Raw genomic sequence first — 52,438 nt, forward strand, 5'->3', positions numbered from 1 at the left:
CCTCGTCGCCCAGGCGCGCGAAGTCGGCCGACAGGATGCTCGGGGCGATGCGGTAGACGGGCATCCGCGGATTCTAGGAGCCTGACAGAATCGCTCCATGGCCAGCAGCACCCGACCCGAGTTCACCTGCAGCGTCAAGGTGCAGTACTTGCCCGAGCAGTCGGGCGACGGCCATCACGCCTTCGCGTACACGGTGACGATCGCCAACACGGGCGACGTCGCCGCGCAGCTGGTCGCCCGGCGCTGGGTGATCACCGACGCCCACGGCCGCACCGAGGAGGTGCGCGGGCTGGCGGTGGTCGGCCACCAGCCGCTGCTCAAGCCGGGCGAGCGCTTCGAGTACACCAGCTGGACGCGGCTGGCCACGCCCACCGGCACGATGCGCGGCACCTACTACTGCATGACCGAGGACGCGCACGCCTTCGAGGCGCCGGTCGAGTTCCCGCTGGCCCGCGCGCACGGCCTGCATTGAGCGCCGCCGCCGCCACCCGGGCCACCCGCCGCGCGCGTGGCGGCTGGGACCTGACCGCGCTGCTCAACGCCGCCGACCCGCGCGCCGGCCTGGCCGAGCGCCACCTCTGGCTCGTGCGGCTGACCGAGTGGCTACGCTCGGACACCGGCGTCGAGCGCGACGAGGCGCGCACGCCGTTGCCGGTGCTGCGCCTGCGCCACCTGCTGAACCTGCTCGAGCGCCACGAGCCGCACCGCGAACGCGTCGCCGCGCTGCTGGCGCGCTTCTGGAGCGAGGTCGACGTGGCGTCGCTGTTCGCCGACCTCGGCTACGGCACGCGCATGTCGCTGTGGGGCGAGCTGCGCCACCGCCTCGCGCTGCACCTGCTGCCGGCCACACCCGAGACGCGCGAGCTGTCGCGACTGTTCGTGCTGCTGTTCCCGGCGCCGGGCGACGCCGCGTGGCTGCGCGCGCTCGACGAGCCGACGCTGCAGCGCCTGGTCGCGCTGATGCGCCCGGCCGCGCAGGCCGACCCCGGCCTCGGCAGCGGCGTGTGGCGCGCGCCGCTGATCGACGCGGCGAACTTCCTGGCCACCAGCATCGCCGCGGCGGGCTTCTCGACGCCGCTGCGCCTGCGCATGGATGCCGGGCTGCTCGCCGACCGACCCTTCCGCCAGCTCGGCCCCGCGGTGGCCGAGGTGCTGGCGCTGCTGCGCGACGGCGACACCGCGCAGGCGGTGGTGCGCCTGCCCTTCCTGCACGCGCTGATCGACGCGTGCCGGCGCGCCGCCGACAGCGTGCACGCGCACCTCGAGGACTACGGCGTGTCGGTCGACATCGTGTTCGAGGTCGAACAGCTGAAGTCGCGCGCGCGACGCCTCGAGGAGGTGATCGGCTGCCTGGTCTCGCCGCGGCCTGCGCACGACGTCGCGCGCGTGCTCGCCGACCTGGCCGAGGTCGCGCAGCGCCGGCGCAGCCTGCGCGCGCTGTTCGCGCGCCACTACTCGCTGCTTGCGCGCAAGATGACCGAGCGCAGCGCCGAGACCGGCAGCCACTACATCACGCGCAACGCCGCCGAGTACCGCCACATGCTGCGCGCCGCGGCCGGCGGCGGCGCGGTGATGGCCGGCACCACGTTCGTGAAGTTCGCGATCGGCGCGCTGGGGCTGTCGGCGTTCTGGGCCGGGCTGTCCGCGGGGCTGAACTACGCCGCCAGCTTCGTGCTGATCATGCTGCTGGGCTTCACGGTGGCCACCAAACAGCCGGCGATGACCGCTCCGGCGATGGCCGCCAAGCTCGACGAGCAGATGGGCGACCACCAGCTCGCCGCGTTCGTCGACGAGATCGCGAACCTGATCCGCTCGCAGGCGGCGGGCATCCTGGGCAACCTCGCGCTCGTGTTCCCGCTGGTGTTCGGCGTGCAGTGGGGCAGCGCGCTGCTGTTCGGGCAGCCGCCGGTGGGCGCCGACACGGCCGAGCACGTGCTGCACTCGCTGACGCTGCTCGGCCCCACCGCGCTGTTTGCGGCGTTCACAGGCGTGCTGCTGTTCGCCAGCTCGCTGATCGCCGGCTGGGTCGAGAACTGGTTCGTCTTCCACCGCCTCGACAGCGCGATCGCGCACAACCCGGCCTTCGTCTCGCGCCTGGGCGCCACGCGCGCGCAGCGCTGGGCGGCGTGGTGGCGTGCCAACGTGTCGGGCGTGGCCGCCAACGTCTCGCTCGGGTTGATGCTCGGGCTGGTGCCGGCGGTGCTGGGCTTCTTCGCGCTGCCGCTGGACGTGCGCCACGTGACGCTGTCGACCGGGCAGCTGGCCGCGGCGGCCGGCGCGCTCGGCAGCGACATCGTGCTGCGCCCCGACTTCTGGTGGTGCGTGGCCGGCATCGTCGTCACCGGCGCGCTCAACGTCGGCGTGAGCTTCTACCTGGCGTTCAAGCTGGCGTTGCGCGCGCAGGGCGTGCAGGTCCGCGAGCGCGCGGGCATCGCGCGCGCGGTGCGCGCCAGACTGCGCCGCCGTCCGCTGAGCTTCCTGTGGCCGCCGAAGGTCGCGGCGCAGCCCTGAGGCGATGATTCAGCGCGGGGGATCGTCGTCGCCGGGCCGCTCGCCGCCCTTGCGTCCGGAGAACATCGTCCACCAGACGATGAACACCAGCAGCAGCAGCGCCGCCAGGGCTTCGAGCAGGAGCAGCCACATCGTCGGGTCGGTTCGCTGGACGGCGGCGGCGATTCTAGGCGCGCTCGCCGCCTGCGCCGTGCCCCCGCCGGCGGCCCCGCCGCCGTCGCCCGCTGTCGTCGCGCCGGTGGCCCCCGGCACGCCCACGCCGATCCTGCGCGAGCGCTCGCGCTGGGTGCCGGTGGCCTGGGACGCGCTGCCCGGCTGGGACGCCGACGCGCTGGCCGACGCCTGGCCGGCGCTGCTGCGCGGCTGCGAGCGCCCGCCGCCCGGCTGGGCCGCGCTGTGCGCGACGGCGCTGCTGACCGAGCCGGGCGACGACGCGGCAACGCGCGAGTGGCTGATGCGCCACCTGCAGCCGTACCGCGTCGAGTCGCGCGACGGCCGCGCCGACGGGCTGATCACCGGCTACTACGAGCCGCTGATCGACGCGCGCCGCGTGCCCGACGCCGTGTTCCGCACGCCGCTGCACGCGCCGCCCGACGACCTCGGCACGCGCCGCCCGTACTGGACACGACAGCAGCTCGACACGCTGCCGGCCGCGCGCGCGGCGCTGCGCGGGCGCGAGATCGCCTGGGTCGCCGATCCGCTCGACGCGCTGGTGCTGCAGATCCAGGGCTCGGGGCGCCTGCGCCTGACCGAGCCCGACGCACGGGTGCGCACCGTTCGCGTGGCCTACGCCGGGCACAACGACCACCCGTACCGCTCGGTCGGGCGCTGGCTCATCGAGCAGGGGCAGCTCGCCGCCGAGCAGGCGTCGTGGCCGGCGATCAAGGCCTGGGCGCGGCGGCACCCGGGACGCGTGCAGGAGATGCTGTGGGCCAACCCGCGCGTCGTGTTCTTCCGCGAGGAGGCGCTGCCCGACCCGGGTGTCGGCCCGCGCGGTGCGATGGGCGTGCCGCTGACACCGCAGCGCTCGATCGCCGTCGACCCGAAGAGCATCCCCTACGGCACCCCGGTGTGGCTGGACACCACGGCGCCGCTGTCGGCCGCGCCGCTGCGCCGCCTCGTGATGGCGCAGGACACCGGCAGCGCGATCGTCGGCGCAGTGCGTGCCGACTACTTCTGGGGCTGGGACGGCGACGCCGAGGCGCAGGCCGGGCGCATGAAGCAGCCGCTGCGCATGTGGGTGCTCTGGCCGCGGGAATAGCGATCGTCCCCCGCAGGCGCATCAGGCAAGTGCCCTTCGGAGACTGCGACTCGAGGGGGCGCCGCCGGCGCAGCGGCAACGCCGGGTGCGCGGCGGCCGCTGGATGGCCCCGAGCTGCGCGCGGGTCGCACCCGGCGCGGCGCGGCGACGTCGACCGGTTGCGGTTCTGCGTCTCGCCAGCCACGCCGACCAGCGGCACGAAGCGCACCGCCAGCGTGCGCCGCGGCGCGGCGCGGCCCTGCGCGTCCTTGTGCCAGCACTGCAGCCACTGTGCGCCGCCTTGCGCGCCGATCGGTGCGACCAGCCGGCCACCCGGCGCCAGCTGCTCGAGCCAGGCCGGCGGCACCTGCGCCGCCGCCGCGGTGGCGATGATCGCGTCGTACGGCGCGCCGGGCGGCCAGCCGGCGTGGCCGTCGCCGACGTGCAGCCCGACGTTGCCCACGCCCAGCTCGGCCAGCGTCGCCGCGGCGCGCGCCGACAGCTCGGGCACGATCTCGACGCTGACCACCTGCCGCGCCAAGCGCGCCAGCACCGCCGCCTGGTACCCGCAGCCGGTGCCGATCTCGAGCACGCGCTCGTGCGGCCGCAGCGCGAGCAGCTCGGTCATCAGCGCGACGATGAACGGCTGCGAGATCGTCTGCCCGTGGCCGATCGGCAGCGGGCGGTTGTCGAACGCCTCGTCGCGCCACGGCGAAGGCACGAACCGCTCGCGCGGCACCGCGAGCAGGGCGGCGCGCACCGCGTCGCCGGCGCGCGCGCAGCCCGTCTCGGCGGCGGTGGCGGCGAAGTCGGCGTCGACCTCGGCGAGCAAGCGCCGGCGCGCGTCGGCGTGCGGGTCGGTCGTCATCGGGCGGCGCGCAGCGCGGCCTCCAGCCGCGGCCACAGCAGGTTCAGCGCCAGACCGGCGAGCACCAGCGCGGCGGCGAGCAACTTCCACGCCGGCAGCGCCTCGCCGAGCCACAGCGCCGACGCGCCGATGCCGAACACGGGCACGCCCAGCGCCAGCGGCGTGACCGTCGCCGCCGCATGCCGCACCAGCAGCCAGCCCCAGGCGGCGTAGCCGAACAGCGTGTTACCCGCGGCCTGCCAGGCCACCGCGAGCCAGGTGCCGGCGTCGGCGCTACGCAGGCCCTGGGCGATCGCCTGCGGCCCCTCGAACCACAGCGACAGCGCGAGCAGCGGCGGCAGCGCGAACGCGCTCGACCAGACCATGTAACCGAGCATGTCGACGCGCCCGGCGCGCCGGCCCACCAGGTTGCCGGCGGCCCAGCTTGCGGCGGCGAGCAGCACCAGCGCCAGCCCCAGCGGCGTCGCGCTGGCGTCGCCGCGCGCGGCGATCAACGCCAGCCCGGCGGCGGCGCAAGCCAGCCCCAGCAGCTGGATGCGGCGCACGCGCTCGCCGCCCCACAGCGCCGCCAGCCCGATCGTGAAGAACACCTGCACCTGGATCACCAGCGACGCCAGCCCCGGCGAGATGTGCTGCGTCATCGCGAGGAACAGCAGCCCGAACTGGCCGGCGCCGATCAGCACGCCGTAGGCGGCGAGCTGGCGCCACGGCACCGCGGGCCGGGGCACCAGCAGCGCCGCCGGCAGGAACGCCAGCGCGAAGCGCAGCAGCGCCATGAACAGCGGCGGCAGGTGCGCCAGCGCCGACTTGATGACGACGAAGTTGCTGCCCCACACCGCGACCACCGCCAGCCCCAGCAGCAGGTGCGACCACGGCAGTCCGGCGTGCGGGGCGGCGGTGGCAGCGGCGCGAGTCGTCATGCCCGGCTCACGCGACCACGACGCGGCCGCGCCCCTGCGACTTGGCCTCGTACAGCGCACGGTCGGCGCGGTCGAGCGCCTGCGACACCGGCTCGCCGGCGATGTGCTCGGTCAGCCCGCAGGAAAAGCGGATCGGCTCGGCGGCGTTCGTGCCGTGCGGCTGCGCCAGCCGCGCGAGCAGCCGCTCGACGCCGCTGCGCGCCAGCGCGGCACCGGCGCCGGTGAGCAGCAGCACGAACTCGTCGCCGCCCCAGCGCGCCAGCACGTCGGCGGCGCGGATCGACGCCAGCGCCTCCTGCGCGAAGCGACGCAGCAGCGCGTCGCCGGCGGCGTGTCCGTGGCGGTCGTTGATCTCCTTGAAGTGGTCGAGGTCGATCAGCGCGATCGAGAAACGCTGGCCCGAGCGCACGCTGCGCTGGCGCTCTTGCTCGAGCAGCTCGACCATGTGGCGGCGGTTGATCAGCCCGGTAAGTTCGTCGCGCGTGGCCAGTTCGCGGATGCGCACCAGCGCCGCGGCCAGCGCCTTGCGCTGGCGCCGCCCGCGCTCGCGCAACCGCCACAGCCGCCCCGCCAGCAGCGCCACCGCCGGCAGCATCGTCGCGACGATCAGGAAGTGGCCGAGCTCGACCTCGGGGCGGTACACCTCGGGGTGCAGCACGGCCAGCGTCGCCATCACCGCGCCGAACAGCGCCACCGCGTAGCCGCCCACCGCGGCGACGCGCCCGGGGCGCAGCTGGAACATGCCGAACATCAGGATCACCACCAGCACCGGCAGCACCGCGCCGCGAAGCGGCCCGGCCAGCGCGTAGGCGCCGGCGGAGCAGGCCACCGCGTAGACCATCTGCGGCACGGTCATCGACGGATCGTCGAGCCGGCGCGACCAGCCGCTGCGGATCAGCAGGTACGCCAGCAGCAGCCCACCCAGCGACAGCGCCGACCACAGCCACACCCAGCCGCGCGGCGCGCCGCCGACCAGCGCGGCGTAGTGCAGCGCGCCGACGCTGACCGTCATCAGCAGCAGCGCCAGCCCGACCTGCGCGACGCGCAGCCGCAGCGCCGGCTCGGCGCCGAGCAGCAGGTCGCGCCACGTCGACGCCGCGCCGGGCTCGGGCGGCAGCGCGGGCGACGCGGTGGGGTCTGCGGCCGGCATCGTGGGCGCGAGCGTACCCCAGGCCTCGTCGCTGCGGCCCGCCCGGCGCCGCAGCGCCTCAGCGCCGCGGCGGCGACAGGTGCAACAGCGGCAGCGCCGCGCCGGCCTTCACCTCGCCGAGCGAGAAGCGGGTGTGGATGTCCTTCACGTTCGGCAGGTTCAGCAGCGTGTTGACCGAGAAGTGCGCGTAGGCGTCGAGGTCGGTGGCCATCACCTGCAGCTCGAAGGTGCCGCTGCCGCTGACGTAGTGGCAGGCGATGACCTCGGGCAGCGCGCGGATCGCCTCCTCGAGCTCGCGCATCGCCGCGCCGCTCGCGCGCTCGGTGTCGACGCGCACGAACGCGAGTACGCCCAGCCCGATGCGCCGGCGGTCGATCTCGGCGCGGTAGCCGGTGATGTAACCCTGCTCCTCGAGCCAGCGCACGCGTCGCCAGGTCGGCGCCGCCGACAGCCCGATGCGCGACGCCAACTCGGCGTTGGACAGCCGCGCGTCGCGCTGCAGCTCGCGCAGGATCGCGAGGTCGAAGCGGTCGAGGCCGGGGCCGTGCGCGTCGCCGCCGTCGGCGCCGGTCGCCCTTCTGGTTTTCCCTGATTCCTGGATCGGCGTGGTCATCGGCGCCGGAAATAGTCGATTGACGAAAGGATCATGCTCGCATCATGCCCCCATGCGCATGAAAGGAAAACACCTGTCGGCGCGAGGCTCCTACACTGGACGTCGCGCGCCACCGGGTCACGAGCCCGGCCGGACGCCGCCGCGCCGACCCCATCCCACGGAGCCCGACCCGATGAACGCCCCCCTGCCCGAAGCCGTGCGCCAGGCCCTCGAGAGCGTCACGCTCGACGACAAGTACGCGCTCGAACACGGTCGTGCCTTCATGAGCGGCGTGCAGGCGCTGGTGCGCCTGCCGATGCTGCAGCGCCAGCGCGACGCGCTGGCCGGTCTGAACACCGCGGGCTTCGTCAGCGGCTACCGCGGCTCGCCGCTGGGTGGTTACGACCAGGCGCTGTGGCAGGCGAAGAAGCACCTGGCGGCGCAGCACATCGTGTTCCAGCCCGGCGTCAACGAGGAGCTCGCGGCCACCGCGGTGTGGGGCACGCAGCAGCTCGACCTGTTCCCGCAGAGCCGCAAGTTCGACGGCGTGTTCGGCATCTGGTACGGCAAGGGTCCCGGCGTGGACCGCTGCTCCGACGTGTTCAAGCACGCCAACATGGCCGGCACCGCGAGGCACGGCGGCGTGATCGCCATCGCCGGCGACGACCACGTCGCGAAGAGCAGCACCGCGGCGCACCAGAGCGACCACATCTTCAAGGCCTGCGGCCTGCCGGTGTTCTTCCCGAGCAGCGTGCAGGACATCCTCGACATGGGGCTGCACGCCTTCGCGATGAGCCGCTTCGCCGGGGTGTGGGCCGGCATGAAGACGATCCAGGAGGTCGTCGAGTCGGCCGCTTCGGTGTCGGTCGACCCCGACCGCGTGTCCATCGTGCTGCCCGAGGACTTCGTCATGCCGCCCGGCGGCGTGCACATCCGCTGGCCCGACGCGCCGCTCGAGCAGGAGGCTCGGCTGATGGACTACAAGTGGTACGCGGCGCTGGCCTACGTGCGCGCGAACCGGCTGAATCACGACGTCGTCTCGACCCCGCACGACCGCTACGGCATCATCGCCAGCGGCAAGGCGTTCAACGACACTCGCCAGGCGCTGGCCGACCTGGGCCTCGACGACGACACCTGCCGGCGCCTGGGCATCCGGCTGCACAAGGTCAACGTGGTGTGGCCGCTGGAGGCGACGATCACGCGCGCCTTCGCCACCGGGCTGCGCGAGATCCTCGTCGTCGAGGAGAAGCGCCAGGTCATCGAGTACCAGCTCAAGGAGGAGCTGTACAACTGGCGCCCCGACGTGCGCCCCGACGTGCTCGGCAAGTTCGACGAGCCCGAGGGCGACCACAGCGGCGGCGAGTGGAGCCGGCCGAACCCCAGCGAGAACTGGCTGCTGCGCGCCAAGGCCGACCTGACGCCGGCGATCATCGCCAAGGCGATCGCGCGGCGGCTGAAGAAGACCGGCATCGTGCCGGCCGGCAGCGACGTCGCGGCGCGCATCGACGCGCGCATCGCGGTGATCGAGGCCAAGGAACGCGCGATGGCCGCCACCGAGGTGACCACCGGCGACCGCATCCCGTGGTTCTGCAGCGGCTGCCCGCACAACACCAGCACCCGCGTGCCCGAGGGCTCGCGCGCCGCGGCCGGCATCGGCTGCCACTACATGGCGGTGTGGATGGACCGCAGCACTGTGACCTTCAGCCAGATGGGCGGCGAGGGCGTGAGCTGGGTCGGCCAGGCCCCGTTCACCACCGACGGCCACCTCTTCGCCAACCTCGGCGACGGCACCTACTACCACTCGGGGCTGCTGGCGATCCGCCAGGCGGTGGCCTCGGGCGTGAACATCACCTACAAGATCCTGTTCAACGACGCGGTGGCGATGACCGGCGGCCAGCCGGTCGACGGCACGATGCGCGTGCCCGAGATGACGCGCGAGCTCGACGCCGAGGGCGTGAAGAAGATCGTCGTCGTCACCGACGAGCCGGCCAAGTACGACGACGCCGGCGTCAAGCAGCGCCTGGCCGCCGGCGTCACGGTGCGCCACCGCGACGAGCTCGACGCGGTGCAGCGCGAGCTGCGCGAGGTCGCCGGGTGCACCGCGCTGATCTACGACCAGACCTGCGCCACCGAGAAGCGCCGCCGGCGCAAGCGCGGCACGATGGCCGACCCGGCCAAGCGCGTCGTCATCAACGAGCTGGTGTGCGAGGGCTGCGGCGACTGCAGCGAGCAGAGCAACTGCCTGTCGGTCGAGCCGGTCGAGACCGAGTTCGGCCGCAAGCGGCGCATCAACCAGAGCACCTGCAACAAGGACTTCTCCTGCGTCAAGGGCTTCTGCCCGAGCTTCGTCACCGTCGAGGGCGGGCAACTGCGCAGGCCCAAGAGGGACCAGAGCGCCGACCCGTTCGCGCTGCCTGCGATCCCCGAGCCCGCGGTCCCGGCGGCCGCGACGGCGTACGGCATCGTCGTCGCCGGCGTCGGTGGCACCGGCGTGATCACCATCGGCCAGCTGCTGGGCATGGCCGCACACCTCGAGGGCAAGGGCGTGGTCACGCAGGACTCGGCCGGCCTGGCGCAGAAGGGCGGCGCGACCTGGAGCCACGTGCAGATCGCCGACCATCCCGACGCGATCCACACCACCAAGGTCGACCTCGCGAAGGCCGACCTGGTGATCGGCTGCGAGGCGATCGTCGCCGCCGGCAAGACCACGCTGGCGGCGATCGCCGAGGGCCGCACCTACGTCGCGCTGAACACGCACGGCACGCCGACCGCGGCCTTCGTGCACCGCCCCGACTGGCAGTTCCCGGGCGCCGGCTGCGAGGCCGCGCTGCGCAGCGCCGCCGGCGCGAACCTGGTCGGCGCCTTCGACGCCGAGGAGGTCGCGGTGCGACTGCTCGGCGACAGCATCTACACCAACCCGCTGATGCTCGGCTACGCGTGGCAGCGCGGCCGCGTGCCGCTGAGCCAGGCGGCGCTGCTGCGCGCGATCGAGCTCAACGGCGTGCAGGTCGAGGCGAACAAGGCCGCCTTCGAGTGGGGCCGGCGCTGCGCACACGACCTGGCCGCGGTGCGCGCGCTGTACCAGGGCGCGCAGGTCATCGAGTTCGTCAAGCGCCCCTCGCTCGACGACATGGTCGCCAAGCGCGTCGAGTTCCTCACCGGCTACCAGAACGCCGCCTACGCCGCCGAGTACCGGGCCTTCGTCGACAAGGTGCGCGCCGCCGAGGCGCCGCTGTCGAGCACGCGGCTGACCGAGGCGGTGGCGCGCTACCTGTTCAAGCTGATGGCCTACAAGGACGAGTACGAGGTCGCGCGGCTGCACACCGACGCGGCGTTCGTCGCGAAGATCGCGTCGACGTTCGAGGGCGACTACAGGCTGGTGCACCACCTGGCGCCGCCGCTGTTCGCGAAGAGGAACGACCGCGGCGAGCTGGTCAAGCGCCCATTCGGGCCGTGGATGCGCACCGCCTTCGGCGTGCTGGCCAGGCTCAGGGGGCTGCGCGGCACGGCGTTCGACCCGTTCGGCCGCACCGAGGAACGGCGCACCGAGCGCGCGCTGATCGGCGAGTACCGCGCCTGCATCGACGAGTTGCTGCGCGCCCTGAGCGCCGAGCGGCTCGCACTGGCGGTCGAGATCGCGCGCGTGCCCGAGGACATCCGCGGCTACGGTCACGTGAAGGCGCGCCACCTCGCGGCGGCGCGCACGAAGTGGCAGCAACTGCTCGGCCGCTGGCGCGGCGGCCCCGACGCCGGCGGGCTGCGGCGCGCCGCGTGAACCGGCGGCCGCGCCGGCGACAATCCGGCCTCGCGAACCTGAAGACCACGTCGATGAAGCGACCCGCCCTGCTCCTGGCCGCGCTGTGCGCGGCGCCACCGCTGCTCGCCGCGACCGCGGCCGACCTGCAGCGCTGCCGCGCGATCGGTGACGCCGCGGCGCGGCTGGCGTGTTACGACGCGCTGGCGCTGCCGGCGGCCTCCGCGGCGGTGCCGACGGGCGCGGCACCGGCCGCGCCGCCGGCCGACCCGGCCGCGCGCTTCGGGCTGCGCGAACCGGCGCCGGCGGTCGACGCCGTCGAGAGCCACATCCCCGGGCGCTTCGACGGCTGGGACGCGCGCACGCAGATCCGCCTGGCCAACGGGCAGGTCTGGCAGATCAGCGACGGCAGCCGCGGCGTGTACCGCCTCGACAGCCCGCGCGTGCGTATCCGCAAGGGTGCGCTGGGCTCTTTCTTCCTCGAGATCGAGGGACAGAACCAGTCGCCGCGCGTACGCCGCGTGCAGTAGCGCCGCCCACGCCGGGCGCGGCGGCATCGTCGCCGGCGCGCCGCGGTTCGAAGTGAGCGCCGCGGGCCACGGGCCCGGCGCTCAGGACGTGCCGACGCGCAGCCGGTTGTCGACGCGCACGACCCCCTCGGCCGCCGACGCGACGCGGCTCGCGCGCCGGCGCGCGTCGGCGGTGGGGGCCATGCCGCTGAGCGTGACCACGCCGTCGCGCGTGTCGACGTCGATCACCAGCGCACCGAGCGCCGGGTCGGCGAGCAGCGCCGCGCTGACGCGCGCCGTGACCGCCGTATCACCGAGTCGATCGGCCGCCATGGCCGCGCCCCGCTTGCCGGCGTCGAGCGCGTGGGTCGCCGCGTCCTTGACGCGTTCGACGCCGTCGTTCGCCTGATCGGCCAGCGCCTGCGACCGGCGTTCGACGCCGGCCACCACCGCGTCGATGCGCTGGCCGACCGTGGCCTCGGGCTCGCTGCGGCCGCACGCCGTCAGCATCGCCGCCAACACGAGCGCCGCGACGCCCGGCACCTGAAGGCGCGTGCCGCTCGTGCACTGGATGTTCGATCGCATGCCTGGTCTCCTCGCGGCCGCGGCGCGTCGCCGCCGGCCTCCGTCGCGCCACTGTAGGCAGTACCCGCCGCGGCGGGCGTCGGTCGCCGGCGCGATCGGCTGTCGGACGCGTCCGACACGCCGCCTACACTTGTGACGCGATACAACCCGCGCCCGCCGCCGACTGGCCCGCCATCGAACAGGCGCGGCAACGGCGGCGCCCCCGCGTGCCCGTGCGCCTGGGCCAGCACGCCGAGCCGATCGGCTCGGTGGCGCGCGAGCACCTCGACGCGCTGCGCCGCTGGCCCGGCCTGCTGCAGGTCGACGCCGACGCGGTGCGGCTGCACGCGCTCGACGACCTCGACGCCCGCCTGGCCGAGGTGCACGCCGCGTTGCGCGCCGAAGGCCTGGTGCGTGCCTGGCGCGACGAGGCCTTCACGCTGCGGCACCCGCGCACGCGCGCCCCGCTGGCGGTGATCGAGCGCGCCGCCGCGCGCTTCTGGGGTGCGCTGACGCTGGGCGCGCATGCCAACGGCTATGTCGCCGGTGCGCGGGGGCGGCCGCAGTGGCTGTGGGTCGCGCAGCGCTCGCCGCACAAGGCCACCGACCCCGGGCTGCACGACAACCTGGTCGGCGGCGGGGTGCCGCACGGCCAGACACCGTGGCAGGCGCTGGTGCGCGAGGGCTGGGAGGAAGCCGGACTCGACGCCGCGACGATGTCCGCGGCGCGCCGCGGGCGCGTGATCGCCGTCGAGCGCGACATCGCCGAGGGCCTGCAGGTCGAGCGGGTGCACGTGTGGGACCTGCCGCTGCCGCCGGCGCTGACACCGCGCAACCAGGACGGCGAGGTCGCGGCCGTGCAGCGCCTGCCGGTGGCCGAGGCGATCGCGCTGGCCGCCGGCGGCGCGATGACCGTCGACGCCGCACTGGTGACGCTGGACTTCGCGCTGCGCCACCACCTGCTCGACGCCCACGCGCATCGCCGGCTGGCCGCGCGCGCCGCGGCGCTGTGGGCCGCGGAACCCTGAGCCCCGCGCGCGGTCGCCCGTGCGGCTGCGTTCAAGCCGATTGAAGCCTGCCCGCAGCCGCGCTGAACCCCGCGGCCGCGCACGGCGCAGACACTCCCCTGGATGCCGACTTCGACGCCGAACCCGACGCGCTACACCGCGACCGCGATCACGCTGCACTGGCTGCTCGCGCTGCTGATCCTCGGGTCGCTGGCGCTGGGCGCGTACATGACGTCGCTGCCGTTCTCGCCGGCGCGGCTGAAGCTGTACAACTGGCACAAGTGGGCCGGCGTCGTGATCCTCACGCTGTCGGCGTTGCGGCTGCTGTGGCGCCTCACGCACCGTCCGCCGCCCGACGTCGCGATGCCCGCCTGGCAGCGCCGCGTCGCACATGGCACGCACCGAGCGCTGTACCTGCTGTTCTTCGCCGTGCCGCTGGTCGGCTGGGCGTACAGCTCGGCCGCGGGCTTCCCGCTGGTCGTGTTCGGCGTGCTGCCGCTGCCCGACTTCGTCCCCGCCGACAAGGCGCTGGCCGAGGCGATCAAGCCCTGGCACGGCGCGCTGGCGTACACGCTGGCGGCGCTGGTCGCGCTGCACGCGCTCGCCGCGCTCAAGCACCACTGGATCGACCGCGACGGCCTGCTGCTGCGCATGTGGCCGGTGCGCGCCCGAGCGGGCAACCCTTCGCTTCAACGACGATGACCGAACACCTCCGACGACTCGCAGCCGCCGTCGCGCTGTCCGCGCTCGCCGCCGCGCCCGTGGCAGCGCAGCAGCTGGTCAAGGCCGGCAGCGAGATCGCCTTCACCAGCCGCCAGATGGGCGTGCCGGTCGACGGCCGCTTCCGCCAGTTCGACGCGCAACTCGCTTTCGACCCGAAGAACCCGGCCGCCGGCCGCGTGGCGATGACCATCGACCTGGCGAGCATCACGATGGGCGCGCCCGAGAGCGAAGCCGAAGTGGTCAAGGCGCCGTGGTTCGACACGGCGCGCTTCCCGCAGGCGACGTTCCGCTCGAACGCGATCAGGGCGGTCGGCGCGGGCCGCTACGAGGTGGTCGGCCAGCTCGGCATCAAGGGCGCGCAGCGCGAGGTCGTCGTGCCGGTCGCGCTGGCGAGCAGCGGCGGCCAGACCATCGCCAGCGGCAGCTTCGTGATCCGGCGCCTGGACTTCCGCATCGGCGACGGCGATTGGGCCGACATGTCGATGGTCGCCAACGACGTGCAGGTGCGCTTCAAGCTGGTGCTCGCCGGCGTCGCCGCACCCTGACCCGTACGAATCGCACCTTCCCCCTTCTTCCTTTTCCCACAGGAGTGACTCCGATGACGACCCTGCGCCCCGCCCTCGCCGCAGCCGCGGCCGTGGCATGCCTCGCGGCCGCCGTGCCCGTGCACGCCGCCACGTACGCGATCGACCCGACACACACCTTCGTGACCTTCGAGATTCCGCACTTCGGCACCTCGACCAACCGCGGCCGCTTCGACAAGAAGACCGGCAGCGTGCAGTTCGACCGCGCCGCGCGCACCGGCAAGGTCGAGATCTCGATCGACACCGCGTCGATCAACACCGGCGTGGGCCCCTTCAACGAACACCTGCGCAGCAAGGACTTCTTCGATGCCGCCAACCACCCGACGGCCACCTTCGTCGCCGAGCGCATGGTGTTCGACGGCGACAAGGTCGCCGAGGTGCCGGGACGGCTGACGCTGCGCGGCAGGACGCACCCGGTCACGCTGAAGGCGACCAACTTCAACTGCTACGACAACCCGATGTTCAAGCGCGAGGTCTGCGGCGGCGACTTCGTCGCCACGATCAAGCGCAGCCAGTTCGGTGTCGACTGGGGCCTCGAGATGGGTTTCCCCGACGAGGTGCGCCTGCTGGTGCAGGTCGAGGCGATCAAGCAGTAACGCCATCGCCGCCGGGGTCACCGCCGCCCCGGCCGACGCGGCGCCTCGATCGGCGCGACCATCGCGCATGCGCGCGATCGCCCCGGCCGTGTTCGCAGTTCTGTGCACGCTGGCCGGCCCGGCGGCCGCGGCGGTCTACGACCTCGACCCGGCGCACACCTTCGTGCACTTCGAGGTGCTGCACTTCGGCACCTCGACGATGCGCGGACGCATCGGCCCGGTGCGCGGCGCGGTCGACTTCGACCGCGGCGCCCGGCGTGGCCACGTGGGCCTGCGCATCCCGATGGCCAGCGTCGACACGGGCGTCGCCCCGTTCGACGCCCGGTTGAGGCGCGACGACCTGCTCGCTGCCGACGACCACCCCGAGGCCTTCTTCGTCGCCGCCGACTGGCGCTTCGACGGCGAGCGGCTTCGCGAACTGCGCGGCGAGCTGACGTGGCGCGGCATCAGCCGGCCGCTGGCGCTGCGCGCGCTGCACTTCGCGTGTCGCGACGACGCGCGGCAACGCACCGAGGTCTGCGGTGGCGACTTCGAAGCGCATCTGCACCGCAGCGAGTTCGGCGCCGATTTCGGATTGCCGTTCATCGCCGACCGCGTGCGGCTGGTGATCCAGGTCGAGGCGCTGCGCCGCTGAGCCGCTGCGCGGCCGCCGGGTTAGACCCAATTGCCCGACCGGCGACGCGCACAGAATACTGCAGCGGCAAGGCCGCACGCCTGCGCGTGCCGTGGCATGCGCCCGCGGGCCCCTCCCGCCCCGCCATCCAGCCCTCACAGGAGACCCCGACGATGACCGACAAGCCTTCCCACGCCGCTCGACCGACCGCCAAGCCCAAGGCCTCGCGCCGTCGCTTCATGGGCTCCGCCGTCGCCGGCGCCGCGGCGGTGGCCGCGCCGATGACCGCGGTGGCGCAGACCGTGTCGCTGCGCTTCCAGAGCACCTGGCCGGCGAAGGACATCTTCCACGAGTACGCCAACGACTTCGCGAAGAAGGTCAACGACATGGCGGGCAACCGCTTGAAGATCGAGGTGCTGCCCGCCGGCGCGGTGGTGCCGGCGTTCCAGCTGCTCGAGGGCGTGGCCAAGGGCACCCTCGACGGCGGCCACGGCGTCGTGGCCTACCACTACGGCAAGAACTCGGCACTGGCGCTGTGGGGCTCGGGCCCGTCGTTCGGCATGGACCCGAACATGCTGCTGGCCTGGCACTACTACGGCGGCGGCAAGCAGCTGCTCGACGAGATCTACAAGAGCCTGAACATCGACGTCGTTTCGTTCCTCTACGGGCCGATGCCGACGCAGCCGTTCGGCTGGTTCAAGAACCCGGTGGCCAAGGTCGAGGACGTCAAGGGCCTCAAGTTCCGCACCGTCGGCCTGGCGGTGGACATGTACACCGACATGGGCGTCGCGGTGAACCCGCTGCCCGGCGGCGAGATCGTGCCCGCGCTCGACCGCGGCCTGATTGACGGCGCCGAGTTCAACAACGCCTCGTCCGACCGCGTGCTCGGCTTCCCCGACGTGGTGAAGAACTGCATGCTGCAGAGCTTCCACCAGAGCGGCGAGCAGTTCGAGATCCTGTTCAACAAGGCCAAGTACGACGCGCTGCCCGGCGAGCTGAAGGCCATCATCGACTACGCGGTGCAGGCGGCCAGCGCCGACATGAGCTGGAAGGCGATCCAGCGCAACTCGCAGGACTACATCGAGCTGAAGAAGGCCGGCGTCAAGTTCTACAAGACGCCCGACGCGATCCTGCGCGCGCAGCTGGCGTCGTGGGACAAGATCATGGAGAAGCGGGGCGCCGAGAACGCGATGTTCAAGAAGGTGCTCGACAGCCAGCGCGCCTTCGCCGAGCGCGCCGGGTCGTGGTGGAACGACTACACCGTCGACTTCAAGATGGCCTGGAACCACTACTTCCGCCGCCGCAGCTGACCGGCCGGGCCGGCCGTCCAGGGGGCCACCGTTGCCGCAAGGCCGGTGGCCCTTCTTGTTGACGACGCCGAACGATTCCCCGAGGAGTACCCCGATGCAAGCCCTGCTGCTGGCCGTGGACCGGCTGTCGACCTGGATCGGCCAGGCCTTCGCCTGGCTGATCGTCGTGCTCACGTTGCAGATCAGCTGGGAGGTGTTCGCGCGCTACGTGCTGAACGACCCCGCCGACTGGGCGATCAACGCGCAGATCATGATGTACGGCACGCTGTTCATGATGGCCGGCGCGTACACGCTGAGCAAGAACGGCCACGTGCGCGGCGACGTGCTGTACGGCTTCTTCCGGCCGCGCACGCAGGCCACGATCGACCTGGTGCTGTACGTCGTGTTCTTCCTGCCCGGCATCGTCGCGCTGACCTGGGCCGGCTGGACCTACTTCAACGAGTCGCTGGCGATCCGCGAGAGCACGTTCTCGGCGACGCCGCTGCCGATGTACCCGTTCAAGTTCATGATCCCGTTCGCCGGGCTGATGCTGCTGCTGCAGGGTTTCGTCGAGATCGTGCGCTGCGTCGTGTGCCTGCGCGACGGGCATTGGCCGTCGCGCGAGCACGACGTCGAGGAGGTCGACGTCGACAAGCTCAAGGAGATGGTGCACGTGAAGGACGAGGACATCGCCGCGCTCGACGCCGTCGTCGTCGCGCACGAGGCCAGGCCGGGAGCCGCGCGATGAAGGTCCGCCGCGAACTGTGGTTCGGCTTCGGCCTGATGGGGCTGATCCTCGCGGGCATCGTCTACCTGCTGCTCGGCATCGAGCAGATGACCAACGGCCACTACGGCCTGCTGATGCTCGCGCTGGTGGTGGTGGCGATCATGCTCGGCTTCCCGACGGCGTTCACGCTGATGGGCATGGGCATGATCTTCGGCTTCTTCGCCTACCACTCGGGCGGCCAGACCGCGGCCGGCGCGGTCAAGCAGACGCTCGACCTGATGGTGCAGCGCGCGTTCTCGGTGATGAGCAACGACGTGCTGATCTCGGTGCCGCTGTTCGTCTTCATGGGCTACCTGGTCGAGCGCGCGAACCTGATCGAGAAGCTGTTCAAGAGCCTGCACCTGTCGATGGCGCGCGTGCCCGGCTCGCTGGCGGTGGCGACGCTGTTCACCTGCGCGATCTTCGCCACCGCGACCGGCATCGTCGGTGCGGTGGTCACGCTGATGGGGCTGCTGGCGTTCCCTCAGATGCTGCGCGCCGGCTACGACGTGCGCGTGTCCGCCGGCGCGATCACCGCCGGCGGCTGCCTGGGCATCCTGATCCCGCCGTCGGTGCTGCTGATCGTCTACGGCGCCACCGCCGGCGTGTCGGTGGTGCAGCTGTACGCCGGCGCGTTCTTCCCCGGCATCATGCTCGCCGGCCTGTACGTGCTGTACGTGATGCTGCTGGCCAAGGTGAAGCCTGCGCTGATGCCGCCGCTGACCGAAGACGAGCGCCGCGTCGAGCTGCCGGCGCCGCTGCGCGCGCTGGCGCAGGGCATCTCGACGCGGGCGCTGCCGGCGCTGCTGACCGCGCTGAAGGGCCGCCGCAACGCCGACGTGCCGGCGGGCTACCTGCTGCGCCAGCTGTTCGTCGCGCTGCTGCCGGCGCTGCTGTTCCTGCTGGTCACCGCGTGGAGCTGGCAGGCCAACACCTCCGTCGCGCCGGTCACGCCGACGGTCGAAGGGCTGACGCCACTGGGCCTCGGCGCCGACCGCGACGATGCACCCGGCGAAGGCGAGCTCGCCGAGCCGCCCGGCGCCGAAGGCCTCGCCGAGCCCCCCGGTGCCGGCCTGCAGGAGCCACCGGGCGCCGGCGGGAGCGACCTTCGGGAGCCGCCGGGTGCCGGTGGCACAGTGCAGGAGCCACCGGGTGCCGGTGGCGTGCAGGAGCCGCCCGGCGCCGGCCTGCAGGAGCCCGGCCGCGCGGCGGCGGGCGACGCCGGCGAGGCGGGCCGCCGCGCACCGACGACGGGCTGGTGGATCGGCGTCGGCGTCGGCGGCGCCGCGCTGCTGGCGTTCTACGCGCTGCTGAGCTTCCAGCGCCTCGAGATCTTCAAGATGCTGCTGTCGAGCTTCTTCCCGCTGATGGTCCTCATCCTGGCGGTGCTCGGCTCGATCGTCTTCGGGCTCGCCACGCCGACCGAGGCGGCGGCGGTCGGCGCGTTCGGCGGCTTCCTGCTGGCGGTGGCCTACAGGCAGTTCAACTGGACGATGCTCAAGGAGTCGGTGTTCCTCACCGCGAAGACCAGCGCGATGGTGTGCTGGCTGTTCGTCGGCAGCGCGATCTTCTCGGCGGCCTTCGCGCTGCTGGGCGGCCAGGAACTGGTCGAACGCTGGGTGATGAGCCTGAACCTGAGCAAGACCGAGTTCCTGATCCTCAGCCAGGTGCTGATCTTCATCCTGGGCTGGCCGCTGGAGTGGACCGAGATCATCGTCATCTTCATGCCGATCTTCATCCCGCTGCTCGACAACTTCGGCGTCGACCCGCTGTTCTTCGGCCTGCTGGTGGCGCTGAACCTGCAGACCGCGTTCCTCAGCCCGCCGGTGGCGATGAGCGCGTTCTACCTCAAGGGCGTCAGCCCGCCGCACGTCACGCTGAACCAGATCTTCGCCGGCATGCTGCCGTTCATGGGCATCCAGATCGTCGCCATCGTGCTGCTCTACGTGTTCCCCGAGATCGGGATGTGGCTACCGACCGTGCTGTACCGCTGAGCGCGCCCGGCGGCCTGGCCGCGCTCGCGGCCGTCGATGCGGCGCGCCGCATCGCCGACGGCACGCTCGCCGCGCTCGACTACGCCGACGCGCTGCTGGCGCGCATCGACGCCACCGAGCCGCGGCTGCACGCCTGGCAGCACCTCGACCCGGCGCACGTGCGCGCGCAGGCGCGTGCGATCGACGCGCGCCGCGCCGCCGGCGAGGCCTGCGGCCCCGCGATCGGCCTGCCGGTGGGGCTGAAGGACATCGTCGACACGCGCGACCTGCCCACCGAGAACGGCACCACGCTGCACGCCGGCCGCCAGCCGGCGCACGACGCGACGCTGGCGCGCCGGCTGCGCGCCGCCGGCGCGCTGGTGATGGGCAAGACGGTGACCACCGAGCTGGCCACCTACGCCCCGGGCCCCACGCGCAACCCGCACGACCCGGCGCACACGCCCGGGGGGTCGTCGAGCGGCTCGGCCGCCGCGGTGGCCGCAGGCCAGGTGCCGCTGGCGGTGGGCACGCAGACCAACGGCTCGGTGATCCGGCCGGCGTCGTTCTGCGGCGTGGTCGGCTACAAGCCGACGTTCGGCTGGATCGGCCGCAGCGGCGTGCTGACGCAGTCGCCGAGCTTCGACCAGATCGGCGTGTTCGCGCGCAGCGTCGCCGACGCCGCGCTGCTGGCCGAGGTGCTGGTCGGTGACGACCCCGACGACGGGGCGACGCAGTTGCGCGCCGCACCGCCGCTGCACGCCACCGCGATGCAGACGCCGCCGACGCCGCCGCGACTGGGCTGGGTGCCCACGCCGTTCTGGGACCGCGTCGCGCCCGACGCCGCGCTCGCCTTCGACGCGCTGCGGCGCTCGCTCGGCGGGCACGTCGCCGATGGCACGTTGCCGGCGCAGGCCGCGCAGGTGGTCGACTGGCACCGCGACGTGATGGAAGCCGAGATCGCCGGGTCGTACCACGACCTCTACGAGCGCGGGCGCGAGCGCCTGTCGGCGTCGCTGCGCGGACAGATCGAGCGCGGGCGGCAGGTCAGCGCGGTCGCGCACCGCTTCGCGCTGGCCGGCATCGCCCGCTTCGCCGACGACCTGGCGCCGGCGTTCGAGCGCTTCGACGCGCTGCTCACGCCGGCCGCCCCCGGCGAGGCGCCGGCCGGGCTGGCGTCCACCGGCGACCCGATCATGTGCACGCTGTGGACGGCCACCGGGCTGCCCGCGGTCACGCTGCCGCTGCTGCGCGGCGCCCACGGGCTGCCGATCGGCGTGCAGCTGGTCGCGCGGCGCGGCGGCGACGCCCGCCTGCTGCGCACCGCGCAGTGGCTGTGGCAGTGCTGCGCCCGCTGAGCCGACCGACGTGACCGGCGCCTTCACCCCCAGTGTCGACACGGCCAGGACGGTCTCGCACCCGGTCATGAACGGGCTGACCGTGCTCGAACGCGGGTGGCTGTCGTCGAACAACGTGCTGCTCGCCGGCGACGACGGCGGCGCGGTGCTCGTCGACAGCGGCCACTGCCGCCACGCCGCGCAGACCGTCGCGCTGGTGCGCCACGCGCTGCGCGGCGCGACGCTGGCGGCGGTCGTCAACACGCACCTGCATTCCGACCACTGCGGCGGCAACGCCGCGCTGCAGCGCGCGTTCGGCGCCAAGGTGTTCATCCCGCCGGGGCAGTGGCACGCGGCGGTCGACTGGGACGAAGACGCGCTGAGCTACCGCCCGACGCGGCAGCATTGCGAACGCTTCGAGCCGCACGGCACGGTGGCGCCGGGCGAGACGCTGCAGCTCGGCGACCGCCGCTGGCAGGTGCTGGCCGCGCCGGGGCACGACCCGCACTCGGTGGTGCTGTTCGACGACCGGCACGGCGTGCTGATCTCGGCCGACGCGCTGTGGGAGAACGGCTTCGGCGTGGTGTTTCCCGAGCTGGTCGGCGAGCCGGGTTTCGACGAGGTCGCGGCGACGCTGGAGCTGATCGCCGGTCTGGGCGCGCGCTGGGTCGTCCCCGGTCACGGCGCGCCGTTCAACGACGTGCCCGGCGCGCTGCAGCGCGCGCGCGCGCTGCTCGACCGCCTGCGCGCCGACCCGCAGCGCCACCGCCGCCACGCCGCCAAGGTGCTGCTCAAGTACCACCTGATGGAGGAGCGTGCGCAGAGCCTGCCGCGCCTGCTGCTGTGGGTCGGCGACACGCCGTACCTGCGCCGCGTGTGGCACGACCTCGGTCGCCCCGGCGGCAGCCTGCACGGCTGGGGCGAGTCGCTGGTGCACGAACTCGTTGCCGGCGCGGCGCTGCACGTGCGCGACGGGGTGGTGCACGACGGTCCGCCGACCTGAGCGCGGGTCCGATCGCCGCCGCGGTACCGCGGCGCGGCATCGCGATCCGCCCGCTCCCGGCGTGGCACCTGCACGGCCCTGCGCCTGCGGCCCGCGCGATACTCGTCGCCGGCACCGGCCACGCCGGACCGGCCCGCATCGCGGGCGAAGAAGGGAAGCGATGCCTCACGCCAACGCCCTGCGGGGCTTGCTCGCCACCGCCGTCGTCTGGCCCGCTGCGGCGCTCGCGCAACCTGCGACGCAGCAGGTCAGCCCGCCGGTGGCGCAGGTCTGGATCGACCTCGGCACGTCCACCGGCATGGCCGGCATGGGCGCGATGATGGGCATGGACGGCAGCCCGATGGCCGCGCTGGGCAGCCTGTTCGGCGGCGGGTCGAACGCGAAGAACGCGTTCGGCCACACGCGCACCGATCCGCCCGGGCGCTGGATGGACGTCACGCTGGCCACGCGCGCCAACCCCACGCTCGCGCAGGCCACGCACAGCGTGCCCGACGGTTCGGGGCTGGCGCCGACGCTGCAGCTGGTGTCGCCGAGGACGCAGAAGGCGCCTCCGCCCGAGCGCGACGACGAGGAGCCCGACGAGGGGCGCGAGGAACCGCGCGGCAAGTTCTCGCTGTACTGGGGTTGCGGCGAGGCGGTGCGTCCCGGCCAGCCGCGCACGGTCGACTTGGCGAAGACCCCGCTGCACGCGGCCGGTGCCGAACTGGCGCAGGTCCTCAAGGGCCGGCGGGCGACGCAGCGCGGCGCGCATGCCGCCGTCGGCCGGCCGGCCTGGCCCAACCAACAGGACGCGCGCATGCTGCCGGCCCAGGCCACCCTGGTCGGCGAGCACGCCTTCGCCGGCAGTGGCGTGCCCGACGGGTTGCGCTTCAGGCTGCCCGCCGCGCAGGACCTGATGCCCCCGCTGGCGATCGCGCAGACTGAGGCCGGCGGCGCCACGCGACTGGGCTGGACGGCGCTGCCGCACGCGCGCGCCTACTTCCTGATGGCGATGGGCCAGAAGGACGGCGAAGAGGCTCACATGGTGATCTGGACCTCCAGCGAACTGCCCGACAGCGGATTCGGCCTGCTCGACTACCAGACCAACGCCGCCGTCGACCGCTGGCTGCGCGACAAGGTGCTGCTCGCGCCGACCGTCACCGAGTGCGCGGTGCCGCGCGGCATCTTCGCCGCGGGCGGCGCGATGCTGCGCGCGATCGCCTACGGCAGCGAACTGAACCTGGCCCAGCCGCCGCGGCCCACCGACCCGAAGGTGGCGTGGGAGCCGCAGTGGGCGGTGAAGGTGCGCGTGAAGTCGACCACCATGGCGATGCTCGGCGTCGACGTCGGTGGCGAAGATCGCCAGCGGCCGCCGGACGCCGAGGCGCCCCCTGCCGAGGACAAGCCGCGCCTGCTGCCCAAGGCCAGCGACCTGCTGCGCGGCATCCTCGGGCGCTGAGGCCCGGGCGGGCGCGACAATGCGCGCTCCGATTCGAACAGGAGCAGTCCATGCAAAACGCCTATGGCTTCGGCAAGACCGTCGCGATGTCCTTCGACGACGCGGTCGCACGCGTGACCTCGGCGCTGGCCGCCGAGGGGTTCGGCATCCTCACCGAGATCGACGTCGCGGCGACGATGAAGAAGAAGCTCGACCACGACATGCCGCCGTACCGCATCCTCGGCGCGTGCAACCCGCCGTTGGCGCGCCAGGCGATCGAGGCCGAGCCGACGATCGGCCTGCTGCTGCCGTGCAACGTCGTCGTGCGCCAGGACGCCGCCGGCGCGGTGCAGGTCGAGTTCATGGACCCCGACGCGATGCGCCGGCTGTCCGACAGCGCGGCGCTGGCGCAGGTCGCGGCGCAGGTGCGCGAGCGGCTGCAACGCGTGATGGCCGCGCTCTGACGGCCCGGCGCGCGCTCGGCGCGCGTCACAATGCGCCGATGGAACCGCGCCCCGGCCCGCCCGTGCCCGTCGCGGCGCTGCGCACGCTGATCGCCTCGCTCGAGGACGGGCTGCTCGAACGCGACGCCGCGGTGCGGCTGGCGCTGCTCGCCGCGCTGGCCGGCGAACACGTGCTGCTGATCGGCCCGCCCGGCACCGCGAAGAGCGAGCTGGCACGCCGGCTGCACCGCGCGTTCGCCGACTGCCGCTACTTCGAGCGGCTGCTCACGCGCTTCTCGACGCCCGAAGAGCTGTTCGGCCCGCTGTCGCTGAAGGCGCTCGAGGCCGACCGCTACGAGCGCCTGGTCGACGGCTACCTGCCCACCGCCGGCGTGGCCTTCCTCGACGAAGTGTTCAAGGCCAACTCGGCGATCCTCAACGCGCTGCTGACGCTGCTCAACGAGCGCGAATTCGACAACGGCGCCGGCCGCGCGCGCACGCCGCTGATCAGCGTGGTCGGCGCCAGCAACGAGGTGCCCGCCGACGAGGCGCTGCTCGCGTTCTACGACCGCTTCCTCGTGCGCGTGCCGGTGCAGCCGGTCAGCGACGCGGCGTTCGACGCGTTGCTCGCGCTGGCGCCCGGCGATGCCGCGCCGGTGCCGCTGAGCGCCGCCGCGCGCGACGCGGTGCGGCAAGCGCGCGACCGCGTCGCGCTCGGCGACGACTTGCGCGACGCGCTGCACGCGCTGCGCGCGCGGCTGCGCGACGACGGCATCGCGGTGTCCGACCGTCGCTGGCGCCAGTTCGTCGGCCTGCTGCGCACCGCGGCGGCCACCGAGCACCGCGCCACGGTCGACGCGTTCGACCTGTGGCTCGCGCCTTACGTGCTGGCGCACGAGCCGGCGCAGCAGCCGGCGCTGGTGGACTGGTTCGTCGAGCGCGTCGCCGACGCCGCGCCGCACGACCTGCCGTGGCTGGCGCGCGCCGTCGAGGCGTTCGAGCGGCAGCTCGAGATCGAACGTTCGCTGCCCGCCGACGAAGGCGACGACGCGGCGGGCAAGATCGCGCTGGCGCGCGCGGTCGGCGGCGCGCAGCCCGAGGGCGGCATGCTGCGCATCGTCGCCGAGGCGCTCGAGCAGCGCCTGCGCCGGCGTTTCAGCCCGGTGCACGTCGACGCGCGCTGCGCCCAGGTCGACGCGGTGGCCGCCGACGCGCGCCGTGCGCGCGACGAGGCGCAGGCGCGCCTGACTGCGCTGCGGGCGAGGCTGGCCGACCGGCTGTGGCTGCCCCCGACGCTGGCCGACCGGCTGCGGCGGGGCCCGGCGGCGACGCTGGCGCAGGCACAGGCGCTGCTCGACCGCCTGGCCGCGGTGCGCGACGGGTTCGCCGCGCTGCCAGTCGACCCGGCGCTGGCCGGTGAAGCCCCGGCGCCGGTGGTGCTGGCGGCCCCGGCCTGACCGCGCGTGACCCCGCGCGACGCGCCCTACCACCGGCTCGCGAACCTGCCGCGCGCGCTGTGGCTGGCGGCGCTGACGACCAGCGGCGGCAGCGCCGCGCGGCGGCTGGCGGACCTGCCGCGCTGGCGCGACGCGCTCGAGGCCGGCGTGCTGCCGCCGCCCGAAGCCGACTGCGGCGACGCGCCGCTGTTCGGTGCACTGCGCGAAGCGGTCGGCGAACTCGACCTGCCGTCGCTCGCGCGCGGCGTGCCGGCGCTGGCCGAGCAGGTGCTGCGCACGCTGCTGTGGCACGCCGACCGCGTGATCGACCGCGCGGTGCACGAGCCGCGCGACGCCGCCGTCGCACGCGCGGTGCGCGACTTCCGCGACGAGTGGCGCATCGAGCGCGCCGACCGCGACGAGGCGCTGGCGCTGCTGCAGGGGCTCGGCGACCTGGCCCGGCTGCGCTGGGACGAACTGCAGGGGCTGTGGCGGCGCCGCGAGTGGCGCGAGGCGCAGCGGCTGGCCGCGCTGCTCGGGCGCGCGCCGGCGCTGGTCGAGTTGCTGCGCCGGCTCGGCCGCCGCGAGGTGGCCGTCGTGCCGCGAGCGCCGGCGCCGCTGCCGCAAGCGGGCCGCGCCGCGCCGGTGCCGCTGGTCGCGATCGAGACCCGGCTGCCCGACGCCCCCGGCGAGATCACCGGCATCCGGCTGTCGGACCGGCTCGAGCGCCAGCTCGCCGCCGAGGCGGCGCTGATGCACCACCCGGTCGGCCACAAGCTGTGGCGCGCGCGCCGCGCCGAGTCGCGCCTGCTGACCTGGGAGAGCGAGGCGGTGCTGGTCGACTGGCGCGCCGACCCGGCGGCGCGACCGCGCACGCCGGCGGCGCCGGCGTCGCCGCCGCCGCTGCAGCGCGGGCCGATCGTCGTGTGCCTCGACACCTCGGGTTCGATGGCCGGCGCGCCCGAGCAGCTGGCCAAGGCGCTGGTGCTGCAGGCGCTGCGCACCGCGCACGCCGAGCGGCGCGGCTGCAAGCTGATCGCGTTCGGCGGCCCCGGCGAGATCGTCGAGCGCGACCTCGACGACGGCGCCGCCGGGCTGCACGCGCTGGCCGACCTGCTCGGCCAGGGCTTCGACGGCGGCACCGACGTGCAGGGGCCGATCGAACGAGCGGTCGAGACGGTGCACGCCGCCGCCGGCGCCGCGCGCTGGGCCGGCGCCGACCTGCTGATCGTCAGCGACGGCGAGTTCGGCTGCACGGCGGCCACGCTCGAGCGGCTCGACGCGGCGCGCGACGCGCTGGGCCTGCGCGTGCAGGGCATCCTGATCGGCGACCGCGAGACGATGGGGCTGCTCGAGGTCTGCGACGACATCTTCTGGGTGCGCGACTGGCGCCGCTTCGGCGGCGACGCCGCCGGCGACTTCTCGCCGGTGCACAGCCGCAGCCTGACCGCGATGTACTTCCCGAACGCGCTGAGCGAGCGCGCGGCGCGGCACCGCAAGGGTTGACCCGGGACGCGGGGGCGGCGCCGCGTCGCCGCCGGCTGCAGCCTGTGCCGCGGGTGCGGCAGCCCGTCGCAGCGCCGTGGCCGCGGCACGGCCCGGCTCGCTACAGTGCGCCACGCACCGAACACCGGCACCCGATGAACGCCACGTCCCCGCCCCCCTCGCCACCGGCGCCCCCCGCCGCGCCGGCTTCGCCCGGGCGCTGGCAGCACGCTGGCGGCGCGCTGGTGCGCGGCTTCCACGCCTACGCCAACTGGCTCGTCGGCATCAGCTGGAAGCGCTTCATCGTGCTGTCGGTGCTGCTGCTGATCGTCGTCAACATCGTCGCCGAGATCCCGCCGTTCAGCTGGACCGTCAGCGAGACGGTCACCGAGCGGCCACCGCGCGCCGCGGCGGTGAAGCCACCGCCGGCGCCGCTGCCGCCGGCCCCGCCGGCGCCGGCCGGCGACCGCGAGCCGCTGATCAAGATCGAGCGCCCGGGGCGCGACGGCGACGGCGTCGAGATCTCGATCGGCGAGAAGGGCATCCGCATCAAGCCCAGCGCCCGGTCTGCGGGCGGCGCGTCCGGCGACGCCGCCGCACGCGCCGCCGAGGCGGCGTCGGCCGCCGAAACCGCCGCCGCACAGGCCGCCAGCGCCGCCGAGGCAGCGTCCGGCATCGAGATCCGCCTGCCGCCGGGCACGAGCGAGGCGGTGCGCGAGGCCGTCGAGGAGGTGCGCCGCGAGGTGCTCGACGCGGCCGAGGAGGCCCGGCGCGACGCCGAGGAGGCGGTGCGCGACGCCGAGCGCGCCGTGCGCGAGGCCGGCGAGGCGGCGAAGGAGGCGGCGCGCGACGCGGCCCCGCGCATCCGCGTGACCAAGGTGCGGCTGGGCGACTTCCTGCCCGACCTCGCGCTGATCTGGATCTTCGGCTCGATGATCCTGAAGATCACCTACAAGGGCCGCATGCAAGCCGAGGTCAAGGCGGCGATGGCCACCGAGACCGCCGAGGCCGAGCAGCTCAAGCGCCAGCTCGTCGAAGCGCGCATGGCGGCGATGCAGGCGCAGGTCGAACCGCACTTCCTGTTCAACACGCTGGCGTCGATCGACCACCTGATCGAGACCGACCCGCCGCGCGCCAGCCAGATGCAGAAGCACCTGATCGCGCTGCTGCGCGCCAGCATGCCGACGATGCGCGAGACGCAGGTCGGCGCGGTGCGCGAGCTCGGCCGCGAGATGGCGGTGATCCGGCCGTACCTCGAGATCCTGAAGATGCGCATGGAGGACCGGCTGCAGCTCGACACCTGCGTGCCCGCCGGGCTGCTGACCGCCGAGTTCCCGCCGATGATGCTGCAGACGCTGGTCGAGAACGCGATCAAGCACGGGCTCGAGCCCAAGCCCGAAGGCGGCACGCTGCGCGTGTGCGCCGAGGTCGTCGACGGCCGCCTCGAGGTGACGGTGGCCGACACCGGCGTGGGCTTCGGCGCCGCCGACACCGCCGGCACCGGCGTCGGGCTGGAGAACATCCGCGAGCGGCTGAGGCTGCTGTACGGCAGCCGCGCGTCGCTGACCATGGCCGCCCAGCCCGGCGGCGGCACGGTGGCGACGATCGCCGTGCCCTACGTCGCGCGCGCGCGCGCCGAGGGCGGCGAGGCGTGAACGACGTGCCGCGCCTGCTGCTCGCGGCGCTGGCGCTGCTGGTGCTGGCCAGCGCGCTGGCGGTGGCCGCCTGGCTCGTCTGGGGCCCGCCAATGGACCAGGTGCAGGTGATCGTCGACGGGCGCGAGTGGCAGCTGCCGCCGATGCACGTCGGCCACTGGCTGGTCGCCGCCGCGGCGCTGGTGCTGGTGTTCGCGCTGCTCGTGGTGCTGCTGCCGCTGGTGCTGCTGCTGGCCGTCGGGGTGCCGCTGCTGGTGGCCGGCGTCGTGCTCGCGGTGGTGCTGTCGCCGCTGTGGCTGCTCGTGCTGCTGCTGTGGTGGCTGTGGCGACGTGATCGACCCGCCGCGCCGCCGCACGCACAATGAGTGCGATGGACGCCCCCACCGCCGTGATCGCCGACGACGAACGCCTGATGCGCGAGCAGCTGCGCGCGCGGCTGGCCGAGGTCTGGCCCGAGCTGACGGTCGTCGCCGAGGCGCGCAACGGGCAGGAGGCGGTCGAGCTGGTCGCGTCGCACCGCCCCGACCTGGTGTTCCTCGACATCCGCATGCCCGGGCTGACCGGCGTGGAGGCGGCGCGGCGCATCGCGCAGCTCGAAGCCGATCCGGGCTGGCCCGACGACCGGCCGCTGCCCGAGATCGTGTTCATCACCGCCTACGACCAGTACGCGGTCGAGGCCTTCGAGCAGGGCGTGGCCGACTACGTGCTCAAGCCCGCCGAACGCGAGCGGCTGCAGCGCACGGTGCAGCGGCTGCGGGCGCGGCTGGCGCGTCGCGAGGGCGCGCCGCAGGCGCACGACGCCCCCGCCGCCGCACCGCTGCAGCAGCTGCTGCACAAGCTGGCCGCCGGCATGGGCCAGCCGAAGAGCTACCTGAAGTGGATCCAGGCCAGCGTCGGCGACACGATCCGCATGATCCCGGTCGACGAGGTGCTGTTCTTCGTCAGCGACGAGAAGTACACGCGCGTGCAGACCGCGGCCTTCGAGGCGCTGATCCGCAAGCCGATCAAGGAACTGGTCGACGAGCTCGACCCCGAGGTGTTCTGGCAGATCCACCGCAGCACGCTGGTCAACACGCGCCACGTCGCCGGCGTCACGCGCGACTTCCGCGGCCGCCAGCTCGTCGCGGTGCACGGCAGCACCGAGAAGCTCGAGGTCAGCCGCAGCTACACCGGGCTGTTCAAGAGCATGTGAGCGCCGGCGCGGGCACGCCGGTGCGGCGTGCGGGTTCGCCGCGGCGGTAAACGCCGCCGCGCGCACCGGCGTTAGCATGCATCAGGAGGTCCTCCCGCCATGGTCACCGATGCCCGCCCCGGCAACCCCCTTCGCAGGCACCGACGCGTGTGGCTCGGCGCGGTCGCGCTGGCCGCGGCGGCGCTGCTCGCCGGCTGCGCCACCGGCCCCGAGGTGCGCACGACGGTCGAACGCGGCACCGACCTGTCGCGCTACCGCACGTTCGCCTTCGTCAGCCCGCTGGGGACCGACCGCGCCGGCTACCAGACCCTCGTTTCGCAGCACCTGAAGGCGTCGACGCGGCGCGAGCTCGAGGCGCGCGGACTGCGCCACGACGAGGCGGCGCCGCAGCTGCTGGTCAACTTCCACGCCGCGCTGGCCGAGCGCGTGCGCGTGAGCCCGGCGTCGGCGATGGTCGGCTTCGGCTACTACGGCTACCGCCGCGGGCTCTACGCCGGCTGGCCGATCTGGGCCGAACGCGCCGAGGTGACGACCTACCAGGAAGGCACGGTCAACATCGACCTCGTCGACGCGCAGCGCAAGCAGCTGGTGTGGGAGGGCATCGTCGTCGGCCAGGTCACGCCGAAGGCGATGGACGACCTCGAGCGCTCGCTCGACCAGGCGGTGGTCGCGGCGTTCGCGAAGTTCCCGCTGCCGCCGCGCTGAGCCGCCGGCTCAGCCGCCGTCGACCGGCGCCGGCGCCGTCGCGGCGAGCTGCGCGCGCAGCTGCTTCAGCCGCTCCCTCGGATCGACCTTCGGCTGCGTCTCGCCCAGCTTCATCTCGGCGATGAAGCGGCTGGGCACGCCGGCCACGGTGTCGCGGCCGCGCTTGCGCCGCCGCAGCGTGCTCACCGCCAGCGTGCGCTGCGCGCGCGTGATGCCCACGTACATCAGCCGGCGCTCCTCCTCGAGCCGCTGGGGCGTCGTCTCGTCGTCGTCGGAGCGAAAGGGCAGCAGCCCCTCGTTGACGCCGGCGAGGAACACGTGCGGCCACTCGAGCCCCTTGGCCGCGTGCAGCGTCGACAGCGTGACCACGTCCTGCTGCGCGTCGCGTTCGGCCAGGCTGAGGATCACGCTGATCGTCTGCGCCACCTGCAGCACCGACTGGCGCTCGGTCTCGAAGGTGCCGGCGTCCTGCACGATGTCGCCGCCGCAGCGCCGCGCGATCCAGTCGACGAAGTCGACCACGTTGGTCCAGCGCGCGGCGGCGAGCCGCGCGCTGTCCTCGCCGTCGTGCAGGTGCTGCTCGTAGCCGATGTCCTTCAGCCAGTCGAGCAGCAGCGCGCGCGCCGCCTCGGCACCCTCGGTGTGGCGCGCGCGGTACTCGAGGTCGGCGACGTATCGGCCGAACTCGTGCAGCGACCCCAGCGCCTTGGCGCCCAGCGCGGTCTCGAGCGTCGGTGCCGACAGCGCCTCGTACAGGCTGCACCTGCGCTGCGCGGCGAACTCGCCGAGCCTGCCCAGCGTGGTGTGGCCGATGCCGCGCTTGGGCGTACTCACCGCGCGCAGGAACGCCGGGTCGTCGTCGGGGTTGACGAGCAGACGCAGCCAGGCGGTGAGGTCCTTGATCTCGGCGCGGTCGAAGAAGCTGGTGCCCCCCGAGACCTTGTACGGGATCTGCGCCGCGCGCAGCTTCTGCTCGAAAGCCTTGGCCTGGTGGTTGGCGCGGTACAGCACCGCGAAGTGAGAGAACTTCGCCGCCGCGCCCTGCCCGCGCAGCGACTGGATCAGCGCCACCGCGCGCTCGGCCTCGTGCTCCTCGCCGTCGCACTCGAGCACGCGCACCGGCTCGCCGTCGCCGAGCGCGCTCCACAGCTTCTTGTCGAACAGCTTCGGGTTGGCGGCGATGACCGCGTTCGCCGCGCGCAGGATGTGGCCGGTCGAGCGGTAGTTCTGCTCCAGCGCGATGACCTTCAGCCGCGGGTAGTCCTGCGGCAGGCGCTTCAGGTTGTCGAGCGTCGCGCCGCGCCAGCCGTAGATGCTCTGGTCGTCGTCGCCGACGGCGGTGAACACGCCGCGCTCGCCGACCAGCGCCTTGAGCAGGTCGTACTGCACCGCGTTGGTGTCTTGCACCTCGTCGACCAGCACGTGGCGAAAACGCTCGCGCCACTTGTCGCGCACCGCGACGTCGCGCTGCAGCAGCGCCAGCGGCAGCCCGATCAGGTCGTCGAAGTCGACCGCCTGGTACGCGGCGAGCCGCTCCTGGTAGCGCTGCATCACCCGCGCGGCGACCGCTTCGTCGTCGTCGGCCGCGGCGGCCGCCGCCTGCGCCGCGTCCAGGCCCTGGTTCTTCCACAGGCTGATCGTCCACTGCCAGCGCCGCGCGACTTTCGCGTCGGTGGTGCCGACGTCGCGCAGCACGCCGAGCACGTCGTCGGCGTCGAGGATCGAGAAGTTCGGCTTCAGCCCGATCGCCGGCCCGTCCTCGCGCAGCAGGCGCACGCCCAGGCTGTGGAAGGTCGACACCACCAGGGTCTTGGCCGCGCGCGCGCCGACCAGCGCGCGGGCACGCTCGCGCATCTCGACGGCGGCCTTGTTGGTGAAGGTGATCGCGGCGATCTGCGCCGGCTCGAGCCCGGTGGCCAGCAGGCGCGCGATCTTGTGCGTGATCACGCGCGTCTTGCCCGAGCCGGCGCCGGCCAGCACCAGGCAGGGGCCGTGCAGGTGGTGCACGGCGTCGAGCTGGGCAGGGTTCAGGCGTTCGGTCGCGTCGGCCATCGGCTCAGGCAAAGGGGGCGGATGATAGCCAAGCGCGGCGCTTCGACACCGGCGCGACGGCGTCAGTCGCGCCCCGCGCGCTGCGGCTCGACGTCGGGCGCAGCGGGCGCCGAGCGGCGCAGGAACCGGCGCACGACCCAGGCCAGCACGGCCAGCGCGACGATCACCGCGAACACCGCGTACGGGTGCAGCGCCGCGGCCCAGGCGTCGACCTGGTCGAGGAAACGCGCGTAGACGACGATCGCCAGCGCGGTGGCCGACAGCACGACCGCGAGGTTCAGCGCCACGCGCAGGCCGAGCAGGAAACCGATGATCGCGCCGACCACCGGCCCGGTCATCCAGAAGGGCATGAAGACGAACACGAACAGACCGGCGATGCCGAAGCGGCGCACGCCGCCGCGGCCCGACTCGGCCGCGGCGCGCAGGCGCTCGAGCATCGGCGCGATGCGCCGCGTGTCGATCAGCTCGCGCCAGCCCAGCACGAACAGCGGGTAGACCACCAGCACCTGCGCGGTCTCGACGAACACGTTGACCAGCACGACCTCGAGCATGCCCAGGTCGCGGGCGATGCCGTAGCTCATGCCGGCTGCACGCCCGACGACGAGGTTCAGTCCGATCACCGCCGCGTAGTCGAGCGTGGCCACCGGCGCCAGCATCAACCCGACGCCGACCGCCGCGGCGATCGCCAGCGCCATCGCCAGGCCGACGGCGAGCAGCCGGCCCTCGGCGCTGGCGAGTAGGCGCCGCCATCCGGGCACCGCGGCGGGCATGTCGTGCGGCGGGGCAGGCGGGTGCGGCGGTGGGTGCGGCATGTCGGCGCGTCCGGCAGGCGCGCATCATGCCCGCGCCGCGACCCCGGGTTGCGATACTCCGCCCCCGATGACCGCCGTCCTCGCGATCACCGTGCCGTTCTTCGCGCTCGTGCTCGCGGGTTACCTCGCCGCGCAGCGCCGCCTGCTGCCCGAGGCCGCGATCCCGGGGCTCAACGCCTTCGTGCTGTACTTCGCGCTGCCGTGCATGCTGTTCCGCTTCGGCGCCGGCACGCCGATCCTTGACCTGCTCAACCCCGCGGTGCTCGCGGTGTGGGTGCTGTGCGCGCTGCTCGTCGTGTTCGTCACGATCGCCTTCACGCTGGGCCCGGCGGTGCACCTGAAGGACGCGGCGTTCGGCGCGCTGGTGGCCGCGTTCCCGAACACCGGCTTCATGGGCGTGCCGCTGCTGGCCGCGCTGATGGGGCCGGCCGGCGTGGGCCCGATGATCACGCTGCTGCTGGCCGACCTGTTCGTCACCTCGTCGCTGTGCATCGCGCTGGCGCAGGCGCACGACGCCAGCGGTCACGGCGCGCGCGACGCGGCGCTGAAGACGCTGCGCGGCACGCTGGCCAACCCGCTGCCCTGGGCCATCGCGGCCGGCGCGCTGTTCTCGGTGGCCGGGCTGGCGCTGCCGGGGCCGATCGACGCGGTGGTGAAGATGCTCGCCGACGCGGCCACGCCGGTGGCGCTGTTCACGATCGGCGCGGTGCTGTGGCGCGCCGGCCAGCACGCGCACACGCGCACGCCGCCGGGGCGCTACCTGCCGGTGGCGGCGATCAAGCTGTTCCTGCACCCGCTGCTGGTGTTCGCGGTGGGCGCCGCGGCGGTGCGCCTGGGCGCGCCGCTGTCGGCGTTCCAGCTCGCGGTGATGACGCTGGCCGCCGCGCTGCCCAGCGCGAGCAACGTGTCGCTGCTGGCCGAGCGCTACGGCGCCGACAATGGCCGCGTCGCGCGCATCATCCTCGCGTCGACGGCGGCGGCCTTCGTCAGCTTCACGCTGCTGGCGACGCTGCTGGGGGTTCAGGCGCGCGGCTGAGCGTACGCCGCTGCGCCGCGCGTCAGTCGACGCCGCGCGCGCGGTCGGCGGCGAAACGTTCGCGCAACGCCGCGAACGTGCCGGCGTCCAGCGCGGCGCGCACCTCGCGCATCAGGTTCAGGTAGTAGTGCAGGTTGTGGATGGTCGCCAGCATCGGCGCGAGCATCTCGCCGCAGCGGTCGAGGTGGTGCAGGTAGGCGCGGCTGAAGCCGCCGCGCACGCTGCCGTCGGGCAGCGTCGTGCCGCGGCACGCGTAGCAGGTGCAGGTCTCGTCGAGTGCTCGCGTGTCGGCCCGGTGCTTCGCGTTGCGGATCTTCAGGTCGCCGAAGCGCGTGAAGAGATGCCCGTTGCGCGCGTTGCGCGTGGGCATCACGCAGTCGAACAGGTCGACGCCGTTGGCCACGCCGTCGACCAGGTCCTCGGGCGTGCCCACGCCCATCAGGTAGCGCGGCTTGCCCTGCGGCAGCCGGTGCGGCGTGTGCGCGACGAGGCGGCGCATGTCGTCCTTCGGTTCGCCGACGCTGACGCCGCCGACCGCGTAGCCGGGCAGGTCGAGCTCGGCCAGCGCCGCCACCGACGCCTCGCGCAGCGGCTCGTACATGCCGCCCTGAACGATGCCGAACAGCGCGTTCGGGTTGGCCAGGCGCTCGAACTCGGCCTTCGAGCGCCGGGCCCAGCGCAGGCTCAGCTCCATCGACGCGCGCGCCTCGTGCTCGGTGGTCACGTGGCCGGCGGTCTGGTAGGGCGTGCACTCGTCGAACTGCATCACGATGTCCGAGTTCAGCACCGTCTGGATCTGCATGCTCAGCTCGGGCGTGAGGAACAGCTTGTCGCCGTTGACCGGCGACGCGAAGTGCACGCCCTGCTCGGTGATCCTGCGGCCCTTGCCGTCGGCGCCGCCCAGGCTCCAGACCTGGAAACCGCCGCTGTCGGTGAGGATCGGACGCTGCCAGCCCTCGAAGCGGTGCAGCCCGCCGAAGGCGCGCAGCACGTCCAGCCCCGGGCGCATCCACAGGTGGAACGTGTTGCCGAGGATGATCTGCGCGCCCATCGCCTCGAGGTCGCGCGGCAGCACGCCCTTGACGGTGCCGTAGGTGCCCACCGGCATGAACTGCGGCGTCTCGACGACGCCGTGGTTGAGCGTGAGCCGGCCGCGGCGCGCGTGGCCGTCGGTGGCGAGGATCTCGAAGCGCAGCATGACGCGGATTGTCGCCGCCGCCCCGTCCCACGACGGCGGAGTGCAGGAGCGGGACTCCACGCGTTGCAGACGGTCACGGCGTGATCGCCGCGCGTCCTTCGACGCTCGCGCGCCAGCGCCAGTGGGTGGCTGTCCACCGTCGTGGCGTGCGAGCGGCGCAGTGCGCGACGCATCGACGACCGGGTCGCCGGGGTGCCCTGTGCAGTGAAGTCATGGAGGAGGCGCCTGCCGAAGGCGGGCGCCGGGGGACATGAGCGCAACAGGGCACCCCGGCGGCCCGCTCGCGCGCCTACGGCCGCAGGCCACGCGACCGCTGAAGGACCACAACGTGCCGAACCCGCTGCCGGCACCAGCGCCTGCAGCGAGCGCCTCAGGCCCGCGCCAGCAGCATCGCGTCGCCGTAGCTGAAGAACCGGTACCGCGCCTCGACGCCATGCCGGTACAGCGCCATCACGTGCTCGTGGCCGGCGAATGCGGCCACCAGCATCAGCAGCGTGCTCCTGGGCAGGTGGAAGTTGGTGATCAGCAGGTCGACGACGCGGAACGTGAAGCCGGGCGTGATGAACAGGTCGGTCTCGCGCGCGCCGGCTTCGAGCCGACCCGACAGCGCCGCCGACTCGAGCGCGCGCAGCGTCGTCGTGCCGGCGGCGACGATGCGCCCGCCGGCGGCGCGCGTGGCCTCGATCGCGGCCACGGCGTCGGCGCCGACCTCGAACCACTCGCTGTGCATGCGGTGTTCGGCCAGCCGCTCGCTGCGCACCGGCTGGAACGTGCCGGCGCCCACGTGCAGCGTCACCGCGGTGCGCTGCACGCCGCGTGCGTCGAGCGCGGCCAGCAAGTCCCCGTCGAAGTGCAGCGACGCGGTGGGCGCGGCCACCGCGCCCGGGCGACGCGCGAACACGGTCTGGTAGCGCTGCGCGTCGTCGGCGGTGTCGGCGTGCGTGATGTAGGGCGGCAGCGGCACGTGGCCGTGCGCGTCGAGCAACGCCAGCGGCTCGGACGGAAAGCGCAGCTGGAACAGCGAGCCGTCGGGCCCGCCGCGGCCCAGGACCTCGGCGTCGAATGCCTCGGCGAAGCGGATGGTCGACCCCGGCTTCGGTGACTTGCTCGCGCGCAGCTGCGCCAGCACCTCGCGGCCCGGCAGCACGCGCTCGATCAGCGCCTCGACCGCGCCGCCGGTGGGCTTCTCGCCGTACAGGCGCGCCTTGATCACGCGCGTGTCGTTGAACACGAGCAGGTCGGCCGGCTCGAGCAGCGCGGGCAGGTCGCTGAACACGCGGTCGACCGGCACGGCACCGCGGCCGTCGAGCAGCCGCGACGCGCTGCGCTGCGGCGCGGGGTGCTGCGCGACCAGCTCGCCCGGCAGGGCGAAGTCGAAGTCGCTGAGGGCGAATGTGCGCGTCGTCGTCATGGCGGGTCGAAGCCAGTGCCTCAAGACTACACCGCGGCAGAATGGTTCCATGGCCGCCGCCGACGGCGCTCCGCCGCCCCCCGCCGCAAAGCCGGCTGCGAAGCCCGCTGCCAAGTCCGCCCCGCAGCGCGCGCTCGACAGGCTCGGGCTAGTCGGCGACGTCGACCTCGCGCTGCACCTGCCGCTGCGCTACGAGGACGAGACGCGCCTGTGGCGCATCGCCGACCTGCGCGAAGGCGCCACGGCGCAGGTCGAAGGCGTCGTGCGCGACGCGCGCGTCGAGACGCGCGCGCGACGCCAGTTCGTCGTGCACCTGGACGACGGCAGCGGCGAGCTCGTGCTGCGTTTCCTGCACTTCTACCCGTCGCACCGCAAGCTGCTCGCGCCGGGGACGCGCGTGCGCGCGATGGGCGAGGTGCGCGGCGGCTTCCTCGGCCGCGAGATGGTGCACCCGACGTGCCGCGCGGTCGAACCCGGCGCGCCGCTGCCGGCGACGCTGACGCCGGTGTACCCGACCACCGCGGGGCTGCCGCAGGCCTACCTGCGCAAGGTCATCGCCTCGGCGCTGGCGCGTGCGCCGCTCGACGACCCCTGGCCCGCCGCGGCGCGCGCCGCGTGGTGGCCGCCGGGGCTGCCGTCGCTGCCCGAGGCCCTGCAGTTCCTGCACCACCCGCCGCCGCGCACGCCGCTGGCCACGCTCGACGACCGCAGCCACCCGGCGTGGCAGCGCCTGAAGTTCGACGAGCTGCTCGCGCAGCAGCTGTCGCAGCGCCTGGCACAGCGCGAGCGCGCGGCGCTCGCGGCACCGGCGCTGCGCGCCGCGCGCGGCGGGCTGCCCGAGCGGCTGCTCGCGGCCCTGCCGTTCACGCTGACCGCGGCGCAGCGCCGCGTGGTCGACGAGATCGCCGACGACCTGGCGCGGCCGCAGCCGATGCACCGGCTGCTGCAGGGCGACGTCGGCTCGGGCAAGACGGTGGTCGCTGCGCTGGCCGCGGCGGTGGCGATCGACGCCGGCTGGCAGTGCGCGCTGATGGCGCCCACCGAGATCCTCGCCGAACAGCACTTCGGCAAGCTGGTGCACTGGCTCGAGCCGCTGGGCGTCGGCGTGGCGTGGCTCAGCGGCAGCCGCAAGGGGCGGGCGCGGCACGAGATGCTCGCGCGCATCGCCGGCGGCCAGGCGCGGCTGGTGGTCGGCACGCACGCGGTGATCCAGCACGACGTCGCGTTCGCGCGGCTGGGGCTGGCGATCGTCGACGAGCAGCACCGCTTCGGCGTCGCGCAGCGGCTGGCGCTGCGGCACAAGCTCGACGACGCGGCGCCGGCGACGGGCCACCCCGAGCCGGCGAGCGCCCCCTCGCCGGGCGGGGCGCCGCGAGGCGGCGCCCCGCCCGGCGAACGGCTCGAGCCGCACCTGCTGATGATGAGCGCCACGCCGATCCCGCGCACGCTGGCGATGACCTACTACGCCGACCTCGCGGTGAGCACGATCGACGAGCTGCCGCCCGGGCGCACCCCGGTGGTGACCAAGGTCTTCGCCGATGCGCGGCGCGACGAGGTGGTGGCACGCATCCGCGACGAGGTCGCCCACGGGCGCCAGGTCTACTGGGTCTGCCCGCTCGTCGACGAGTCGGAACACGTCGACCTGCGGCACGCGACCGAGACGCACGCGCAGCTCGCCGCCGCGATGCCGGGCGTGGCGGTCGGACTGCTGCACGGGCGCATGTCGCCGGCCGAGAAGGCGGCGGTGATGACGCAGTTCGCGGGCGGCCGGATGCCGGTGCTGGTGGCCACCACGGTGATCGAGGTCGGCGTCGACGTGCCCAACGCCAGCCTGATGGTCGTCGAACACGCCGAGCGCTTCGGCCTGGCGCAGCTGCACCAGCTGCGCGGACGCGTCGGCCGCGGCGCCACCGCCAGCGTGTGCGTCCTGCTGTACACGCCGCCGCTGTCCGACAGCGGCAAGCAGCGGCTGCGCGCGATGGTCGAGACGACCGACGGCTTCGAGATCGCGCGGCGCGACCTGGCGATCCGCGGCCCCGGCGAGTTCATGGGTGCGCGCCAGAGCGGCGACGCGCTGCTGCGCTTCGCCGACCTCGACGCCGACGAGCCGTTGCTGCAGCGCGCGCGTGCGGCGGCGCAGCCGCTGCTCGACGCCCATCCCGAGGCGGCACGCGTGCACGTGCGGCGCTGGCTCGGCACGCGGCACGACTACCTGAAAGCCTGAGACCGGCCACGCGGCCCGCTGACGCACAATCCCCGCATGACCCTCACCGAGCTGCGCTACATCGTCGCCGTCGCGCGCGAGAAGCACTTCGGCCGCGCCGCCGAGGCGTGCTTCGTGTCGCAGCCGACGCTGTCGGTGGCGATCAAGAAGCTCGAGGAGGAGCTCGACGTGAAGATCTTCGAGCGCGGCACCAGCGAGGTCAGCGTGACGCCGCTGGGCGAGGAGATCGTGCGCCAGGCACAGGCGGTGATCGAGCAGGCCGCGGCGATCAAGGAGATCGCCAAGCGCGGCAAGGACCCGCTGGCCGGCCCGCTGCGGCTGGGCATCATCTACACGATCGGCCCGTACCTGCTGCCCGAGCTGGTGCGGCACGCGATCGAGATGACACCGCAGATGCCGCTGATGCTGCAGGAGAACTTCACCGTCAAGCTGCTCGAGATGCTGCGCACCGGCGAGCTCGACTGCGCGATCATGGCCGAGCCGTTCCCCGACACCGGCCTGGCGACCGCGCCGCTGTACGACGAGCCGTTCATGGTCGCGGTGCCGAAGTCGCACCCGCTGGCCAGGCGCGCGTCGATCGCCAGCGAGGAGCTCAAGCGCGAGACGATGCTGCTGCTGGGCACCGGGCACTGCTTCCGCGACCACGTGCTCGAGGTCTGCCCCGAGTTCGCCCGCTTCTCGAGCGACGCCGAGGGCATCCGCAAGAGCTTCGAGGGGTCGTCGCTGGAGACCATCAAGCACATGGTCAGCTCGGGCATGGGGGTGACGGTGGTGCCGCAGCTGTCGGTGCCGCGCGAACCGCAGCCGCACGTGGCGTACGTCGCTTTCGCGCCGCCGGTGCCCACGCGCCGCGTGGTGCTGGCGTGGCGGCGCACCTTCACGCGCTACGAGGCGATCGCGGCGCTGCGCAACGCGGTCTACGCCTGCGAGCTGCCGGGGGTCGCGCGACTGTCCTGAGTCGCGCGCGGCTCGCTGGCGCGCCGACCCCGCAGGTCGCCGCAGCCGGCCGATGCCCCGCCGGCTGCGGCGGTCGGCAGCGCTTCGCTAGACTCGCCGACGAGTCTCACGCACCCAGGAGAGCGAGCCATGGCCAAGAAGTCCGGCGCCGCCGGCGCCCCCCGCATCGACATCGGCATCGCCGACAAGGACCGCGCGGCGATCGCCGCCGGCCTGTCGAAGCTGCTCGCCGACACGTACACGCTGTACCTGACGACGCACAACTTCCACTGGAACGTCACCGGGCCGATGTTCAACACGCTGCACGCGATGTTCATGGCGCAGTACACCGAGCTGTGGAACGCCGTCGACCCGATCGCCGAGCGCATCCGCGCGCTCGGCCACGTCGCGCCGGGCAGCTACGCGCAATACGGCAAGCTCAGCAGCATCAAGGACGCGCCGGCCGCACCGCCGAAGGCGCTGGAGATGGTGCGCATCCTCGTCGAGGGCCACGAGGCGGTCGCGCGCACCGCGCGCAGCGTGTTCCCATTGGTCGACAAGGCCGACGACCAGCCCACCGCCGACCTGCTGACCCAGCGCCTGGACGTGCACGAGAAGACGGCCTGGATGCTGCGTTCGCTGCTCGAGGGCTGAGCGGCACGGCCGTCCGGGCCGCGCCGCTCGAGCCGGCGCTCAGCGGGCGGGCCCGCCGGCCGTGCCCCGGCCCTTGAACACCGTGACCTCGAACAGCGAGGTGGTGTCGCTGACCTCGTGCGCGACGGCGACGAAGTGGCGGTGGCCGACCGTGAACGCGGTCAGCCCCTCGGGCGAGCGGTCGCCGTCGCTGACGACGGTGCCGACGTGCCGCACGGCGAGCGGGTCGGTGACGTCGAACACGGCGAGCGCGGCCTTCAGCGTGCGCTCGAGGCCGACGAAGGCGAGCACGCGCCCCTCGACGTGCATCAGCGCCAGACCCTCCGGCTCGACGCCCTTGTTGTCGCTGCGTCCGTCGTCGTAGACGCCCAGCCGGATCGCCTCGCGGTCGAGCAGGCTGCCGCTGTCGTAGACGACGCGGCCGGCGGTGTCGCGGATCGAGAACGAGTGCGCACCGAACTTGACCAGCGGGCCGCCCCGCACCGACTCGACGTTCGAGAAGTTGGTCCGTCCGAGCTCGCTGCCGTCGGGCACGTACTCGATGCTGGCGTTGCCGGACGAGCCGCGGCGTTCGTCCTCGCTGTCGCCATCGCCGTTGTCGCGCGCGTCGCCCTCGTTGGCCATCACGAGGTAGGTGCGGCCCCGGTGCCGGTAGCTGGCGATCGTGTCGGGCTGGTACAGGCCGAAGGCCGGCACGTTGCGCAGCTCGATGCGGCCGTCCTGGTCGCTCGGATCGATCTCGTTGCCGGGCAGCGAGAAGTCCTTCAACCCGAGACCGAAGATGTGCGTGAACGCCCGCGCCTCCAGGTCGAGCACGGCGACGCCGTTCGCCTCCTGCAGCGTCACGTAGGCGCGGCGGGCGTCGGTGTCGACGGCGATGTACTCCGGCTCGGGGTCGTAGGCGCCGTAGGTGGCCGGCTGCGTCGGCAGCGTGCCCGCCGCCGGAAACAGGCGCAGCGAGTCGTAGCCGGGGATCGAGGCGTCGATCGGCAGCGTCGTGACCGCGCGGGTGTGCACGTCGACGATGCTGACGCTGCCCACCGGGTCGGCGTCGCTCAGGCCGGCCGGCGTCGGGCGCGGGTTCGGCGTGCCCTCGTTGGCCACGAGCACCTGCCGCCCGTTCGGCGTGAAGACGAGCATGTCGGGCAGCGACCCGACGACCACCGGCGCGCCGCTCTGCAGGCGCGTGCGCGTGTCGAAGAACGCGACGACGCCGGGCAGCGTGCGATCGACGGTGCTCTCGATGGCCAGCGCCGCCAGCCCGTCGCGGATCGCGACGCCGTTGACGGCGCCGAGGTGCCGCACATCGATCACCGCCAGCCGCTGCCCGGTCGAACGGTCGAGCACGTCGACGCCGACCACGCCGGCAACCCACAGCGTGTCCGTGCGGTCGTCGTGCGCGACGATCTCGGCCTTCTGGCCTTCGACGCCACCTGCCGTCGCGTGGGTGAACTGCCACACCCGCTGCACCGAGACGTCGGCCGCGAGCGCCGGCCCGGCGGCCAGCACGGCGGCGCAGGCAGCACCGGTCAAGACCGCATGGGCAAGGGCGCGAAGACGCAATGGCAGGTCGGGCATGGGGGCGGACGGGCGAAGTGGACGAGACCCGTGAGCCTGCCCTGGGTCCGTGACAGCATCGTGTCTGCGCGCTGTCGCCCCCCGGGCATCGGTGGATGCCGCGGGGGCCCGCCGGTCGCGCGCTTCGTGCGCCGGCGGCGCCGATAATCCGCGGTTTCCCCGATCCGCACGCGCCTCGGCGGCGCCGCGCGGCCGCATTCGATGTCCGACCCCTCGACCCGCATCCCGGCGCAGGTGCGCCGCCGGCGCACCTTCGCGATCATCAGCCACCCCGACGCCGGCAAGACCACGCTGACGGAGAAGCTGCTGCTGTTCTCCGGCGCGATCCAGATCGCCGGCAGCGTGAAGGCGCGCAAGGCCACGCGCCACGCCACCAGCGACTGGATGGAGATCGAGAAGCAGCGCGGCATCTCGGTGGCGAGTTCCGTCATGCAGATGGAGTACCGCGACTGCGTCATCAACCTGCTCGACACGCCGGGCCACCAGGACTTCAGCGAGGACACCTACCGCGTGCTGACCGCGGTCGACGCGGCGCTGATGGTGATCGACGCGGCCAACGGCGTCGAGCCGCAGACGCGCCGGCTGCTGCAGGTCTGCCGCGCCCGCAACACGCCGATCCTCACCTTCGTCAACAAGATGGACCGCGAGGTGCAGGAGCCGCTGGCCCTGATGGACGAGATCGAGCGCGAGCTGGGCATGGCGGTGGTGCCGTTCACCTGGCCGGTGGGCATGGCCAAGTTCTTCGGCGGCGTGCTCGACCTGCGGCGCGACCAGATGCGCGTGTTCTCGCCCGGCGAGGACCGCCACCACGGCGACGACGAGATCGTCGACGGCGTGCACAACCCGGTGCTCGCGCAGCGCTTCGGCGCCGCCTACGACCAGGCCGCCGGCGAGATCGAGCTGGTGCGCGACGCCACGCCCGACTTCGACGCGGCGCAGTTCCTCGCCGGTCACCAGACGCCGATGTTCTTCGGCAGCGCGATCAACAACTTCGGCGTCAAGGAGGTGCTCGACGCGCTGGTCGAGCTCGCGCCGCCGCCCGGGCCGAAGGCGGCGGTCCAGCGCGTGGTCGAGCCGACCGAGCCGAAGTTCAGCGGCGTGGTGTTCAAGATCCAGGCCAACATGGACCCGGCGCACCGCGACCGCATCGCCTTCGTGCGCGTGGCCAGCGGCCACTTCGAGCGCGGCATGCGGCTGAAGGTCACGCGCAGCGGCAAGGAGCTGCGGCCGAACACGGTGGTGACCTTCCTCAGCCAGCGCCGCGAGCTGCTGGAGGAGGCCTTCGCCGGCGACATCATCGGCATCCCGAACCACGGCGTGCTGCAGCTCGGCGACACGCTGACCGAGGGCGAGGCGCTGCAGTTCACGGGGCTACCGTTCTTCGCGCCCGAGATGTTCCGCTTGGTCGAAGTGGCCGACCCGCTGAAGACCAAGCAGCTGCGGGCCGGCCTGACCCAGCTCGGCGAGGAAGGCGCGATCCAGGTCTTCCGGCCGGCCGCCGGATCCGTGCTGCTGCTCGGCGCGGTCGGTCAGCTGCAGTTCGAAGTCGTCGCTCACCGCCTGGAGCACGAGTACGGCTGCAAGGCGCGCATCCTGCCGGCGCGCTACAACGTCGCGCGCTGGGTGACCTGCGACGACGCGAAGGAGCTGCAGCGCTTCATCGACCACAACGCACACCGCGTCGCCTTCGACGCGGTCGACGCGCCTACGGTGCTGCTCGAGTACGCCGGCGAGCTGCGCGCGATGCAGGACAACTGGCCGAAGATCCAGTTCCACGCGCTGCGCGAGCACGCGGGGCTGGTGTTCCAGCGCCGGCTCGAGGGCTGAGGGACAGGGATAGCACCCCCAGGGCCGGGCTGCGCCCGACCCGCCCCCCGTGGGGGTCAAGTCGCCTTGGGGCGGCCCGGCGACGACTTGGGCACCCCCAGGGCCGGGCTGCGCCCGACCCGCCGCCAAGCGGTCAGGCCAGCGCGGCGTGGCGCGACTCGAGGATCGCGCGCGACACCATCGAGCGCGTCAGCCCCCAGCGACACAGCATGTGGTCGAACACCATGCGCTCGATATCGCCGATCTTGCCGTCGGCGGCGATCAGGCGTGCGGCCAGCGCGCACACGCGCAGGCGCAGCGCCGGGTCGCGAACGCCACCCATCAGCGTGTCCAGGCGCTGGATGTCCGACAGGTGCAGGTAGTTGTGCGACCGCATCTCCCGGCCCACCGATTGCTCGTACTCGCGCGCCAGCTCGGCGAAGCGCTCGCGCGTGACGCCCAGCTGCGCGAAACCGCGCTGCGCGTCGATGGCGTCGAGCTCGGCGTCGTGCACTTGTCCGTCGGCGCTCATCAGCATCGCCAGCAGGCGCGCGGGGGCTTCGGGGTGGGCGGCGGCGTGGGGGGTCGAGATCATGCGCTCGTCTCCTGTCGCGGGTCACAACGGGCACCGGCCGCACGCCGACACCTGCGCGATGGGACCGAACAGCGTGCCCGCGGTTCCGTGAGCCCATGTTGCGCCCGATCAATGACGGTGCGATGACAGTGCGTCGCGATAATCGGCGCGTGAGCCGAACCGCCGTTCCTGCGGCGCCGTCGCGCGCGGCGCTGTATCTCGACCTGGTGCGCTGGGACCGTCCGGCCGGCTGGCTGCTGCTGCTGTGGCCGACGCTGTCGGCGCTGTGGATCGCCGCCGACGGCTTCCCCGGCTGGCACCTGCTGGCGGTGTTCGTGCTGGGCACCATCCTGATGCGCAGCGCCGGCTGCTGCGTCAACGACGTCGCCGATCGCGACTTCGACCTGCACGTCGAGCGCACCGCACAGCGCCCGGTCACGCGCGGTGCGCTGCCGCCGGGCGAGGCGCTGGCGCTCGGCGCGGTGCTGGCGCTGGCGGCCTTCGCGCTGGTGCTGACGACCAACCCGCCGACGATCCTGCTGTCGTTCGTCGCGCTGGCGGTGGCCGTGACCTACCCGTACGCGAAACGCGCCGTCTCGATGCCGCAGGCGGTGCTCGGCGTGGCGTTCAGCTTCGGCATCCCGATGGCCTTCGCCGCGGTGCTCGGCGCCGACCTGTGGGCCTGGCGCTCGGTGGCCGACGCGGTGCCGCCGCACGCCTGGTGGCTGATGGCGTCGAACCTGTTCTGGGTGCTCGCCTACGACACCGAGTACGCGATGGTCGACCGCGACGACGACCGGCGCATCGGCATTCGCACCTCGGCGCTGACGCTGGGGCGGCGCGACGTCGCCGCGGTGATGGCGTTCTACGCGGTGCACCTGGTGTCGTGGGCGGCGATCGGGCGCACGCTCGGGCTGGGCGGCTGGTTCCTCGCCGGCGTGGCCGTCGCCGCGGCGCAGGCGCTCTGGCACTGGACGCTGATCCGCACGCGCGAGCGCTCCGGGTGCTTCCGCGCGTTCCGCCTCAACCACTGGGTGGGCTTCGCGCTGTTCGCGGGCACCGCGCTGGACCTCGCGCTGCGCTGAGCCCGAGCCGGCCTGCCCCGGTCCGGCACGGCCGGCCGAGGCGGGGCAGCCAGCGGGGCTGCGGGCGGCGCGTCAGCCGAACTCGTCGCCGAGTTCCTTCGCGCGCCGCTGCGCCGCGACGATGGCGCGCACCAGCGCGGCGCCCACGCCGTCGGCGTCGAGCGAGCTGATCGCCGCGTGCGTGGTGCCGCCCTTCGAGGTCACGCGCTGGCGCAGCGTCGCCGGCGCCTCGCCCGACTGCAGCGCCAGCGCCGCCGCGCCGGCCACCGTGGCCAGCGCCAGCTCGCGCCCCTGCGCGCCGCTCAACCCCATCTCGAGCGCCGCCGCCTCCATCGCCTCGACCAGGTAGAACACGTAGGCCGGCCCCGAGCCCGACAGCGCGGTCACCGCGTCGAGGTCGGCCTCGTCGTCGACCCACAGCGTGCGTCCGGTCGACGCCAGCACCGCCTGCGCCTCGGCGCGCTGCGCGGCGCTGACGGCAGCGCGCGCGAACAGCGCGCTGATGCCCTGGCCGATCAGCGCCGGCGTGTTCGGCATCGCGCGCACCACCGCCGCGGCGCCGGTGGCGCGCACGATGGCGTCGCTGCGGATGCCGGCCATCACGCTGAGCTGCAGCGCCCGGCGCACGTGCGGCGCGCAAGGCGCCGCGGCCTCGGCGAACGACTGCGGCTTGACCGCCCACACCACCACCGAGGCGTCGGCCAGCGACGCGTCGGCTTCGGCGCGCACGTCGACGCCGTGCTGCTGCTGCAGGCGCGCGCGCGACTCGGCCAGCGGCTCGATCACCAGCATCGACGACGGCGCGCGCCCGGCGCGCAGCAGCCCGCCGACGATCGCGCCGGCCATGTTGCCGCCGCCGACGAACGCGATGCGCGACGCGCTCATCGCCGCCCCCGCGGCGCCGCGCGCCCGTGCGCCTCGGCCCGCCCGGGCCACTGCGTCGTGTCCATGCGTGCAGTGTAAGCACGCACGGCGCGCGGGCAACGGTGACACGGCGCCGCCGCGCACCTACAGTGCGCGCACCGACGAACCCGGAGACCCCCGATGAACGAGACGCTGTCCTACGTCAACCCCGGCCCCGACAGCCCCTGGACCACCTACCTGTCGCAGGTCGACCGCGTGCTGCCGTACCTCGGCCCGCTGGCACGCTGGGCCGAGACGCTGCGCAGGCCCAAGCGCGCGCTGGTCGTCGACGTGCCGATCGAGCTCGACGACGGCCGCGTCGCCCACTTCGAGGGCTTTCGCGTGCAGCACAACCTCAGCCGCGGCCCGGGCAAAGGCGGCGTGCGCTACCACCCCGACGTGACGCTCGAGGAGGTGATGGCGCTGGCCGCGTGGATGAGCATCAAGAACGCCGCGGTGAACCTGCCGTACGGCGGCGCCAAGGGCGGCATCCGCGTCGACCCGAAGCAGCTGTCGACGAAGGAGCTGGAGAAGCTCACGCGCCGCTACACCAGCGAGATCGGCATCATCATCGGCCCGATGCAGGACATCCCCGCGCCCGACGTCAACACCAATGCGCAGGTGATGGCGTGGATGATGGACACCTACTCGATGAACGTCGGCGCCACCGCCACCGGCGTGGTCACCGGCAAGCCGATCCACCTCGGCGGCTCGCTCGGGCGCGTCAAGGCCACCGGCCGCGGCGTGTTCGTCACCGGGCGCGAGGCGGCACGGCGCATCGGGCTGAACCTCGACGGCGCGCGCGTGGCGGTGCAGGGTTTCGGCAACGTCGGCTCGTCGGCCGCCGAGCTGTTCGTGCAGGCCGGCAGCAGGATCGTCGCGATCCAGGACCACAGCGGCACGATCGTCAACGAGCACGGCTTCGACTTCGCCGAGCTGATGCCGCACGTGCGCGCCACCGGCGGCGTGGCCGGCTTCAAGGGCGGTGACGCGGCGCCCGCCGAGAGCTTCTGGGACGTCAAGTGCGAGGTGCTGATCCCGGCCGCGCTGGAAGGCCAGATCAACGCCGACCGCGCGAACCGCATCACCGCCAAGCTGGTGCTCGAGGGCGCCAACGGCCCGACGCTGCCGGTGGCCGACGACATCCTCGGCGACCGCGGCGTGCTGGTGGTGCCCGACGTGATCTGCAACGCCGGCGGCGTGACCGTGAGCTACTTCGAGTGGGTGCAGGACTTCAGCTCGTTCTTCTGGACCGAGGACGAGATCAACGTGCGCCTCGACAAGATCATGGTCGGCGCACTGAAGACCATCTGGGACACCGCCGACCGCCACGGCGTCTCGCTGCGCACCGCGACCTTCGCGGTGGCCTGCGAACGCATCCTGATGGCGCGCCAGGAGCGCGGGCTGTACCCCTGACGACGACGGCGACGAGCGGGCCGACGAGCGGCATCGGCGGCGGCGCGGTCGGCGACGGCCGCGGTGGCGACACGAAGCGCCTCGCCGCGGGCGCCGCGGGCCGCGGCGCCCGCGCGCACGCCGTTACCATGCGGGACTCGCCGTCTCCGGAGAACCACCCCATGCAACGCCGTCACGTGCTCTCGCTCGCGCTGGCCGCCCCGCTCGCGCTGTCGCCGCTGGCCGCCCTGGCCCAGGCCTGGCCCACCCAGCCGGTGAAGATCGTCGTGCCGGCGCCGGCCGGCAGCTCGCTCGACATCATCGTGCGGCTGATGAGCGACAAGCTCAAGGACCGCTGGGGCCAGCCGGTGGTGGTCGAGAACAAGCCGGGCGCCGGCGGCATGCTCGGCACCGACGTCGCGGCCAAGGCCGCGCCCGACGGCCACACGATGGTGCTGGCGTTCAACGGCCCGATCTCGTTCGCGCCGTTCATGTACGCGAAGATGCCCTACGACCCGGCGAAGGACCTGCGACCGGTGGTGATGACCACCTCGCAGCCGAACGTGCTCGCGGTCGGCGCGGGCGTGCCGGCGGCCAGCGTGAAGGAGTTCGTCGCCTGGGCCAAGGCCAAGCCGGGCGGCATGAACTTCTCGTCGCTGGGCAAGGGCAGTTCGTCGCACCTGTCGATGGAGCTGTTCCTCGCCGAGGCCGGCGTCGCCGGCACGCACGTGCCGTACAACGGCTCGCCGCCGAGCGCGATGGCCGTCGCGCAGGGCGAGGTCGATGCGACGATGATGGTCGCGCCGGCCATGCTGCCGCACGTGCAGGCCGGGCGCGTGAAGCTGCTGGCGGTGACCAGCAAGCAGCGGCCCGAGTCGCTGGCCAGCCTGCCGACGATGGCCGACGCCGGCTACCCCAGCGTCGAGGCGCTGGCCTGGAACGGGCTGTTCGTGCCGGCGGCGACGCCGGCGCCGGTGGTCGAGAAGATCAACGCCGACGTCAACGCGGTGCTGCGCGACGCCGACGTGCGCGCCAAGCTCGACAACGCCGGCATGACGCCGGTGGGCGGCAGCGCCGCCGAGTTCGCCGCCGCGGTGAGCGCCGACACGCAGCGCTGGGGGCCGATCATCCGCAAGATCGGGCTGAAGATCGACTGACGGCGCACCGGGGGCGCAGGGCTCACACGTCGAGCGTGTAGACCTCGGCCGCGGCGCGCTCGTCGGCGCTGTGGCCCTCGAGCGCGCGGTCCCACTCGGGGCCGTCGGCGCCGCGCGCCGGCACCAGCCCCTGCGTCATCACCGCCACCTCCTCGCTGCCGGCGTCGAACTCGGCCACCGGCTCGCGCGTGGCCAGGAACAGCCGTGCCACCGTCGGCCCGCCGGCGTCGATGAGCACCAGGTACCGCGCCGGCGCGCGGTGCGGCGCCCCGCCGTGCGCCGGCGGCACCGCGATGCCGTAGTTCTGCCCCATGCGGCCGATGATGCCACGCGACCTGCGCCGCGCCGCGTCAGCCGCGCGTGCCGAAGATCGCGCTGCCGACGCGCACGATGGTCGCCCCCTCGGCGACGGCCGCGTCGAGGTCGGCGCTCATGCCCATCGACAGCGTGTCCAGCGCCAGCCCGCCGTCGCGCAGCGACTGCAGCAGCTCGCGCAGCGCGCGGTGCGGCCGGCGCTGCTGCTCGAAGTCGCCCGCCGGCTCGGGGATCGCCATCAGCCCGCGCAGCGCCACGCGCTCGCGCGGCAGCGCGGCCACCGCGCGCGCCAGCGCCGCCGCGTCGGCCGGCGCGACGCCGCTCTTGCTGGCCTCGCCGCTGACGTTGACCTGCAGGCACAGCTGCAGCGGCGGCAGCGACGGCGGGCGCTGCTCGGCCAGGCGCTGCGCGACCTTCAGCCGGTCCACCGCGTGCACCCAGTCGAACGCCTCGGCCACCGCGCGCGTCTTGTTGCTCTGCAAGGGCCCGATCAGGTGCCACTCGAGCCGATCGCGCAGGTCGGCCAGTGCGGCCATCTTGGCCAGCGCCTCCTGCACGTAGTTCTCGCCGAAGGCGCACTGGCCGGCGGCGTGCGCCGCGCGCACCGCGTCGGCGCCGAAGGTCTTGCTCACCGCGAGCAGCGTGACGCTTTGCACGGGCCGACCGGCGCGCTCGCACGCCGCGGCGATGCGCCCTCGGACTTCTTGTAACTTGGCCGATATGGTCGCCATAATCGATCGAGCTTAGTCTGTCTTCATGGACATCACCCAGCTGTTGGCCTTTTCGGTCAAGAACAAGGCCTCGGACCTGCACCTGTCGGCGGGTCTGCCGCCGATGATCCGCGTGCACGGCGACGTGCGCCGCATCAATGTCGACCCGCTCGAGCACAAGCAGGTGCACGACATGGTGTACGACATCATGAACGACAGCCAGCGCAAGCACTACGAGGACACACTCGAGTGCGACTTCTCGTTCGAGATCCAGGGGCTGGCGCGCTTTCGCGTCAACGCGTTCAACCAGAACCGCGGCGCCGGCGCGGTGTTCCGCACGATCCCGAGCAAGATCCTGACGCTCGAGCAGCTCAACGCGCCGAAGGTGTTCGCCGAGCTCGCGCTGAAGCCGCGCGGGCTGGTGCTGGTGACCGGGCCGACCGGCTCGGGCAAGAGCACCACGCTGGCGGCGATGGTCAACCACCTCAACGAGAACGAGTACGGCCACATCCTCACCGTCGAGGACCCGATCGAGTTCGTGCACGAGAGCAAGAAGTGCCTGATCAACCAGCGCGAGGTCGGGCCGCACACGCTGAGCTTCGCCAACGCGCTGCGCAGCGCGCTGCGCGAGGACCCCGACGCGATCCTCGTCGGCGAGATGCGCGACCTGGAGACGATCCGCCTGGCGCTGACCGCCGCCGAAACCGGGCACCTGGTGTTCGGCACGCTGCACACGAGCAGCGCCGCGAAGACGATCGACCGCGTCGTCGACGTGTTCCCCGCCGCCGAGAAGGAGATGGTGCGCGCGATGCTGTCGGAGTCGCTGGTGGCGGTGATCTCGCAGACGCTGTGCAAGCTCAAGGACGGCTCGGGGCGCGTGGCGGCGCACGAGATCATGCTCGGCACCTCGGCGATCCGCAACCTGATCCGCGAGAACAAGATCGCGCAGATGTACTCGGCGATCCAGACCGGGCAGAGCCAGGGCATGCAGACGCTCGACCAGAACCTGGCCGAGCTGGTGCGGCGCAGCGTGATCTCGCCGGCCGAGGCGCGCGCCAAGGCCAAGACGCCCGAGAACTTCCCCGGCTGAGCGGCAGCGCCGCCCCATTCGTCAAGGAATCGGCATGGAACGTGACCAGGCCTCCAAATTCGTCCACGACCTGCTGCGGCTGATGGTGTCGCGCAACGGCTCGGACCTGTTCCTCACCGCCGACTTCCCGCCGGCGATCAAGGTCGACGGCAAGATCGCCAAGGTCAGCCCGCAGCCGCTCACCGGCCAGCACACGCTGGCGCTGGCGCGCTCGGTGATGAACGACAAGCAGGCCGCCGAGTTCGAGCGCACCAAGGAGTGCAACTTCGCGATCTCGCCGCAGGGCATCGGGCGCTTCCGCGTCAACGCGTTCCTGCAGCAGGGCAACGTGGGGCTGGTGATGCGCACGATCCCGGCCACCATCCCGACCATCGACACACTGGGCCTGCCGAAGATCCTGAAGGACGTCGCGATGACCAAGCGCGGGCTGGTCATCTTCGTCGGCGCCACCGGCAGCGGCAAGACCACGTCGCTGGCGGCGATGGTCGACTGGCGCAACGAGAACTCGTACGGCCACATCATCACCGTCGAGGACCCGGTGGAGTTCGTGCACCCGCACAAGAACTGCATCGTCACGCAGCGCGAGATCGGCATCGACACCGACGGCTGGGAGATCGCGCTGAAGAACACGCTGCGCCAGGCGCCCGACGTGATCCTGATGGGCGAGATCCGCGACCGCGAGACGATGGAGCACGCGGTGGCCTTCGCCGAGACCGGCCACCTGTGCATGGCCACGCTGCACGCCAACAGCTCGAACCAGGCGCTGGACCGCATCATCAACTTCTTCCCCGAGGAGCGCCGGCCGCAGCTGCTGATGGACCTGTCGCTGAACCTCAAGGCCATCGTCAGCCAGCGCCTGCTGCCGCGCCAGGAGACCAAGGGCCGCATCGCCGCGGTCGAGATCATGATCAACACGCCGCTGGTGGCCGACATGATCTTCAAGGGCGAGGTCGGCGAGATCAAGGAACTGATGAAGCGCAGCCGCGAGCTGGGCATGCAGACCTTCGACCAGGCGCTGTTCGACCTGTACGAGGCGCGCCTGATCACCTACGAAGACGCGCTGCGCAACGCCGACTCGCTGAACGACCTGCGGCTGAACATCAAGCTCAACAGCCAGCGCGCGCGCAGCCCCGACCTGGCGGCGGGCACCGAGCACCTGACCATCGTCTGAGC

47 protein-coding genes and 1 pseudogene are annotated in these 52,438 nt (G+C 73.3%); 33 read left to right on the forward strand and 15 right to left on the reverse strand.

Translation table 11 applies throughout. The features are described 5' to 3' along the window. Nucleotides 1-97: 97 nt before the first annotated feature. Together apaG and PKC53_RS11125 are read left to right on the forward strand one after the other, a co-directional pair. A complete protein-coding gene (apaG, locus tag PKC53_RS11120; RefSeq protein WP_324428550.1) occupies nucleotides 98-472 on the forward strand; it encodes a Co2+/Mg2+ efflux protein ApaG in 375 nt (124 codons plus the stop codon). Further along, a complete protein-coding gene (locus PKC53_RS11125) occupies nucleotides 469-2,511 on the forward strand; it encodes a recombinase (protein ID WP_324428551.1) in 2,043 nt (680 codons plus the stop codon). Before apaG ends, PKC53_RS11125 begins: the two co-directional genes overlap by 4 nt. 9 nt (nucleotides 2,512-2,520) lie before the next feature. Here the strand turns inward: PKC53_RS11125 and PKC53_RS11130 are convergent, their stop codons facing one another. Then, nucleotides 2,521-2,643 (reverse strand): hypothetical protein, encoded by a 123-nt coding sequence (locus PKC53_RS11130; RefSeq protein WP_324428552.1) that lies wholly within the window; start codon nucleotides 2,641-2,643, stop codon nucleotides 2,521-2,523. Nucleotides 2,644-2,749: 106 nt separating this feature from the next. Between PKC53_RS11130 and PKC53_RS11135 the strand changes: the two genes are divergently transcribed. Further along, nucleotides 2,750-3,772: an MltA domain-containing protein gene (locus PKC53_RS11135; RefSeq protein WP_324428553.1), complete on the forward strand. Its 1,023-nt coding sequence runs from the start codon at nucleotides 2,750-2,752 to the stop codon at nucleotides 3,770-3,772. Nucleotides 3,773-3,965: 193 nt separating this feature from the next. Here the strand turns inward: PKC53_RS11135 and PKC53_RS11140 are convergent. The 4 genes and pseudogenes from PKC53_RS11140 to PKC53_RS11155 all read right to left on the reverse strand — a co-directional run. Then, nucleotides 3,966-4,619: pseudogene (locus PKC53_RS11140) on the reverse strand (protein-L-isoaspartate(D-aspartate) O-methyltransferase); the annotation flags it as partial. Next, on the reverse strand, nucleotides 4,616-5,497 hold the full coding sequence (locus PKC53_RS11145; RefSeq protein WP_324428596.1) for an EamA family transporter: 882 nt from the start codon (nucleotides 5,495-5,497) through the stop codon (nucleotides 4,616-4,618). The pseudogene PKC53_RS11140 and the gene PKC53_RS11145, both read right to left, overlap by 4 nt. A 49-nt stretch (nucleotides 5,498-5,546) precedes the next feature. Beyond that, nucleotides 5,547-6,689 (reverse strand): GGDEF domain-containing protein, encoded by a 1,143-nt coding sequence (locus PKC53_RS11150; protein WP_324428554.1) that lies wholly within the window; start codon nucleotides 6,687-6,689, stop codon nucleotides 5,547-5,549. A 58-nt stretch (nucleotides 6,690-6,747) separates the two neighbouring features. Then, complete coding sequence (locus tag PKC53_RS11155) at nucleotides 6,748-7,302, reverse strand: Lrp/AsnC family transcriptional regulator (protein ID WP_324428555.1); 555 nt, start codon at nucleotides 7,300-7,302, stop codon at nucleotides 6,748-6,750. 172 nt (nucleotides 7,303-7,474) lie between these two features. Here PKC53_RS11155 and PKC53_RS11160 point away from each other — a divergent pair, with 172 nt between their 5' ends. Together PKC53_RS11160 and PKC53_RS11165 are read left to right on the forward strand one after the other, a co-directional pair. Then, the gene (locus tag PKC53_RS11160; RefSeq protein WP_324428556.1) at nucleotides 7,475-11,056 is read left to right on the forward strand and encodes an indolepyruvate ferredoxin oxidoreductase family protein; all 3,582 of its coding nucleotides are present in this window, start codon (nucleotides 7,475-7,477) and stop codon (nucleotides 11,054-11,056) included. Between the two features lie 53 nt (nucleotides 11,057-11,109). Then, the gene (locus PKC53_RS11165; protein WP_324428557.1) at nucleotides 11,110-11,565 is read left to right on the forward strand and encodes a hypothetical protein; all 456 of its coding nucleotides are present in this window, start codon (nucleotides 11,110-11,112) and stop codon (nucleotides 11,563-11,565) included. 81 nt (nucleotides 11,566-11,646) lie between these two features. Here the strand turns inward: PKC53_RS11165 and PKC53_RS11170 are convergent, their stop codons facing one another. Next, nucleotides 11,647-12,129 (reverse strand): BON domain-containing protein, encoded by a 483-nt coding sequence (locus tag PKC53_RS11170; RefSeq protein ID WP_324428558.1) that lies wholly within the window; start codon nucleotides 12,127-12,129, stop codon nucleotides 11,647-11,649. 206 nt (nucleotides 12,130-12,335) lie between these two features. Here PKC53_RS11170 and PKC53_RS11175 point away from each other — a divergent pair, with 206 nt between their 5' ends. The 18 genes from PKC53_RS11175 to PKC53_RS11260 all read left to right on the forward strand — a co-directional run bounded on the left by PKC53_RS11175 (nucleotide 12,336) and on the right by PKC53_RS11260 (nucleotide 30,329). Next, the gene (locus tag PKC53_RS11175; RefSeq protein WP_324428559.1) at nucleotides 12,336-13,136 is read left to right on the forward strand and encodes a DUF4743 domain-containing protein; all 801 of its coding nucleotides are present in this window, start codon (nucleotides 12,336-12,338) and stop codon (nucleotides 13,134-13,136) included. Nucleotides 13,137-13,238: 102 nt separating this feature from the next. After that, complete coding sequence (locus PKC53_RS11180; protein WP_324428560.1) at nucleotides 13,239-13,817, forward strand: cytochrome b; 579 nt, start codon at nucleotides 13,239-13,241, stop codon at nucleotides 13,815-13,817. Then, nucleotides 13,814-14,383, forward strand: a complete 570-nt coding sequence (locus PKC53_RS11185) for a YceI family protein (protein WP_324428561.1) — start codon at nucleotides 13,814-13,816, stop codon at nucleotides 14,381-14,383. The genes PKC53_RS11180 and PKC53_RS11185 overlap by 4 nt, the downstream gene beginning before the upstream one ends. Nucleotides 14,384-14,436: 53 nt before the next feature. After that, on the forward strand, nucleotides 14,437-15,018 hold the full coding sequence (locus PKC53_RS11190) for a YceI family protein (protein WP_324428562.1): 582 nt from the start codon (nucleotides 14,437-14,439) through the stop codon (nucleotides 15,016-15,018). Nucleotides 15,019-15,085: 67 nt separating this feature from the next. After that, on the forward strand, nucleotides 15,086-15,652 hold the full coding sequence (locus tag PKC53_RS11195) for a YceI family protein (protein WP_324428563.1): 567 nt from the start codon (nucleotides 15,086-15,088) through the stop codon (nucleotides 15,650-15,652). 218 nt (nucleotides 15,653-15,870) lie between these two features. After that, complete coding sequence (locus tag PKC53_RS11200; RefSeq protein WP_324428598.1) at nucleotides 15,871-16,941, forward strand: TRAP transporter substrate-binding protein; 1,071 nt, start codon at nucleotides 15,871-15,873, stop codon at nucleotides 16,939-16,941. A gap of 94 nt (nucleotides 16,942-17,035) precedes the next feature. Next, nucleotides 17,036-17,668, forward strand: a complete 633-nt coding sequence (locus PKC53_RS11205; RefSeq protein ID WP_324428564.1) for a TRAP transporter small permease subunit — start codon at nucleotides 17,036-17,038, stop codon at nucleotides 17,666-17,668. Next, the gene (locus tag PKC53_RS11210; RefSeq protein ID WP_324428565.1) at nucleotides 17,665-19,680 is read left to right on the forward strand and encodes a TRAP transporter large permease subunit; all 2,016 of its coding nucleotides are present in this window, start codon (nucleotides 17,665-17,667) and stop codon (nucleotides 19,678-19,680) included. The genes PKC53_RS11205 and PKC53_RS11210 overlap by 4 nt, the downstream gene beginning before the upstream one ends. Next, nucleotides 19,653-21,014: an amidase gene (locus PKC53_RS11215; RefSeq protein ID WP_324428566.1), complete on the forward strand. Its 1,362-nt coding sequence runs from the start codon at nucleotides 19,653-19,655 to the stop codon at nucleotides 21,012-21,014. Before PKC53_RS11210 ends, PKC53_RS11215 begins: the two co-directional genes overlap by 28 nt. A gap of 67 nt (nucleotides 21,015-21,081) precedes the next feature. Then, on the forward strand, nucleotides 21,082-21,996 hold the full coding sequence (locus PKC53_RS11220) for an MBL fold metallo-hydrolase (protein ID WP_324428567.1): 915 nt from the start codon (nucleotides 21,082-21,084) through the stop codon (nucleotides 21,994-21,996). A 160-nt stretch (nucleotides 21,997-22,156) separates the two neighbouring features. Next, nucleotides 22,157-23,434 carry a hypothetical protein gene (locus tag PKC53_RS11225; protein ID WP_324428568.1) on the forward strand — a complete coding sequence of 426 codons (1,278 nt, stop codon included), beginning with the start codon at nucleotides 22,157-22,159 and terminating at the stop codon, nucleotides 23,432-23,434. Between the two features lie 50 nt (nucleotides 23,435-23,484). Continuing rightward, entirely contained in the window at nucleotides 23,485-23,877 is a 393-nt protein-coding gene (locus tag PKC53_RS11230) for a DUF302 domain-containing protein (protein WP_324428569.1), read from the forward strand. 38 nt (nucleotides 23,878-23,915) lie between these two features. After that, on the forward strand, nucleotides 23,916-25,313 hold the full coding sequence (locus PKC53_RS11235) for an AAA family ATPase (protein WP_324428570.1): 1,398 nt from the start codon (nucleotides 23,916-23,918) through the stop codon (nucleotides 25,311-25,313). 6 nt (nucleotides 25,314-25,319) lie between these two features. Continuing rightward, nucleotides 25,320-26,798 carry a VWA domain-containing protein gene (locus tag PKC53_RS11240; protein WP_324428571.1) on the forward strand — a complete coding sequence of 493 codons (1,479 nt, stop codon included), beginning with the start codon at nucleotides 25,320-25,322 and terminating at the stop codon, nucleotides 26,796-26,798. 134 nt (nucleotides 26,799-26,932) lie between these two features. Next, the gene (locus tag PKC53_RS11245) at nucleotides 26,933-28,432 is read left to right on the forward strand and encodes a sensor histidine kinase (RefSeq protein ID WP_324428572.1); all 1,500 of its coding nucleotides are present in this window, start codon (nucleotides 26,933-26,935) and stop codon (nucleotides 28,430-28,432) included. Then, nucleotides 28,429-28,797: a hypothetical protein gene (locus tag PKC53_RS11250; RefSeq protein ID WP_324428573.1), complete on the forward strand. Its 369-nt coding sequence runs from the start codon at nucleotides 28,429-28,431 to the stop codon at nucleotides 28,795-28,797. The genes PKC53_RS11245 and PKC53_RS11250 overlap by 4 nt, the downstream gene beginning before the upstream one ends. Further along, on the forward strand, nucleotides 28,794-29,624 hold the full coding sequence (locus PKC53_RS11255) for a LytTR family DNA-binding domain-containing protein (RefSeq protein WP_324428574.1): 831 nt from the start codon (nucleotides 28,794-28,796) through the stop codon (nucleotides 29,622-29,624). The genes PKC53_RS11250 and PKC53_RS11255 overlap by 4 nt, the downstream gene beginning before the upstream one ends. A gap of 99 nt (nucleotides 29,625-29,723) precedes the next feature. Beyond that, nucleotides 29,724-30,329 carry a DUF4136 domain-containing protein gene (locus tag PKC53_RS11260; RefSeq protein ID WP_324428575.1) on the forward strand — a complete coding sequence of 202 codons (606 nt, stop codon included), beginning with the start codon at nucleotides 29,724-29,726 and terminating at the stop codon, nucleotides 30,327-30,329. Nucleotides 30,330-30,338: 9 nt separating this feature from the next. On the opposite strand, the gene PKC53_RS11265 is transcribed toward PKC53_RS11260, so the two are convergent. Together PKC53_RS11265 and PKC53_RS11270 are read right to left on the reverse strand one after the other, a co-directional pair. Beyond that, nucleotides 30,339-32,381: a UvrD-helicase domain-containing protein gene (locus PKC53_RS11265; RefSeq protein ID WP_324428576.1), complete on the reverse strand. Its 2,043-nt coding sequence runs from the start codon at nucleotides 32,379-32,381 to the stop codon at nucleotides 30,339-30,341. A gap of 62 nt (nucleotides 32,382-32,443) precedes the next feature. Continuing rightward, complete coding sequence (locus PKC53_RS11270; protein WP_324428577.1) at nucleotides 32,444-33,151, reverse strand: small multi-drug export protein; 708 nt, start codon at nucleotides 33,149-33,151, stop codon at nucleotides 32,444-32,446. Between the two features lie 109 nt (nucleotides 33,152-33,260). Between PKC53_RS11270 and PKC53_RS11275 the strand changes: the two genes are divergently transcribed. After that, nucleotides 33,261-34,229 carry an AEC family transporter gene (locus tag PKC53_RS11275; RefSeq protein WP_324428578.1) on the forward strand — a complete coding sequence of 323 codons (969 nt, stop codon included), beginning with the start codon at nucleotides 33,261-33,263 and terminating at the stop codon, nucleotides 34,227-34,229. 22 nt (nucleotides 34,230-34,251) lie between these two features. Here PKC53_RS11275 and tgt read toward each other — a convergent pair whose 3' ends face one another. Both tgt and queA read right to left on the reverse strand, forming a co-directional pair. Then, nucleotides 34,252-35,427: a tRNA guanosine(34) transglycosylase Tgt gene (tgt, locus tag PKC53_RS11280; RefSeq protein ID WP_324428579.1), complete on the reverse strand. Its 1,176-nt coding sequence runs from the start codon at nucleotides 35,425-35,427 to the stop codon at nucleotides 34,252-34,254. Between the two features lie 370 nt (nucleotides 35,428-35,797). After that, a complete protein-coding gene (gene queA, locus PKC53_RS11285) occupies nucleotides 35,798-36,838 on the reverse strand; it encodes a tRNA preQ1(34) S-adenosylmethionine ribosyltransferase-isomerase QueA (protein ID WP_324428580.1) in 1,041 nt (346 codons plus the stop codon). A gap of 49 nt (nucleotides 36,839-36,887) precedes the next feature. Here queA and recG point away from each other — a divergent pair, with 49 nt between their 5' ends. From recG to PKC53_RS11300, 3 genes are all read left to right on the forward strand, one after another. Next, nucleotides 36,888-39,062: an ATP-dependent DNA helicase RecG gene (recG, locus tag PKC53_RS11290; protein ID WP_324428581.1), complete on the forward strand. Its 2,175-nt coding sequence runs from the start codon at nucleotides 36,888-36,890 to the stop codon at nucleotides 39,060-39,062. Between the two features lie 36 nt (nucleotides 39,063-39,098). Beyond that, complete coding sequence (locus PKC53_RS11295) at nucleotides 39,099-40,019, forward strand: LysR substrate-binding domain-containing protein (RefSeq protein ID WP_324428582.1); 921 nt, start codon at nucleotides 39,099-39,101, stop codon at nucleotides 40,017-40,019. Nucleotides 40,020-40,148: 129 nt separating this feature from the next. After that, a complete protein-coding gene (locus tag PKC53_RS11300; protein WP_324428583.1) occupies nucleotides 40,149-40,652 on the forward strand; it encodes a Dps family protein in 504 nt (167 codons plus the stop codon). Nucleotides 40,653-40,691: 39 nt separating this feature from the next. On the opposite strand, the gene PKC53_RS11305 is transcribed toward PKC53_RS11300, so the two are convergent. Beyond that, a complete protein-coding gene (locus PKC53_RS11305; protein WP_324428584.1) occupies nucleotides 40,692-42,185 on the reverse strand; it encodes a choice-of-anchor I family protein in 1,494 nt (497 codons plus the stop codon). A gap of 246 nt (nucleotides 42,186-42,431) precedes the next feature. Here PKC53_RS11305 and PKC53_RS11310 point away from each other — a divergent pair, with 246 nt between their 5' ends. After that, nucleotides 42,432-44,057: a peptide chain release factor 3 gene (locus PKC53_RS11310; RefSeq protein ID WP_324428585.1), complete on the forward strand. Its 1,626-nt coding sequence runs from the start codon at nucleotides 42,432-42,434 to the stop codon at nucleotides 44,055-44,057. Between the two features lie 133 nt (nucleotides 44,058-44,190). Here PKC53_RS11310 and PKC53_RS11315 read toward each other — a convergent pair whose 3' ends face one another. Then, complete coding sequence (locus tag PKC53_RS11315; protein WP_324428586.1) at nucleotides 44,191-44,631, reverse strand: hypothetical protein; 441 nt, start codon at nucleotides 44,629-44,631, stop codon at nucleotides 44,191-44,193. Between the two features lie 149 nt (nucleotides 44,632-44,780). On the opposite strand from PKC53_RS11315, the gene ubiA reads away from it, so the two are divergent. Then, nucleotides 44,781-45,695 (forward strand): 4-hydroxybenzoate octaprenyltransferase, encoded by a 915-nt coding sequence (gene ubiA / locus PKC53_RS11320; RefSeq protein WP_324428587.1) that lies wholly within the window; start codon nucleotides 44,781-44,783, stop codon nucleotides 45,693-45,695. A gap of 72 nt (nucleotides 45,696-45,767) precedes the next feature. On the opposite strand, the gene proC is transcribed toward ubiA, so the two are convergent. Further along, nucleotides 45,768-46,580, reverse strand: a complete 813-nt coding sequence (gene proC, locus PKC53_RS11325) for a pyrroline-5-carboxylate reductase (RefSeq protein WP_324428588.1) — start codon at nucleotides 46,578-46,580, stop codon at nucleotides 45,768-45,770. A gap of 159 nt (nucleotides 46,581-46,739) precedes the next feature. On the opposite strand from proC, the gene PKC53_RS11330 reads away from it, so the two are divergent. Beyond that, the gene (locus tag PKC53_RS11330; protein ID WP_324428589.1) at nucleotides 46,740-48,014 is read left to right on the forward strand and encodes a Glu/Leu/Phe/Val dehydrogenase; all 1,275 of its coding nucleotides are present in this window, start codon (nucleotides 46,740-46,742) and stop codon (nucleotides 48,012-48,014) included. A gap of 161 nt (nucleotides 48,015-48,175) precedes the next feature. After that, nucleotides 48,176-49,150 carry a tripartite tricarboxylate transporter substrate binding protein gene (locus PKC53_RS11335; RefSeq protein WP_324428590.1) on the forward strand — a complete coding sequence of 325 codons (975 nt, stop codon included), beginning with the start codon at nucleotides 48,176-48,178 and terminating at the stop codon, nucleotides 49,148-49,150. 22 nt (nucleotides 49,151-49,172) lie between these two features. Here the strand turns inward: PKC53_RS11335 and PKC53_RS11340 are convergent, their stop codons facing one another. After that, nucleotides 49,173-49,463 carry a hypothetical protein gene (locus tag PKC53_RS11340; RefSeq protein ID WP_324428591.1) on the reverse strand — a complete coding sequence of 97 codons (291 nt, stop codon included), beginning with the start codon at nucleotides 49,461-49,463 and terminating at the stop codon, nucleotides 49,173-49,175. 37 nt (nucleotides 49,464-49,500) lie between these two features. Beyond that, complete coding sequence (locus PKC53_RS11345) at nucleotides 49,501-50,196, reverse strand: YggS family pyridoxal phosphate-dependent enzyme (protein ID WP_324428592.1); 696 nt, start codon at nucleotides 50,194-50,196, stop codon at nucleotides 49,501-49,503. A gap of 25 nt (nucleotides 50,197-50,221) precedes the next feature. Here PKC53_RS11345 and PKC53_RS11350 point away from each other — a divergent pair, with 25 nt between their 5' ends. Together PKC53_RS11350 and PKC53_RS11355 are read left to right on the forward strand one after the other, a co-directional pair. Further along, entirely contained in the window at nucleotides 50,222-51,265 is a 1,044-nt protein-coding gene (locus tag PKC53_RS11350; protein ID WP_324428593.1) for a type IV pilus twitching motility protein PilT, read from the forward strand. A 34-nt stretch (nucleotides 51,266-51,299) separates the two neighbouring features. Then, on the forward strand, nucleotides 51,300-52,436 hold the full coding sequence (locus tag PKC53_RS11355; RefSeq protein WP_324428594.1) for a PilT/PilU family type 4a pilus ATPase: 1,137 nt from the start codon (nucleotides 51,300-51,302) through the stop codon (nucleotides 52,434-52,436). The last annotated feature ends 2 nt before the right edge of the window (nucleotides 52,437-52,438 follow it).

Origin of the sequence: Azohydromonas sp., assembly GCF_035325925.1 — a bacterium.
Taxonomy (GTDB): Bacteria; Pseudomonadota; Gammaproteobacteria; order Burkholderiales; family Burkholderiaceae_C; genus Calidifontimicrobium.

What these genes read in the sequence shown, in the direction of transcription:
- PKC53_RS11185 (WP_324428561.1), top strand. Translation starts at nt 13,814, where the DNA reads ATGACCGAACACCTCCGACGACTCGCAGCCGCCGTCGCGCTGTCCGCG.
- tgt (WP_324428579.1), bottom strand. Translation starts at nt 35,427, where the DNA reads ATGCTGCGCTTCGAGATCCTCGCCACCGACGGCCACGCGCGCCGCGGC.
- PKC53_RS11220 (WP_324428567.1), top strand. Translation starts at nt 21,082, where the DNA reads ATGAACGGGCTGACCGTGCTCGAACGCGGGTGGCTGTCGTCGAACAAC.
- PKC53_RS11345 (WP_324428592.1), bottom strand. Translation starts at nt 50,196, where the DNA reads ATGGCGACCATATCGGCCAAGTTACAAGAAGTCCGAGGGCGCATCGCC.
- PKC53_RS11300 (WP_324428583.1), top strand. Translation starts at nt 40,149, where the DNA reads ATGGCCAAGAAGTCCGGCGCCGCCGGCGCCCCCCGCATCGACATCGGC.
- PKC53_RS11195 (WP_324428563.1), top strand. Translation starts at nt 15,086, where the DNA reads ATGCGCGCGATCGCCCCGGCCGTGTTCGCAGTTCTGTGCACGCTGGCC.
- PKC53_RS11330 (WP_324428589.1), top strand. Translation starts at nt 46,740, where the DNA reads ATGAACGAGACGCTGTCCTACGTCAACCCCGGCCCCGACAGCCCCTGG.
- PKC53_RS11265 (WP_324428576.1), bottom strand. Translation starts at nt 32,381, where the DNA reads ATGGCCGACGCGACCGAACGCCTGAACCCTGCCCAGCTCGACGCCGTG.
- PKC53_RS11270 (WP_324428577.1), bottom strand. Translation starts at nt 33,151, where the DNA reads ATGCCCGCCGCGGTGCCCGGATGGCGGCGCCTACTCGCCAGCGCCGAG.
- PKC53_RS11275 (WP_324428578.1), top strand. Translation starts at nt 33,261, where the DNA reads ATGACCGCCGTCCTCGCGATCACCGTGCCGTTCTTCGCGCTCGTGCTC.
- PKC53_RS11255 (WP_324428574.1), top strand. Translation starts at nt 28,794, where the DNA reads ATGAGTGCGATGGACGCCCCCACCGCCGTGATCGCCGACGACGAACGC.
- PKC53_RS11155 (WP_324428555.1), bottom strand. Translation starts at nt 7,302, where the DNA reads ATGACCACGCCGATCCAGGAATCAGGGAAAACCAGAAGGGCGACCGGC.
- PKC53_RS11210 (WP_324428565.1), top strand. Translation starts at nt 17,665, where the DNA reads ATGAAGGTCCGCCGCGAACTGTGGTTCGGCTTCGGCCTGATGGGGCTG.
- apaG (WP_324428550.1), top strand. Translation starts at nt 98, where the DNA reads ATGGCCAGCAGCACCCGACCCGAGTTCACCTGCAGCGTCAAGGTGCAG.
- PKC53_RS11295 (WP_324428582.1), top strand. Translation starts at nt 39,099, where the DNA reads ATGACCCTCACCGAGCTGCGCTACATCGTCGCCGTCGCGCGCGAGAAG.
- PKC53_RS11170 (WP_324428558.1), bottom strand. Translation starts at nt 12,129, where the DNA reads ATGCGATCGAACATCCAGTGCACGAGCGGCACGCGCCTTCAGGTGCCG.
- PKC53_RS11260 (WP_324428575.1), top strand. Translation starts at nt 29,724, where the DNA reads ATGGTCACCGATGCCCGCCCCGGCAACCCCCTTCGCAGGCACCGACGC.
- PKC53_RS11355 (WP_324428594.1), top strand. Translation starts at nt 51,300, where the DNA reads ATGGAACGTGACCAGGCCTCCAAATTCGTCCACGACCTGCTGCGGCTG.
- proC (WP_324428588.1), bottom strand. Translation starts at nt 46,580, where the DNA reads ATGAGCGCGTCGCGCATCGCGTTCGTCGGCGGCGGCAACATGGCCGGC.
- PKC53_RS11245 (WP_324428572.1), top strand. Translation starts at nt 26,933, where the DNA reads ATGAACGCCACGTCCCCGCCCCCCTCGCCACCGGCGCCCCCCGCCGCG.
- PKC53_RS11315 (WP_324428586.1), bottom strand. Translation starts at nt 44,631, where the DNA reads ATGATCTCGACCCCCCACGCCGCCGCCCACCCCGAAGCCCCCGCGCGC.
- PKC53_RS11310 (WP_324428585.1), top strand. Translation starts at nt 42,432, where the DNA reads ATGTCCGACCCCTCGACCCGCATCCCGGCGCAGGTGCGCCGCCGGCGC.
- PKC53_RS11200 (WP_324428598.1), top strand. Translation starts at nt 15,871, where the DNA reads ATGGGCTCCGCCGTCGCCGGCGCCGCGGCGGTGGCCGCGCCGATGACC.
- recG (WP_324428581.1), top strand. Translation starts at nt 36,888, where the DNA reads ATGGCCGCCGCCGACGGCGCTCCGCCGCCCCCCGCCGCAAAGCCGGCT.
- PKC53_RS11350 (WP_324428593.1), top strand. Translation starts at nt 50,222, where the DNA reads ATGGACATCACCCAGCTGTTGGCCTTTTCGGTCAAGAACAAGGCCTCG.
- PKC53_RS11335 (WP_324428590.1), top strand. Translation starts at nt 48,176, where the DNA reads ATGCAACGCCGTCACGTGCTCTCGCTCGCGCTGGCCGCCCCGCTCGCG.
- PKC53_RS11340 (WP_324428591.1), bottom strand. Translation starts at nt 49,463, where the DNA reads ATGGGGCAGAACTACGGCATCGCGGTGCCGCCGGCGCACGGCGGGGCG.
- PKC53_RS11190 (WP_324428562.1), top strand. Translation starts at nt 14,437, where the DNA reads ATGACGACCCTGCGCCCCGCCCTCGCCGCAGCCGCGGCCGTGGCATGC.
- PKC53_RS11205 (WP_324428564.1), top strand. Translation starts at nt 17,036, where the DNA reads ATGCAAGCCCTGCTGCTGGCCGTGGACCGGCTGTCGACCTGGATCGGC.
- PKC53_RS11180 (WP_324428560.1), top strand. Translation starts at nt 13,239, where the DNA reads ATGCCGACTTCGACGCCGAACCCGACGCGCTACACCGCGACCGCGATC.
- PKC53_RS11225 (WP_324428568.1), top strand. Translation starts at nt 22,157, where the DNA reads ATGCCTCACGCCAACGCCCTGCGGGGCTTGCTCGCCACCGCCGTCGTC.
- PKC53_RS11230 (WP_324428569.1), top strand. Translation starts at nt 23,485, where the DNA reads ATGCAAAACGCCTATGGCTTCGGCAAGACCGTCGCGATGTCCTTCGAC.
- PKC53_RS11160 (WP_324428556.1), top strand. Translation starts at nt 7,475, where the DNA reads ATGAACGCCCCCCTGCCCGAAGCCGTGCGCCAGGCCCTCGAGAGCGTC.
- PKC53_RS11150 (WP_324428554.1), bottom strand. Translation starts at nt 6,689, where the DNA reads ATGCCGGCCGCAGACCCCACCGCGTCGCCCGCGCTGCCGCCCGAGCCC.
- queA (WP_324428580.1), bottom strand. Translation starts at nt 36,838, where the DNA reads ATGACGACGACGCGCACATTCGCCCTCAGCGACTTCGACTTCGCCCTG.
- PKC53_RS11235 (WP_324428570.1), top strand. Translation starts at nt 23,916, where the DNA reads ATGGAACCGCGCCCCGGCCCGCCCGTGCCCGTCGCGGCGCTGCGCACG.
- PKC53_RS11165 (WP_324428557.1), top strand. Translation starts at nt 11,110, where the DNA reads ATGAAGCGACCCGCCCTGCTCCTGGCCGCGCTGTGCGCGGCGCCACCG.
- PKC53_RS11130 (WP_324428552.1), bottom strand. Translation starts at nt 2,643, where the DNA reads ATGTGGCTGCTCCTGCTCGAAGCCCTGGCGGCGCTGCTGCTGCTGGTG.